Source organism: Clostridium sp. LS (assembly GCF_002760435.1).
Classification (GTDB): Bacteria; Bacillota; Clostridia; order Clostridiales; family Clostridiaceae; genus Clostridium.
Genome location: NZ_AUUU01000023.1, coordinates 1 through 57,671 on the forward strand (window position 1 = coordinate 1; position 57,671 = coordinate 57,671).

The 57,671-nt window shown below is 29.8% G+C and carries 51 protein-coding genes, 1 pseudogene and 1 riboswitch (1 of these 53 running past the window's edge); of the genes and pseudogenes, 5 read left to right on the forward strand and 47 right to left on the reverse strand.

Annotation, left to right across the window (positions count from 1 at the left end; genetic code table 11):
- Nucleotides 1-323 precede the first annotated feature (323 nt).
- From COL3_RS06120 to COL3_RS06130, 3 genes are all read right to left on the reverse strand, one after another.
- Nucleotides 324-803 carry a metallophosphoesterase gene (locus COL3_RS06120; RefSeq protein ID WP_008427214.1) on the reverse strand — a complete coding sequence of 160 codons (480 nt, stop codon included), beginning with the start codon at nucleotides 801-803 and terminating at the stop codon, nucleotides 324-326.
- 159 nt (nucleotides 804-962) lie between these two features.
- Nucleotides 963-1,574 (reverse strand): XTP/dITP diphosphatase, encoded by a 612-nt coding sequence (locus COL3_RS06125; protein WP_008427213.1) that lies wholly within the window; start codon nucleotides 1,572-1,574, stop codon nucleotides 963-965.
- Nucleotides 1,575-1,621: 47 nt separating this feature from the next.
- Nucleotides 1,622-2,599, reverse strand: a complete 978-nt coding sequence (locus tag COL3_RS06130; protein WP_008427212.1) for an AIR synthase family protein — start codon at nucleotides 2,597-2,599, stop codon at nucleotides 1,622-1,624.
- Between the two features lie 96 nt (nucleotides 2,600-2,695).
- Here COL3_RS06130 and COL3_RS06135 point away from each other — a divergent pair, with 96 nt between their 5' ends.
- On the forward strand, nucleotides 2,696-4,438 hold the full coding sequence (locus COL3_RS06135; RefSeq protein WP_008427211.1) for a hypothetical protein: 1,743 nt from the start codon (nucleotides 2,696-2,698) through the stop codon (nucleotides 4,436-4,438).
- A gap of 181 nt (nucleotides 4,439-4,619) precedes the next feature.
- Here COL3_RS06135 and COL3_RS06140 read toward each other — a convergent pair whose 3' ends face one another.
- The 8 genes from COL3_RS06140 to COL3_RS06175 all read right to left on the reverse strand — a co-directional run bounded on the left by COL3_RS06140 (nucleotide 4,620) and on the right by COL3_RS06175 (nucleotide 14,163).
- The gene (locus COL3_RS06140; protein WP_008427210.1) at nucleotides 4,620-6,113 is read right to left on the reverse strand and encodes an ABC transporter substrate-binding protein; all 1,494 of its coding nucleotides are present in this window, start codon (nucleotides 6,111-6,113) and stop codon (nucleotides 4,620-4,622) included.
- A gap of 171 nt (nucleotides 6,114-6,284) precedes the next feature.
- Complete coding sequence (locus tag COL3_RS06145) at nucleotides 6,285-6,557, reverse strand: hypothetical protein (RefSeq protein WP_008427209.1); 273 nt, start codon at nucleotides 6,555-6,557, stop codon at nucleotides 6,285-6,287.
- A 3-nt stretch (nucleotides 6,558-6,560) separates the two neighbouring features.
- Nucleotides 6,561-8,552, reverse strand: coding sequence for an NAD-dependent DNA ligase LigA (gene ligA, locus COL3_RS06150; protein WP_008427207.1), 1,992 nt, complete (start codon nucleotides 8,550-8,552; stop codon nucleotides 6,561-6,563).
- Between the two features lie 54 nt (nucleotides 8,553-8,606).
- A complete protein-coding gene (gene pcrA / locus COL3_RS06155; protein ID WP_008427205.1) occupies nucleotides 8,607-10,874 on the reverse strand; it encodes a DNA helicase PcrA in 2,268 nt (755 codons plus the stop codon).
- 275 nt (nucleotides 10,875-11,149) lie between these two features.
- Nucleotides 11,150-12,787 (reverse strand): HAMP domain-containing methyl-accepting chemotaxis protein, encoded by a 1,638-nt coding sequence (locus COL3_RS06160; RefSeq protein ID WP_008427204.1) that lies wholly within the window; start codon nucleotides 12,785-12,787, stop codon nucleotides 11,150-11,152.
- Nucleotides 12,788-12,956: 169 nt separating this feature from the next.
- Nucleotides 12,957-13,178: a NifU family protein gene (locus COL3_RS06165; protein ID WP_008427202.1), complete on the reverse strand. Its 222-nt coding sequence runs from the start codon at nucleotides 13,176-13,178 to the stop codon at nucleotides 12,957-12,959.
- 64 nt (nucleotides 13,179-13,242) lie between these two features.
- Nucleotides 13,243-13,677, reverse strand: coding sequence for a MarR family transcriptional regulator (locus tag COL3_RS06170; RefSeq protein WP_008427200.1), 435 nt, complete (start codon nucleotides 13,675-13,677; stop codon nucleotides 13,243-13,245).
- A 144-nt stretch (nucleotides 13,678-13,821) separates the two neighbouring features.
- On the reverse strand, nucleotides 13,822-14,163 hold the full coding sequence (locus COL3_RS06175; RefSeq protein WP_008427198.1) for a helix-turn-helix domain-containing protein: 342 nt from the start codon (nucleotides 14,161-14,163) through the stop codon (nucleotides 13,822-13,824).
- A gap of 133 nt (nucleotides 14,164-14,296) precedes the next feature.
- On the opposite strand from COL3_RS06175, the gene COL3_RS06180 reads away from it, so the two are divergent.
- Both COL3_RS06180 and COL3_RS06185 read left to right on the forward strand, forming a co-directional pair.
- Nucleotides 14,297-14,962, forward strand: coding sequence for an NAD(P)H-dependent oxidoreductase (locus COL3_RS06180; RefSeq protein ID WP_008427197.1), 666 nt, complete (start codon nucleotides 14,297-14,299; stop codon nucleotides 14,960-14,962).
- A 305-nt stretch (nucleotides 14,963-15,267) separates the two neighbouring features.
- Nucleotides 15,268-15,984, forward strand: coding sequence for a pseudouridine synthase (locus tag COL3_RS06185; protein ID WP_008427195.1), 717 nt, complete (start codon nucleotides 15,268-15,270; stop codon nucleotides 15,982-15,984).
- Between the two features lie 408 nt (nucleotides 15,985-16,392).
- Here the strand turns inward: COL3_RS06185 and COL3_RS06190 are convergent, their stop codons facing one another.
- From COL3_RS06190 to COL3_RS29525, 26 genes and pseudogenes are all read right to left on the reverse strand, one after another.
- On the reverse strand, nucleotides 16,393-17,205 hold the full coding sequence (locus tag COL3_RS06190; RefSeq protein WP_008427193.1) for a lytic transglycosylase domain-containing protein: 813 nt from the start codon (nucleotides 17,203-17,205) through the stop codon (nucleotides 16,393-16,395).
- Nucleotides 17,206-17,259: 54 nt separating this feature from the next.
- Nucleotides 17,260-19,644, reverse strand: coding sequence for a triple tyrosine motif-containing protein (locus tag COL3_RS06195; RefSeq protein ID WP_008427190.1), 2,385 nt, complete (start codon nucleotides 19,642-19,644; stop codon nucleotides 17,260-17,262).
- A gap of 224 nt (nucleotides 19,645-19,868) precedes the next feature.
- Entirely contained in the window at nucleotides 19,869-20,300 is a 432-nt protein-coding gene (locus COL3_RS06200) for a YaiI/YqxD family protein (RefSeq protein WP_008427187.1), read from the reverse strand.
- 6 nt (nucleotides 20,301-20,306) lie between these two features.
- Complete coding sequence (locus COL3_RS06205; RefSeq protein ID WP_008427185.1) at nucleotides 20,307-21,656, reverse strand: glucose-6-phosphate isomerase; 1,350 nt, start codon at nucleotides 21,654-21,656, stop codon at nucleotides 20,307-20,309.
- 310 nt (nucleotides 21,657-21,966) lie between these two features.
- Nucleotides 21,967-22,311 carry a hypothetical protein gene (locus COL3_RS06210; protein WP_008427183.1) on the reverse strand — a complete coding sequence of 115 codons (345 nt, stop codon included), beginning with the start codon at nucleotides 22,309-22,311 and terminating at the stop codon, nucleotides 21,967-21,969.
- Nucleotides 22,312-22,602: 291 nt separating this feature from the next.
- Entirely contained in the window at nucleotides 22,603-24,144 is a 1,542-nt protein-coding gene (gene guaA, locus COL3_RS06215; protein WP_008427181.1) for a glutamine-hydrolyzing GMP synthase, read from the reverse strand.
- Between the two features lie 194 nt (nucleotides 24,145-24,338).
- Entirely contained in the window at nucleotides 24,339-25,796 is a 1,458-nt protein-coding gene (gene guaB / locus COL3_RS06220; RefSeq protein ID WP_008427179.1) for an IMP dehydrogenase, read from the reverse strand.
- Nucleotides 25,797-25,931: 135 nt separating this feature from the next.
- Nucleotides 25,932-26,029, reverse strand: a riboswitch (purine riboswitch).
- A 126-nt stretch (nucleotides 26,030-26,155) separates the two neighbouring features.
- The gene (locus COL3_RS06225; protein ID WP_008427178.1) at nucleotides 26,156-26,668 is read right to left on the reverse strand and encodes a prepilin-type N-terminal cleavage/methylation domain-containing protein; all 513 of its coding nucleotides are present in this window, start codon (nucleotides 26,666-26,668) and stop codon (nucleotides 26,156-26,158) included.
- A gap of 210 nt (nucleotides 26,669-26,878) precedes the next feature.
- On the reverse strand, nucleotides 26,879-28,504 hold the full coding sequence (groL, locus tag COL3_RS06230) for a chaperonin GroEL (RefSeq protein WP_008427176.1): 1,626 nt from the start codon (nucleotides 28,502-28,504) through the stop codon (nucleotides 26,879-26,881).
- An 87-nt stretch (nucleotides 28,505-28,591) separates the two neighbouring features.
- Complete coding sequence (groES, locus tag COL3_RS06235) at nucleotides 28,592-28,876, reverse strand: co-chaperone GroES (RefSeq protein WP_008427174.1); 285 nt, start codon at nucleotides 28,874-28,876, stop codon at nucleotides 28,592-28,594.
- 375 nt (nucleotides 28,877-29,251) lie between these two features.
- Nucleotides 29,252-30,739, reverse strand: coding sequence for a 4Fe-4S dicluster domain-containing protein (locus COL3_RS06240; RefSeq protein ID WP_008427168.1), 1,488 nt, complete (start codon nucleotides 30,737-30,739; stop codon nucleotides 29,252-29,254).
- Nucleotides 30,740-31,084: 345 nt separating this feature from the next.
- Nucleotides 31,085-32,017, reverse strand: coding sequence for a DNA glycosylase (locus COL3_RS06245; protein ID WP_008427165.1), 933 nt, complete (start codon nucleotides 32,015-32,017; stop codon nucleotides 31,085-31,087).
- A 26-nt stretch (nucleotides 32,018-32,043) separates the two neighbouring features.
- Nucleotides 32,044-32,448, reverse strand: a complete 405-nt coding sequence (locus COL3_RS06250; protein WP_008427163.1) for a C-GCAxxG-C-C family (seleno)protein — start codon at nucleotides 32,446-32,448, stop codon at nucleotides 32,044-32,046.
- Between the two features lie 173 nt (nucleotides 32,449-32,621).
- Entirely contained in the window at nucleotides 32,622-33,788 is a 1,167-nt protein-coding gene (locus COL3_RS06255; protein ID WP_008427161.1) for an NADPH-dependent butanol dehydrogenase, read from the reverse strand.
- A gap of 190 nt (nucleotides 33,789-33,978) precedes the next feature.
- Nucleotides 33,979-34,827 (reverse strand): 3-hydroxybutyryl-CoA dehydrogenase, encoded by an 849-nt coding sequence (locus COL3_RS06260; RefSeq protein ID WP_008427158.1) that lies wholly within the window; start codon nucleotides 34,825-34,827, stop codon nucleotides 33,979-33,981.
- 211 nt (nucleotides 34,828-35,038) lie between these two features.
- Nucleotides 35,039-36,046, reverse strand: coding sequence for an electron transfer flavoprotein subunit alpha/FixB family protein (locus COL3_RS06265; protein ID WP_008427156.1), 1,008 nt, complete (start codon nucleotides 36,044-36,046; stop codon nucleotides 35,039-35,041).
- A 22-nt stretch (nucleotides 36,047-36,068) separates the two neighbouring features.
- Complete coding sequence (locus COL3_RS06270) at nucleotides 36,069-36,848, reverse strand: electron transfer flavoprotein subunit beta/FixA family protein (RefSeq protein ID WP_008427154.1); 780 nt, start codon at nucleotides 36,846-36,848, stop codon at nucleotides 36,069-36,071.
- Nucleotides 36,849-36,861: 13 nt separating this feature from the next.
- Nucleotides 36,862-38,001 (reverse strand): acyl-CoA dehydrogenase, encoded by a 1,140-nt coding sequence (locus COL3_RS06275; protein ID WP_008427152.1) that lies wholly within the window; start codon nucleotides 37,999-38,001, stop codon nucleotides 36,862-36,864.
- Nucleotides 38,002-38,086: 85 nt separating this feature from the next.
- Nucleotides 38,087-38,872 carry a short-chain-enoyl-CoA hydratase gene (locus tag COL3_RS06280; protein ID WP_008427150.1) on the reverse strand — a complete coding sequence of 262 codons (786 nt, stop codon included), beginning with the start codon at nucleotides 38,870-38,872 and terminating at the stop codon, nucleotides 38,087-38,089.
- Between the two features lie 409 nt (nucleotides 38,873-39,281).
- Entirely contained in the window at nucleotides 39,282-39,917 is a 636-nt protein-coding gene (locus tag COL3_RS06285) for a redox-sensing transcriptional repressor Rex (protein WP_008427149.1), read from the reverse strand.
- 409 nt (nucleotides 39,918-40,326) lie between these two features.
- Nucleotides 40,327-40,911, reverse strand: coding sequence for a zinc dependent phospholipase C family protein (locus tag COL3_RS06290; protein ID WP_008427147.1), 585 nt, complete (start codon nucleotides 40,909-40,911; stop codon nucleotides 40,327-40,329).
- Nucleotides 40,912-41,421: 510 nt separating this feature from the next.
- Nucleotides 41,422-42,234 (reverse strand): annotated as a pseudogene (locus COL3_RS06295) (sugar phosphate nucleotidyltransferase); the annotation flags it as partial.
- Nucleotides 42,235-42,301: 67 nt separating this feature from the next.
- On the reverse strand, nucleotides 42,302-43,858 hold the full coding sequence (locus tag COL3_RS06300; RefSeq protein WP_008427142.1) for a recombinase family protein: 1,557 nt from the start codon (nucleotides 43,856-43,858) through the stop codon (nucleotides 42,302-42,304).
- Complete coding sequence (locus tag COL3_RS06305; protein ID WP_008427140.1) at nucleotides 43,851-44,036, reverse strand: hypothetical protein; 186 nt, start codon at nucleotides 44,034-44,036, stop codon at nucleotides 43,851-43,853. Before COL3_RS06305 ends, COL3_RS06300 begins: the two co-directional genes overlap by 8 nt.
- A 91-nt stretch (nucleotides 44,037-44,127) precedes the next feature.
- Entirely contained in the window at nucleotides 44,128-45,681 is a 1,554-nt protein-coding gene (locus tag COL3_RS06310; protein WP_008427139.1) for a recombinase family protein, read from the reverse strand.
- Nucleotides 45,678-45,812, reverse strand: coding sequence for a hypothetical protein (locus tag COL3_RS29525; protein WP_008427138.1), 135 nt, complete (start codon nucleotides 45,810-45,812; stop codon nucleotides 45,678-45,680). The genes COL3_RS06310 and COL3_RS29525 overlap by 4 nt, the downstream gene beginning before the upstream one ends.
- A 945-nt stretch (nucleotides 45,813-46,757) precedes the next feature.
- On the opposite strand from COL3_RS29525, the gene COL3_RS06315 reads away from it, so the two are divergent.
- Nucleotides 46,758-47,105 carry a hypothetical protein gene (locus tag COL3_RS06315; protein ID WP_008427137.1) on the forward strand — a complete coding sequence of 116 codons (348 nt, stop codon included), beginning with the start codon at nucleotides 46,758-46,760 and terminating at the stop codon, nucleotides 47,103-47,105.
- Nucleotides 47,106-47,453: 348 nt separating this feature from the next.
- Here COL3_RS06315 and COL3_RS28585 read toward each other — a convergent pair whose 3' ends face one another.
- The 8 genes from COL3_RS28585 to COL3_RS06350 form a co-directional block, all read right to left on the reverse strand.
- The gene (locus tag COL3_RS28585; RefSeq protein WP_008427136.1) at nucleotides 47,454-47,615 is read right to left on the reverse strand and encodes a hypothetical protein; all 162 of its coding nucleotides are present in this window, start codon (nucleotides 47,613-47,615) and stop codon (nucleotides 47,454-47,456) included.
- Nucleotides 47,616-47,746: 131 nt separating this feature from the next.
- On the reverse strand, nucleotides 47,747-48,745 hold the full coding sequence (locus tag COL3_RS06320; RefSeq protein WP_008427135.1) for a putative cell wall binding protein: 999 nt from the start codon (nucleotides 48,743-48,745) through the stop codon (nucleotides 47,747-47,749).
- Between the two features lie 59 nt (nucleotides 48,746-48,804).
- Nucleotides 48,805-49,425, reverse strand: coding sequence for an N-acetylmuramoyl-L-alanine amidase family protein (locus tag COL3_RS06325; RefSeq protein WP_008427134.1), 621 nt, complete (start codon nucleotides 49,423-49,425; stop codon nucleotides 48,805-48,807).
- Between the two features lie 160 nt (nucleotides 49,426-49,585).
- Nucleotides 49,586-50,965, reverse strand: coding sequence for a cell wall-binding protein (locus tag COL3_RS06330; protein WP_008427129.1), 1,380 nt, complete (start codon nucleotides 50,963-50,965; stop codon nucleotides 49,586-49,588).
- A 73-nt stretch (nucleotides 50,966-51,038) separates the two neighbouring features.
- Complete coding sequence (locus COL3_RS06335; RefSeq protein WP_143327526.1) at nucleotides 51,039-51,905, reverse strand: hypothetical protein; 867 nt, start codon at nucleotides 51,903-51,905, stop codon at nucleotides 51,039-51,041.
- A gap of 51 nt (nucleotides 51,906-51,956) precedes the next feature.
- Entirely contained in the window at nucleotides 51,957-52,826 is an 870-nt protein-coding gene (locus tag COL3_RS06340; protein WP_008427124.1) for a hypothetical protein, read from the reverse strand.
- 41 nt (nucleotides 52,827-52,867) lie between these two features.
- Entirely contained in the window at nucleotides 52,868-53,605 is a 738-nt protein-coding gene (locus COL3_RS06345) for a cell wall-binding protein (protein WP_008427123.1), read from the reverse strand.
- 150 nt (nucleotides 53,606-53,755) lie between these two features.
- The gene (locus tag COL3_RS06350; protein ID WP_008427120.1) at nucleotides 53,756-53,968 is read right to left on the reverse strand and encodes a hypothetical protein; all 213 of its coding nucleotides are present in this window, start codon (nucleotides 53,966-53,968) and stop codon (nucleotides 53,756-53,758) included.
- Nucleotides 53,969-54,070: 102 nt separating this feature from the next.
- Between COL3_RS06350 and COL3_RS06355 the strand changes: the two genes are divergently transcribed.
- Nucleotides 54,071-54,430, forward strand: coding sequence for a helix-turn-helix transcriptional regulator (locus COL3_RS06355; protein ID WP_347474372.1), 360 nt, complete (start codon nucleotides 54,071-54,073; stop codon nucleotides 54,428-54,430).
- Between the two features lie 1,965 nt (nucleotides 54,431-56,395).
- Here the strand turns inward: COL3_RS06355 and COL3_RS06360 are convergent.
- Together COL3_RS06360 and COL3_RS06365 are read right to left on the reverse strand one after the other, a co-directional pair.
- Nucleotides 56,396-56,908 (reverse strand): hypothetical protein, encoded by a 513-nt coding sequence (locus tag COL3_RS06360; RefSeq protein WP_008427116.1) that lies wholly within the window; start codon nucleotides 56,906-56,908, stop codon nucleotides 56,396-56,398.
- Between the two features lie 162 nt (nucleotides 56,909-57,070).
- Nucleotides 57,071-57,671 carry the 3' end of a DnaB-like helicase C-terminal domain-containing protein gene (locus COL3_RS06365; RefSeq protein ID WP_008427114.1) on the reverse strand. The gene runs 695 nt beyond the window's last position, so only the last 601 of its 1,296 coding nucleotides appear in the window; its start codon lies beyond the right edge, outside the window; its stop codon occupies nucleotides 57,071-57,073.

The window sequence follows — 57,671 nt, forward strand, 5'->3', positions numbered from 1 at the left end:
GAACCTGCGACCTCATGGTCCCAAACCACGCGCGCTCCCATCTGCGCCACACCCCGTAAGTCCTAACTTGTTCTTACAAACATCGCTTACTTCCCAGCGACAATGATTATTCTACAATATCAAATGTGTTTCGTCAATACCTTTTTTGAATAATTTCATAATAAATAATCCAAGCACTTAAATAAAGCTGTATTTTCATATATCGAGAAGCACTTTCTTGAATTTATTCTTAGCAGATTGGACTTATCTTTTTACAATGCACTACAAATATATTTAAAAGGTAATAAGCGCCATATATTATTATATTTTTTAATTTGATGAGATTAACCTCTAACCTCTTTAAAATACGTACGAACTTCACCATTATCATTAATGTCTATGAATCCAATACATCTTTTATTAAGTCTAGGTAATGAAATACTACCTGGATTCATTAAAATAATACCATCTTCCTCTTCAATTAAATGTATATGAGTATGACCAAACAGAACAATATCCGCTTCTAATTCTCTCCCCCTATAATATATATTATTTATAGAACTTTTTACACCATATAAATCTCCATGAGTAAAAAATATTTTCTTTCCATTAACCTCTATAATATTTTCTCTAGGGTATTTTGTTGTATAGTCACAATTTCCCGAAACTGCATATACTTTCCCTTTAAAATTTTTTTCCAATATTTCTACATCATCAACATTATCTCCAAGATGTATTAATATATCCGCACTTTTTATAACTTCTTTAGCTAAATCAATATATTTACTTATCCTATGTGTATCACTTATAACTGCAATCAACATAAAGTTTCAATCCTCCTATACCTTAGTTTAAACAATTTAAGCCTGTTTTAAATCTGTAAAATGAAATATTAATGAAATTTAATCTTTATTATGTTATACTCTTATAGTAAATTTTTCTATATATGATAATATAATCTCATAATCACAATCTATTATCAATTATAATAACTCTAAAATTACTTTTTTCAATTCCTTTAATGCTATTCCTCTATGACTAATATTATTTTTTTCATCTGAAGTCAATTCTGCAAAAGTTTTATTTAATGGTTTATAAAAAAATAATGGATCATACCCAAATCCACCTTCTCCGTGTAATTCTTCAATGATATACCCTTCTACTTCACCTGTAACTTTAAAATAATCTCCATTGTCCGTAAACATCGCTAATTGACAGATAAACTTAGCAGTTCTATCTTCTTCTTTCACTCCCCTTAAATTACCTAAAAGCTTCTCATTGTTTTTTGCATCATTTCCATCCTCTCCGGCATATCTAGCTGAATATATTCCTGGTTCTCCATTTAAATAGTCCACTGCTAATCCGGAGTCATCAGCTAAGACAATAAAGTTTTTATCTCCTCTTTTAACTAAGAACTCATATATTTCCCTTGCTTTCTTTTTTGAATTTTCTTCAAATGTTGCTCCATCTTCAACAACATCTATATTAATATTTTCGTCTTCTAATGACTTAACTTCTATAGCCAATTCTTTTAATATTTCCTTCATTTCTTTAATCTTTTTTTTATTATTACTCGCTAATATTAATCTCTTCACTGCTTTCTTCCTCCTAAATATATAATCCAATCTAAAAGTAAAAAAATTTATTGTATATTAAATAACTCATCTCTTTTTGGTGGTTCTACATTTATTGCATTGCCTCCATCAACTAGAACTCCACCATCTTCACATACTTTGCCTATTATAACCGCCTCAATACCACTTGAATGAAGCTGCTCAACTAATTCTTGCCCTTTTTCAGTCGTAATAAGCATGCTGCCTGATGATATGAGTCTGAGGGGATCTATTTTAAATTCTTCACATACCTTTTTTGTCACCTCAAGCATAGGTATCCTATCCTTATAGATCTTAAATCCTTTGTTCGAAGCCATAGCAACTTCAAATAAACCTCCCAAAAGCCCTCCTTCAGTTATATCATGCATTGAATTTACTCCAAACTTTCCGCCTATTCTTCCTTCTTCTAATACACTTATTTTATCTATTAAACTTTTTCCAAGCTCTATTTCTTGTTTAGATAATACTTTTTTAAGTCTTTCTTCATAATCATTAATTAAAATGCAAGTACCTTCTAAACCAATAGTTTTTGTTACTATTATATCGTCACCTAATTTCGCTCCTGCTGTTTTAACTGATCTTCCCTTTAAGTTTTTTCCTATTACAGTAATAGATATAATCATTTTATTAACTGCGCTTGTCACCTCTGTGTGACCACCTATAATCTCTACATTGATTTTAGCTGCTTCCTCATCTATTTCATTCATAACTTTATTTATTTCTTCTACACTAGATGTCGTAGGTGCTAAAATAGTAACTAAAATCCCTATAGGCTCTCCACCTGATGATGCAATATCATTACAATTTATATGTACTGCCAGTTTGCCAACATTCTCGTTCGCTCCTGTTATGGGATCTGTAGAAAAAATCCCTTCATAATTTCCAAAATCGATAATAGAGCAATCTTCCCCAACGTCATTCCTTACAATTACTTCGTCCCTCTTAACAGTTTTATTATTAAGTATGATATTTCTTAAATCATCAAAATCCAATTTTCCTTCCTTCATTATAAAAAATCTCCTTTTATTTATATTTTATGTACTTTTTACTCACTAATTTCATATTAATGAATAAGATGAGAATTTTATGAGAGGTGTTATACTTTGAGATATATAGGACCATTTTTTAGGATGAATAGTCTTTCCCAAAAAGAAATTAGTGGTCAACTTTTTCACTTATCCAAAGAATCAATAAAAACTTTAGTATTGAACTCCAAATGTGGTCTTTTAGCACAAATTAGAACTTCAAAAAAATCTTCTATAGATGATATTAGCATATTAAATAATTTTTCTCCACTACTATGCTTATATAGAAAAGCTTCACCAATATTTGTTCATAGTAAAAGCAGTCATGGCTTTGATGAATCAAGTTTTAAAAGAGAAATAGATCCGTCTACTTGTGCTCTTATGACATTATCCTTACTTGAATTAAGTGAATATTATTCGCACTATAATGAGGGCAAAAGAAATATTGTATCTCTTGAAAAACCATTTAAATATCTTGCTAAAGAGCAGTTACAATTTTACTCTGAAAATTTGAGAAATAATGAAGGTTTATTCGTTGAAAAGAAAAATTTATCTGACGGAAACTCAAAAGGTTTTTCTTTAGTGGATAAAGACGATAAATTTAAATTTTCTGATCAAGCTTTAATGATGGCTGCTTATTTATTATATTCATACTTTAATAAATCTGATGATATGAGTGGTGAATATTTTAAATTCTCTCATGAGATTTTAGATATGTTCAAAAATTATAAATCTGCATTATACGAGTTATCCTTTAATGAATGTGTATTAATCTTTCTAGCTTTAAATATATATTACAAGTATTCCTCAAATTCAGATGCAAAAAAACTTATTTTAGATTTAGGTGATTTTTTAATTTCTAAATTCCAAGAAAAAGATTATTACTTAGATTCACTTGATGATTGTGCATTGTTTGCTATATGTTTAATGGAAGCTTATAAACATACAGATATAATATCATTTAAAGATGCAGCTAAGGAGATTAATGAAAAATTAACCAGCTTATATGATTCTGATAAAAATATATTTACTAAAATATCTGATAAAAGAGAAAGTAAATATTCATGCTTAGAAGTAAATCTTTATCTCCTCAGTTTGCTAATGTACTCACGTTTAGAAGATAAAGCCAATGAATTAAGACCTATAATATCTGGTATTTATAGAAAATTCTTTGTAAATGGCGGTCTTCTAACAAGCTGGCCTGAAGCTCCTACCTTAGATGAGGTAGAACGTTATAGAAAATTGAGTTTGCGCTCTGATGATATGTTAGATGAAACATACTTTAGAATGCCAGTATTACCAACACCTAAAAGCACAGGATCAGCATCCGTTTTTGTAAAAAGCTTGACTTATTCAAAGAAAAAAGATTCTCTTAGTGCAAAGAGATCTTCCTTTGATAGCAATAAAAATATGCTTAACTTCTTCTTAATCATATATCTCCTTAAAGATATGGTTGAAGATTTTATGGAATTTTCTTCGCCTTTAAATTCAACAGTACAGACAGACTCACGAAATATTAATTCTGAGCAGAATAATAGTATTACTACTGATCAATCAGTTACTAGAGATCCTATTGCAAGTAATATAGAAGAGAATCCAGCAGATTCAAAAGACATTATTGAAACTAATTCAAATTCAATAACTGACAAAGAGTGCAATAATCTAGAAGAAACCGAAACCAATAGTATAAATAACGTAAAAAAAGCAAATAACATTGCTTTGTTAAGTAAAGTTACAATTTCAAAGGTCAATTCATCTGTTGTAAAAAATAAAAAATACAAAAAAAATAAGAATCAACCTCCTCGTAATAAGAAAGGTTGATTCGACTCAAGAGTATATAGGAATAGTTTTAATACGATTCTATCCTGTAACATTGATAAGTTCTTTTCTAAAAAATTATCTAAAAGGTTACATCATGCCGCTTTCTACTTTCATCCATTATTAAAGGTCCAAGTAGAAAGTGGTATAGTTTTCTGCAGGTAAGTACCACGATATTCATAATCTATTTAATAGTAGAAAAATCTATATTCCCATTCCCATCTAGTTTTAAATCTGATATTTTACTTGAGATAGCTATATTTTCATTATAAAACACTAGTGGTAATATATTGTAATTATCAAATAAACTCTCTTCTAAATTTGAATAATCAGCATTGGTATTACTACTTTTCAGCTTTTCTAACATTTTACTTTGACTATCTGTAAAATACTCTTTAAAATTATTATAAAAATTCTGCTTATCCAATATATTGGCTTCGTTATTGACTAGAATCATATCATATCTTTTTCTTAATTCTTCATCCTTAAATTCTTCTTTTACCAAGCTATATTTAACGGTTATATTAGTATTGCTTTTAAACCAATCCTGAATAATTCTGCATAAAATTCTATTTTCATTACTATCTTCACATAATAATGTCAATACTTCTGGTTTACTCCACTGTCCTTCTTTATTACTTCCAACCTTTCTAGCTTGTAATTTGGTTAAGTCTTTCTTATCTTCCCTAAAGAAACTTCCTTCTGCAAGCTCAAATTCTTTACTATTTGAATTTTGATAATTCTGGATTGCTTTGCAAACATCATTATATATTTCTCTTCTACCTTGAATAGGAATAGAATTACTTTTATCATTTATAACTAAATATGTGGCACTGTTTTCTGGTATCGTTAATAAATCGTTCTCTTCTGCCAACTTATTAATTTCACTTTCAGGTGGATTTATTACAATATCCCTTTCATTTACTTCATAGGATGCCATAGACAGCTCCACACTTTCATCATTAAAGATATTAATACTAGATACCTTAAGATTACTATTATCATTTCTCTTAAGTACTATCTTATCCTTACCTGCAGAATCAATCCTATAATCACCCGAATATACTAATGTACTAAAATTGTTCCCTATATTTTGCCACATAATCAGATATTTTCTCAATCTGTATTGAGGCTTACTTAGTTCATCTAAAAAATCGTCATCTTTTCTATTTAATCTAATGATAACAGAATTTTCAGTTGGTCTTATAGCTACTCCTGTTTCAAATACGACATTTCCCTGCTTAAAATCTCTCGCACCGTAAACATTTAGCAGTGCTTGTATATTTTCTTCATCTTCTTCCTTTAATAACTCCTTAAAAAACTCTGCTATATCACTAGGTGCTATCTTGCTCCCATCACTCCAAAAAATATCATCCCTCAGTTTAAATTCATATTGAATGCCTTCCTTATCTTTTAATATACTGCTTGCTAAAGAGGGGACAATTTTATTATCCGCACCTTTCGAAACCAAGCCTTTACTTGTGGCACAAATAATATCCTCTTGATGCAAAGATAACTTAGTTACTTTTTCTAAATCCCCCGGAATTTCACCAATGCCATAACTTATTGCTTCTTCAATGTTATCCTTAGACGCATCGCGGCTCTCCTTATTTATAAATCCTAAACAAAATAAAACTATAGAAACTAAAATAATTCCATAGAAAATAATCTTCCTCATAGTTACACCCTTTACTTTGAATTATATTTAGTATTATTACCATAATTTTCTTTGTTTAATCTTGACCATCATCAGAATTTATTAGAAATAACTAAAGGTATAATTTTTGCGAAATTCCAAATTAAATAACCGTGAACTCCCGAAAAAATTATACCTCTATTTATTGCTATATTATTTAATTAAATTCATCATAAAGAAAATTAGCGACACTGATATAGCTAAACTAAATGCAAAATAAATAAATCTTTTTCTACCTGTCTCAATTATGATAAACCTAAGGGCTAAAACTGCCATAGTTACGCAAACTCCGAGCTGTATTGGTAAATATGAATTAAAAATTTGACCAACATAGTAAAATTGATATGTTGTTACAAAAGTACAAATTATTAAAATACTTGTTATAAATGCACATGCGAATCCAAGCATATTGATTAATTTCTTCATACTCTACCCCCTTAGCATCTCTTCAAATTCTTCCTCTGAAAGGACTTTAATCCCTAATTCCTCTGCTTTAGTTAACTTTGATCCAGCAGCTTCTCCGGCTATTACGTAGTCTGTTTTTTTACTAACACTTCCTGCAACCTTTGCACCTAAACTTTCAAGTTTATCTTTTATCTCAGTTCTAGAATAATTTTTAAGTGAACCTGTTGCAACAACGGTTTTACCTTCAAAAGGACTTGCTATTACTTCTTTTTCTTCATATTTAGGACTAACACCTAGGGCTAGTAATTCTTCTATTGTCTGCAATACCTTTTCCTCTTTAAAGAATGCTACAACCCCTTGAGCAACAATATCCCCAACATCTTGAACTCCAACAAGTTCTTCAAACGTTGCATGTTTCAAACCTTCTATAGACTTAAATCTGCCAACTAAATCCTTCGCAGTTTTTACTCCTACATTTGGGATTCCTAGCGCATATATAAATGCATACAACTCACAATCCTTGCTCTTTTCAACAGCTTCTAAAAGATTTTGAGCCTTTTTTGCTGCAAACTTCTCTAATCCTATTAGGTCTTCTTCCTTCAATTTATACAAATCAGAAATAGATTTGATATTTAGCTTTTCAAATAATTGTTCTGCTGTTCTTTCAGAAAAACCTGCTATATTCATTGCTTCCCTAGATGCATAATGTACTATGCTCTTAACTAATTGTGGCTTACAAGACAAAGTATTTTCACAGAAATAATGTGCTCCATTTAATACTAAATGACTTCCACATGCCGGACAAACCTCTGGCACTGTAATTTCCTTTGAACCTTCTAAAGAATCAGGTACAACTCCCACTATCTCTGGAATTACATCATTACTTCTTCTCACAAATACTTCCGCACCAATTCTAACACCTTTCCTAGCTATATCATCCATATTATTTAAAGTTGCTCTCTTAACAGTAACTCCTGCTAATTCAACTGGATCCAATATAGCTGTAGGACCAACTCTTCCACTTCTTCCTACATTCCATTCAACATCTAGAAGCTTAGTTGTTGCTTCCTGAGCTTCAAATTTAAATGCAATAGCCCATTTAGGAAATTTTACTGTATAACCTATTAGCTCTCTTGTTCTAATATCATCTATAGCAATTACTAATCCATCTATATCATAATTTAAATCAAATCTAATACCTTTTACATAATCAATTTCTTTCTCAATTTCTTCTATAGAAGCACATACTTTTATATAATCATCAACAGGCAGCCCTTGTTCCTTTATAAAATTCATCATTTCCATGTAAGTCTTAAATGGAGTCCCTTCTTTATATCCCACATCGTAAAAGAAAGCAGAAAGATTTCTTCTCGCAGTTTCTTTTACATTTAAATTTCTTAAGGCCCCTGCTGCACCATTTCTTAAATTTTTGAGTGGTGTATCAGAAGTTTCATTATATTTATCGAATGCCTCTTGAGTCATAATAGCTTCTCCATGAACCTCTAAAACATCCTTACTATTAATTTTAAGAGGAATTGATTTAATTGTTTTAACTTGTGCTGTCACTTCTTCTCCAATGCTTCCTGTTCCTCTTGTAGCAGCTATTTCAAGTATACCTTCAGTATTATACGTTAAGTTAATTGTTAAGCCATCAAATTTCTTTGTAACAACATATTTCAGATCAGGCAAATTTTCTCCCCTGCTTCTAGCCTCTTCTACAAACTTAACATTTCTATTATGCCAATCTATAATTTCTTGCAATGATTGTGCCTTATCTAAGCTCCAAAGTCTAGCTTTATGAGTATATTTTTTAAACCCGTCTAATACAATATCCCCAACTCTTAATGTAGGCGAGTAAGGAAGTACATACCCCGTTTCCTTTTCTAAATCTCGAAGTTCGTAGTATTTTTCGTCATAGTCTTTATCACTTACAGAAGGATTGTCTAAAGAATAATATTCAAATGAATATCTATTTAACTGTTCTACAAGTTCTTTTATTCTTTCAATTTTATCCATACTAGGCCTCCATTTTTAATCAATGAATAATTAATACTTCATTCCTTATTTATATTAAATCATTTTAAGCTTTGCAAAAGATAGTAATAACGATTTAACTCCTTGCTTGTCAAAAGCAACTGTTAACTTCTTATCATTTCCTGCATCTACAACTGCTACAATTGTTCCTTTTCCGAACTTCTCATGAACAACCTTTCTACCAAGGGTTGCTTCACTACTAGTTACATATTCCGTTGCAACTTCACTCATAGCACTTGTTCCAACTATATTAGGACTATTGTTTTTAGATTCATATGAATTTCCACTGCCCATAATGCTACTTCTCAAGCTATGAGGATTATTATATGAACTGTTTCTAACTATAGCATCTCTGCTCTTAATACCAGTCTTCTCTGCCCCAACATACTCTTTAAGTTCTGGTTTTATCTCATTAATAAAGTCAGATTGAGGATACGCTACTGTTTTACCAAATACTCTTCTTACTTCAGCAGAAGTCATAAACAATGTCTGTTTAGCTCTAGTTATGCCAACATAGCATAATCTTCTTGACTCTTCCATCTCTGATTCTTTTTCAAAGGATGCAGTTCCTGGAAAAATACCATTTTCCATACCAACCATAAATACAACTGGGAACTCTAATCCCTTTGCACTATGGATTGTCATTAATACTACTGCATCATCTTCCTCTTCAATCTTATCTGTATCTTGAACTAAGGAAACTCTCTCTAAGTATGCAGACAGCGACTTATCTTCACTAGTCTTTTCAAAATCAACTGCATCAGATACAAGTTCCTTTAAGTTCTCAATTCTACTTTTATCTTCAATTTCGTTTGATTCCTTTAATTGTTTAAGATATCCCGTATCTTTTAATATCGATTCAATGAGCACTGAAACAGGAACTGTCTCACTAAGTTCCATTAAATTTTCCATGAGTGTAACAAAAGGTTCAATAGTTGACACATTTCTTGGAGTCAATGTTGGAATACTTCTTACTTCAGCCAGCGCATCCCATAAATTCAATTCAAAATCAGTTGCAAATTCCTGTACTTTTGAAACAGTTGCATCCCCAATGCTTCTCTTAGGTACATTTATAATTCTTCTAATACTAATATCATCTTGTGGATTAACAAGAACTTTTAAATATGCTAGTATATCTTTTATTTCTTTTCTATCGTAAAACCTTGTACCCCCTACTATTTTGTATGGAATACCTTTTCGTCTAAGACTTTCTTCAAAAATTCTTGATTGAGCATTTGTTCTATATAATATAGCAAAATCATTGTAGTTTTTGTCTTCTTTTTCTTTTATCTCTTGAATTTGTTTTCCAACAAAATCTCCTTCATCACTATCTGCATATGCCCTGTATATCTTAATCTTACTTCCAGGCTCTTGCTCAGTTCTTAATACTTTGCTTTTTCTATTTGAATTATTTACAATTACAACATTAGCTGCATTTAATATATTCCCTTTAGATCTATAATTTTGTTCTAGCTTTATTACTTTTGCTCCTGGGTAGTCTTTTTCAAAGTCTAAAATATTAGTAATATCTGCGCCCCTCCACTGGTAAATACATTGATCATCATCCCCTACGACGCATATATTCTTGTATTTTGATGCAAGAAGCTTAACCAATTCATATTGAGCTCCATTAGTATCTTGATACTCATCTACCATTATGTATTTAAATTTATTTTGATAGAATTCTAATACTTCAGGATTGCTTTTAAAAAGTTCAACTGTTTTAAAAATTAAATCATCAAAGTCTAAAGCATTGTTTTCTTTTAATCTCTTTTGGTACATTTCATATACATCCGCAACTTTTTTTTCCCTAAAGTTAGCTTCATTTTCTAACATAAAGCTTCTAACACTTTGCATTCTATCTTTGGCTTTTCCTATCTTCCCCATTATCTCTTGTTCTGTTAAATCTTTATCATTTATATTAAGTGCTTTCATACACTCTTTAACTAATGTCTTTTGATCCGAGCTATCATATATAGTAAAACTACTTTTATATCCTATCTTATCTATCTCTCTTCTTAAAATCCTTACACAAGTTGAATGGAAAGTGGATATCCACATATTTTCTGCTCTTTCACCAATAAGTGCTTTAACTCTATCCTTCATTTCCTTTGCAGCTTTATTTGTAAAAGTGATAGCTAATATACTATAAGGTGCAATGCCTAAATCTTCAATCATATGTGCCATTCTATGTGTTAACACTCTAGTCTTACCCGAACCTGCTCCAGCTAAAATAAGCACCTGCCCATCAATTGTGGTTGCCCCTTCATACTGTTCTTTATTAAGTAATGCTTTTAAATCCATTTACTTATTCCTCCTTTCCCAATCCTTAAATATTATACCATATGTGCTTATGTTTAAATCATCAAGGTGACTAAAATATTATTTTTAATTATATACATTCAAATTTATATATTGGGTCAACTTCTATTACTTAGAAAAATTAATATATTATCTAAGAATATAAAAAAACACCTGATATCTTTAATCAAGTGTTACTTGTATATTATTAATAATTTCATAACTTTAACCACCATATATTAATCACCCTAACTTTTCTGCTTTGGCAATCCAAGATACTATATTTTAAAGTTTGAAACGTCTTTTTCTAATACAGATGAGATATTAACTAGTTTTTTTGCTGTTATAAAAAGTTCATTTGTTATAGCTGCTTGTTCTTCTGTAGATGCTGTCACTTCTTGGGAAAGAGCTGAGATTTCTTGTGATTTTGAAGCTATATTTTCAACTGTGTCTAAAATCTTATCTCTTCCCTTCATAGTTTCGTGAAGTACCACATGAACCTTATTAATATCGCTAGGAATATTATTTACTTTACTAATAACTCCTTTAAATGAAGTTGTTACACTATTAATATCATTTTTACTTTCTTCTACTATTTTAGTTACAAGCTCTGTGGTATTAGAAACGTCATGAGTTTCTTTCATTACTGTATTTATTAATTGGGTTATACTTTTCGATGAATTTAATACTTCCTCCGCAAGCTTTCGTATTTCTTCTGCTACTACTGAAAATCCTTTTCCAGCATCACCTGCTCTTGCGGCCTCAATTGATGCATTTAATGCTAAAAGATTAGTTTGCTTAGCTACTCCATTTATAACATCCACTATAGAATTAATCTGCGATATTGTTTTATCTAAATTCTCCACTTTCGATCTTGATACCGAAAATGAATTCAACATTTCATCTATAGTATTAGCCAATTTGTTTATAGTTTCTACTCCTCTATTTGTATCTTCTTTTATAATCTTTCCGCCATCAGCTAACAATGCCAATTTATCATCCACATTGTCTAAGTCTTCTGAAAAACTTCCTAATAAACTAACGGCCTCTTCTAAAGCCTCTGTTTGTTTTATCCCTTCCTGAGATACACTAGTTACCGAAGCTGCAATTTCTTCACTAGAGGATGCTACGGTGCTGCCACCAATTTCAATATTCTTTGATAAGTTGCTTAGACTTTCTGATACTACTTTGATTTTCCTAACAAGTTCCTTCATACCTTTTCTAGTCTTACTACTTGCAGCTGCTAATTTTCCTATTTCATCTTTACCTGTAATTGTATACTCTGCTGTAAAATCTCCATCTCCTGCTTTCTCAATAACATCCTTAATAATTTCTATAGGTCTCGCAATTCGCTTTCCTATACATACTCCTGCAACAGCAGCTAGTAGTAAAAGGACTATAGCATAAATTATACTTTGTATAATAGTATTCCTAATAGATTTTTGCATGTTATCAACAGAAATTCCAATTGAAAGAGCATAACCTATAGTATCTCCATCCTTAATTGGGACTGTTACATTATATGCAGGCGTTCCTTTCCACTCATACATGTATGTTCCGATGTTCCCTTTAAATACTGCATCTAATCCTGCTGATTCAATTTTTTCGCCAATAGACTCCTTTGATGTTCCTGCCAAAAGCGTTTTATCTCTTGATATCACACCTATGTAGCATAATTCTCCATCTGAATATTTATATGTTTGATCTATTATCCCTTGTATTTTATCTGTATTTCTAACCCCTGCATTTTCTATATTTACTCTTATATTATTAACTAAAGTCATGCCATCTGCTTTCATTTGATTTTGTATTCCACTTACCATTTGATATGAAAAGAAAGATATACAAATTAAAATTATTATTGCTGCAATTAAAACAAAATTAAAAATTAATCTTTTTCTTATGGAATTAAACATATTACCCCTCCTCGTATAATTGAATATATTTGAATAACTTAATTATAATTTCTATATAATTTTTTATCTTTTATTTAGTACCCGAAACGAATATTTTCCCAATATGTTTCGTTCGCGTACGAAACATATTGGAATTTATAAATATTTCATTTATTAAAGGTCTCTAGTTTTAAACCCCTATAACCTCTGTAACCCCTGGTACTTCTTCCTTTAATCTTTGCTCAATAATCATTTTTATTGTCATCATTGCTCCTGGACAATTTCCACAAGCACCTTGCATTTTTACACTTACTACTCCATTGTCGCTCACATCCACCAGTTCAACATCTCCACCATCTCTTTGTAGTATTGGTCTGACTTTGTCTAATGATTTTACTATTAACTCTTTCATACTAATATCCTTCTTTCTATATTTTTTCGTACGCGTACGAATTATCTATCTGAAAAAAATGCCTTTAAAGCATTTTTATTATATTTTTAAGAGCTTTGTCTATATTTTCTTCAAGGATTGTTTTTTGATCTTCATCAAAATCTTTTAATATTATATCTAGAAATTCTTTCTCCATAGCTCTAAGCTTTTGTTTTATTATTACAGCCTCTGGAGTCAAACTGATATATACACTTCTCTTATCTTCAGAGCACATGCACTTATTTATCAATCCCTGACTCTCATACTTATTTATTATGTCAGACAAAGATGATTTTGATATTCTCCATATACTTGCTATTTCATTAAAAAGCAGTTTCGAACCATCCTCAGGTAGAATATCAAATAGAGTTATATGATTTTGTAATATAGGTAATCGCTCATCTTTTATTTTTTTTGTCAAAAATTTGTTCGATGCTTCAACAATTATATTCATTTTTCCAACGATACATTTGTTTTTCATTTTTACCACCTCATTCGTTCGGGTACGAATTAATTTTAAAATTTTATTCTCCATCTGTCAATATATTTTTTAAAATTTATATTATGATTTTTTTATTTTATTTAGTAACCAATTTCTCATTCAAAAAGTAACTAATTTAAACTCTCACTTCGTTTCTGATTGATAATTCATCCCCCAGTCATACATAGATTGAATTATTGGAGCCATAGAAACCCCAAGAGTTGTGAGTTCATATTCCACACGCGGAGGTACTTCTGCATATACTGTACGCTTTACAACCCCATCCCTCTCTAATTCACGTAATTGTAGAGTTAGGGTCCTGTGCGTCACATTTGACATTAATCTCTTAAGTTCATTAAATCGCTTTTTACCACCTAATAAACGATATAAAATAATCCCCTTCCATTTACCACTAATTATATTTAATGTCGTTTCTACAGGACATGGACGATTTGGACAATCTTGATTCATAATTTCTTCTTGCATATTTACTACTCCTTTAGTATAAAATAGATACTTAGGTAAGTTACTTTATATTATATATAAAAATTGTGCGTACTTCAACACAGTATCCAATAGTGCTAGACTTAATGTATATTAAATGAAAGGTGGTCTTAAAATGAATAATAAAAATCAAGAAATTATAAATGTATTTCAATTTCGTCATGCATGCAAGCAATTTGACCCTTCAAAAGTAGTATCTGAGGAAGATTTTAATACTATATTAGAGGCAGGACGTCTTTCTCCAAGTTCTTTTGGCTTCGAACCTTGGAAGTTTCTTGTGATTCAAAACGAAAAACTTAAAGAAAAATTATATCCTGTATCTTGGGGTGCACAAAATAGCTTTAACGGAGCTAGTTATTTTGTAATTCTTCTTGCACGTAAAAAAATTGATACAATTTACAGTGCAGAGTATGTTACCAGAATTATGTCCGAAGTTCAAAACCTTCCTCAGGATGTGGCTGATGGAAAAAGAGCAGCATTTGAGAGCTTCCAAAAAAATGATTTTAACTTATTAGAAAGCGACAGAGCACTCTTTGATTGGGCAAGTAAGCAAACTTATATTGCCCTAGGAAATATGCTAACTACAGCAGCTTTCCTGCAAATCGATTCTTGTCCAATTGAGGGCTTTAACATAGAAAAAGTCGAAAAAATTCTTCAAGAGGAAGGCGTTTTAGACACTGAGCACTTTGGAATTTCAGTTATGGCCAGCTTTGGATACCGCGCTAAAGAACCATATCCAAAGACAAGACAGCCTTTAGAATCAATAGTTCAATGGGTCTAAAAATTTTACTAAAAGTTGAGTCATAGCATCATATAGCTGTGACTCAACTTTTAACTTATATAAATGTTCGCCAATTATTCATTCTAAAACAGCTCACCAAAAGTAACTAATGTATAACTTTAATTCAAAATTAAAATCTATTAATTAAAATAAATTGCTGCATAAATATCCTCTGTAATATTAAAAATAAGTTAGTAAAACCATGTATAAATATGTTAAAGCTATTTTCTACTATGGTAAAATAACTCAATATATGATAATTTAAGATGAATACACTTTTAAATATTAAGATTGGAGTGAATAACTTGGAAAGATTAGATAAAGTAATTTCTAATTTAGGATATGGAAGCAGAAAAGATGTTAAATCCTTTGCTAAAAAAGGAATTATAGAAGTGGATGGTGCGATAATTAAAGATAGTGGATTTCTTGTTGATCCAGAAAAATCAGTTATAAAAGTTAATGGCGAAGAAATATTATATCGTAAATATATATACTTAATGATGAATAAACCTGACGGGGTTATATCTGCAACTCATGACAACAAAGATGAAACAGTTATTGATTTGCTAAACTTAGAACATCAGGTATTTGAACCTTTTCCAGTGGGAAGACTGGATAAAGATACTGTCGGTTTATTATTATTAACTAATGATGGTGAGCTTAATCACAGATTAATTTCTCCTAAATGGCATGTTGATAAGGTATATTATGCTGAGATTAATAAAAAAGTTGACGAGAACGATATAGAAGCATTTAAAAATGGAATCACTCTAGATGATGGATATAAATGTCTAGAAGCAAAACTTGAAATATTATCTAGCAGCGATGAAGGATCAGAAGTTAAAGTAACTATACAAGAGGGTAAATATCATCAGGTAAAAAGAATGTTTGAGGCCGTTGGGAAAAAAGTTATGTATCTTAAGAGAGAAGAATTCGGAGGTCTTTTACTAGATCCAGATTTAGAAGAAGGCGAATATAGAGAATTGACAAATGAAGAATTAAGCCTTTTAAAGAGTTATTAACGAATATTAAGTCATTTTGCAATAAAATCATTCATTTTTTCCAAAAATATTCACATTTTTTATTAAATTACTTGCATTATAAATAATAATACCCTATAATATTCTTGCAAGGATAAATAAAAGGAATATATAGCCCCCTTTTTATTTATTGCTTATTGCTTATTGCTAAAGCGCAACCTAGCCCCAAGGGTTGCGTTTTTTATTGCCCAAATTGAAAACATTTACTCCAACACGCAAATAATAATTAAATCATATTTTAGATTGTAAATTTTAAAATAATAACAAATAATAAAAACTGAATTTTAAAAAATCATAATCTTAAAATTATGATTTTTTTAATTCAGTTTTCTTACTTTTTATAATATTTATAAAGTCATCTACCTAGAAATGTTTTGAATAAAGAATATTCTAAAATCCATTTTTATAATATCCCATTACTTTAGGAACATAATTCTGAGTTTCTAACGGCATTTTATATAAGTCACCTGCTGATGAAACGCCTCTTCTCTGCATAGTTCCAGGTCCTCCGTTATAAGCCATAAGAGCCATTTCTACATTTCCATTATATTGATTTAAATATTCTTTAAGTAATTTTGCTCCACCATTAACATTTTGATTTATATCATATCCGTCTGTGATCCCTAAACCATCAAAGTTTTCTGGCATGATTTGCATTAACCCAGCTGCTCCCACACCTGATGCTGAATTTGGATCAAAGTCAGATTCTTGTTTTATTACAGCTAGTAATAAGTTTGAATCTATTCCATATTTTTTTGCTGCACTATTTACAGCGCTATATATTTTCTCCATATCAGCACCACTTTTTTTAGTAAAGGCTCTTGAATTATTTGCAAAATTAATATATCTATTATTTAAAATCATCGGAATATCTTCTAGCTTTTGTCCTGATACATATTTTTGAATTGCTTTAGCAAGTTCAACAGTATTTGCAGCATTTTTAGTTTTTGTATCTTCAGTATTTACTGCAGATTTATTATTTATTTCATTTTTAACATTTTTTAATGACTCAGCAGTATTTTCACTAGTCTTTTTTGATGATTCCATCAAATTTTGCATAACTAACTGAAATGCCAAGTTTGATTCGTCACTAACAGTACTATCTGCACCAGCATCTGAATCATTTGTCACTTGTCCATTCCCCATTAGGTTCATTGCTAATAGTTGTTCATTTGAAATATTATTTAAACCATCTATAGCCATTTTAAATAACCTTCCTCCACAATTTATCTTAAGTTTATTTTCGAACTATTTTTCTTAATCTTTAACGAAAAATGTTATTTCATCATAATCTTCATAACTAACCTTTTTATAATAACTCTTTGCTAATGCTAAAATCTTATATTTCCCTTTAGCGAATGGTATAAAGCTATAGTAATTCTTTCTACTATAAGTCTGTACGCTTTTCCACTCATTATTCTCCATTAAATAAAATTCATAGCAGACATCTTTTCCCCCTCTGCTTGTAGCTTCAAAGGTTAACTCTTCATTGACTCTACCCTCTAATTTATTTGCAATTATCTTAGTATCTATTACTGAAGAAGCTTCACTTACGTATAAACTTATTTGTTTTTTCGAATCATATTCGCCCGTGCACTTTACATTTTTTGCATAAAATTCAACTGTATACTTACCCGCAATTTTAGGTATAATTCTTAATTTCTTATTTTTCGAGAAACCAGTTTGTTCAACTGTATGTCCATTAATTTTGGTTTCATACTTAACCAAGACATTTTGAGTATTTTGAACAATGCATTCAAACTCTATAGCATCTCCAACTAAATAAGCCTCTTTATAAGGGAAAATTATATAATCTATCTCACCCGGTAAGTATTCCATTGCCTTTAAATATACAAATGTATGAGCATCATACTGCTTATTGGAATACTTGTCTTTAATCATTACCTCTACTTCATATTCACCAGCCTGCTTAGGTATAAAATTAATCCAATTAGATTTATTATAAGCTACATCCTCTAATTTTCTATTATCTTTTCTGATTATAAATGCATACTGAAGCTGTGTTCCTCCCTCACCATTTATCATTACATTAACGGGTTCACCAATTATAATTTTCTTCTCCTTATCAATTACTATATCTAAAATTTTTACCGGTTTCTTCCCCTTTTTTTCAATTGTAAACGCAATTTTTTTAGTATCCTCATACTCACCTTTGTAATTTATGTCTTTAACATATAATATTATTTCATATTCCCCGGCTTCCATAGGTTTCCAAGAAAATTCACTTTTTTCAGTATAACCAGTATCCTCTTCAATAGGACCCTTTACTTTATATTTATATAGTAAACTATTCCCTCCTTGCACTTCTGAAGTAAATTTTATTTCAGTTTCACTAGCTTGGGGAGAATTCAAATCAGCTACAAAACTATTAATCTTAATATCCTTATAAGGCTTAACATTATATACTAAAACAGCCCTATCATCGTATTGTTTATTTGATAATATGCTCTTTACAAGGCACAAAATTCTGTAACTTCCAGCCTCCATTTCCTTATAATAAACATCATTTTTTGTAGAATAATCTTGTATGCAAACTGACCTTCCATCCTTGTAAATCTTATAAAATTTATATAAGACTACCATCTCATCTTTTTCTATTTGCTCTGTTTTAATGTTAGTTTCTACTTCAAATTCAAGTTTTTCCCCAACGATTAAAGATTTACTTAAGCATTTAAAATTTGTTATTTCTACTTTGCTAATATTTTTAACATTTACTTTTATAGTCCTGTAATCCTCAAAACTTTCAGCAGACTCCATTCTCTTACATTGAATTAAAAACTCTTTCTCTCCTGCTTCAGTAGCTGTATATTTCAGAGTATTATTTCTCTCATAATCTCTAACTATATTCCACTCATCTCTTTTTCTTATGTAAAATCTATATAAATTCACATTCTCATTTTTAGCTTTTACTTCTATAGAACACTTTTCTCCAACTGTAATTTCCTTCTTATCAATTAAAATATCATTTATAAGACACAATTCATTTTCACTATTGTTAACTAAGTCTCCCTTTGATACTAGCTCACCTTTTTTCAATATTGCTTCATTAAATACAAAATTTGAATTATATTCTCCAATTAATTTTTCTTCAGTTTCTGTAACATCTGTCTTATATTCATTATCAGAAAGAGCTATTTCTTTTTGAACATCATCATTTTTTACCAAGATCTTTTTTTCAGTATCTGAAATATCTTTAACATCTAGAAATACTACTTTTTCTTCTGGATTGCCTAGTGCATCTTTAAATTCTACATTAAGTTCATTCTCACTCATAAATTTTTCACCAGTTGTTTCTTCAATTACAGAGTTATCACTCTCATCCTTAACTATAGAGTAGCCCTCTTTAGCTAAATAATCTAAAGACTTTTTCCCATCCTTTTCTCTAGCTTGAACCATAACCATATACTCTCCTTCCATTTTAGGTTTCCACACGCACTTATTTTCCTCTGAAAATTCTTGAATAGTGTTCCATACTCCACCCTTACCAACTATAAATTTATATTCTAAACTTTCTGCTCCTCTATTATCTATTTTACTTAATATATTTATTTCTGTCCCAATTCTTTGTGGCGTTTGTTTATCAAAAATTATCTCAACATATTTCAACTGAAGTTTCTCCATAAAAACCCATACTCCTTTCACTATGCTTCCCAAACAAATCCCTATTATTATATTATACTTTTATTCCATTATTTGTAAATAACTTCAGCTGATTTTTATTTTGATTATAGCATATTTCTTTTAAGAAACTCATATATATATGGCAATTTTTTATTGGTAATATGAGGTTTTATAATTAATGTTGAGTACAAAAAAAGAAGCTCCAATATTAAGCTTCTAAAATATTAACTCCTTATGAGTTTTATTAAGTTTTTTTCCAATCTCAAATCATCTTCTTCTGTTCTTTTTTTAGGATTTACAGTTCTTCCTCCGCTTTTCCTAATTTTTTGAGAAATATGCCTTTCTTCTAATAATCTATCGATATTTTTTTCATCATATATGAAACCCTTAGGATTTATAACTTTTGCCTTTTTTGATAAACATATTGCAGCCACACCATAATCTTGTGATACAATTATATCTCCACTTTTAGTTTCATTCATCACATACATATCCACACTTTGAAATCCGCTATCTACAATCCTAACTTCACTATAATTACTTTGAATAAAATGATTAATATCACAATAAATTACTATTGGAATCTCATATTCTTTTCCTACTTTTTCAATAATAGAGATGCCAGGACAGGCATCTCCATCAATTACTATTTTCATATTTAATTAAAGTCTCTTTTCTAGTTCTGCCTTGATATCTTCATATCCTGGCTTTCCTAATAAAGCAAACATGTTTTTCTTGTATGCTTCAACACCTGGTTGATCAAATGGATTTATACCTAATAGGTGGCCACTGATTCCACAAGCTTTTTCGAAGAAGTAAACCATATATCCAAAGTAATATGCTGAAATTTCAGGTACATTTAATACCATGTTTGGTACTCCACCATCATTATGAGCTAGTAAAGTTCCTTGGAATGCCTTCTTATTAACGAAATCCATAGTCTTTCCAGCCAAGAAATTTAATCCATCTAAATCACTATCAGCTTCTTCTATGTTGATTTCATATTTTGCTTTTTCAACATTTATAACCGTTTCAAAAAGTATTCTTCTTCCATCTTGGATATATTGTCCCATTGAGTGAAGGTCAGTTGAAAAATCTACTGCAGCAGGAAATAACCCTTTTTGATCTTTCCCTTCAGATTCTCCATATAATTGCTTCCACCATTCATTAAAGTAATGAAGAGATGGTTCATAGTTTACCAATACTTCAATTGATTTTCCTTTATTGTATAATGCATTTCTAACTGCAGCATATTTATAAGCATCATTTTCCTTAAGAGATGGATTTGAATAAACTTCTCTTGCATCTGCAGCACCTTTCATCATTTCATCTATATCTATTCCAGCAGCAGCTATTGGTAATAATCCAACTGCTGTTAATACTGAAAATCTTCCTCCAACATCATCTGGAACTACAAAGCTCTCATATCCTTCAGCATCAGCTAACGTTTTTAATGCTCCCCTAGCTTTATCAGTTGTAGCATATATTCTCTTTCTAGCTTCTTCTACTCCATATTTGTTTTCTAAATATGTTCTTAAAACTCTAAATGCAATTGCAGGTTCTGTAGTAGTTCCTGATTTTGAAATTACATTTATACTTATATCTTTTCCTTCAACTGCTTGTAAAAGTTCTGCCATGTATGATGAACTAATATTGTTTCCTACATAAAAAATCTTAGGTGCTTTTCTTTTATCACTATCTAATGCATTGTGAAAATTACTTGTTAGCATTTCAATAGCAGCTCTAGCTCCTAGATATGATCCACCTATTCCAATTACTATTAAAGCATCTGAATCTGATTGAATTTTCTCAGCTGCTTTTTTTATTCTAGCAAATTCATCTTTATCATAATTTACTGGAAGATCAATCCACCCTAAAAAGTCATTTCCTGCTCCTGTTTTATTGTGTAACTTATCATGAGCACTTTTAACCATTTCTTCCATATAATCAACTTCAGTTAGGTTTAAATAAGGTGCAACTTTTGATAAATCTAACGATATACTTTTACTCATTTTCTTATCCTACCTCCATACATAAATCTTAATTATAAATCTATCTTATTATATCACAAAATATCCAAATCATATCTTTACTTTTAGTTTTTTCACAAAAATATAACTTTTAACTATATTATTTAGATTATTTTCTAAACTTCCTCCTAAGCTTATTCTTCTATTATTATAAATTAATATACATACTTACTTTACAAGCTTATTTAAAATTGTAAATTGATTTATTATATATGCTAAATATCTGAGAAAAAAGAGGAATACAAAGCGTATCCCTCTTTTTTTACTATATTATTTTATATAAAACTTGCTTTTAACAGCAAGTAGACTTGCAACGACAAACTTTATTTTTCTTTATATATTCTAAAACTTCTTGTTTAGCCTTCTCATATCCATCTTTAAAACCTTCTTCATATCCCTCAACTTGTCCTTTTTCACGCCCATCATTGAATCCATCACAATATCCATCTCTATAACCTTTATTATAAGCATCTTCCGCAACTTTAGCACAAGGATCAGGGCATTTACGATGGCATTTTGGAGCGCATGGAGGAGGTGGGCAATGACGAGGTGGACATTTTCTTCTGTTCATGTTACAGCTACATGGTTCTTCTTTATTATATTCTCTACATTCTCGGCTATTAATTTCGTTTTCCATTTTCTTCTCTCCTTTGTAATTTACTACAATATCGTTTGTGGCAATAATCTTTTTTGAAATATTTAAAAATATTATAATTGGCTAATATTATTTTATGCTGAATCATTATATTTGTTATTAATTATGTAAAAATATCTATTTTATTTACTCTATAACAACTATTAAGTAAAATAAATATGTATAGCTATTAAAATATAAAAAAGCAGCTTAGATATTATCTTTTAAGATAATATCTAAGCTGCTATGTTCTTTATTAACTTAGCTAAATACACTATTTAACAAACTTCATATCTATTCAAATTCTATAGTAGCTGGTGGTTTTCCTGTGCAATCATACATTACACGATTTACACCTTTTACTTCATTTACAATTCTAGTTGTTACTTTTCCAAGCACTTCCCATGGAAGCTCTGCTGATTCTGCAGTCATGAAATCACTTGTAGTTACAGCTCGAAGGGCAATTGCATAATCATATGTTCTTTCATCACCCATAACACCTACCGAACGCATATTAGTAAGAGCTGCAAAGTACTGGCCAATTTCTTTATCAATACCTGCTTTTGCAATTTCTTCACGATAAATTGCATCTGCTTCTTGAACTATTTTAACTTTTTCAGCTGTTACTTCTCCAATGATACGTATTCCAAGTCCTGGACCTGGAAAAGGTTGCCTAAATACTAATTTTTCAGGTATACCAAGTTCAAGTCCTGCCTTACGTACTTCATCTTTAAATAATAATCTAAGAGGCTCTATTATCTCTTTAAAATCAACATAATCAGGAAGGCCTCCAACATTATGATGTGATTTTATAACTGCTGATTTTCCAAGACCACTTTCAATTATATCTGGATAAATAGTTCCTTGTACAAGATAATCAACGGTTCCTATTTTTTTAGCTTCCTCTTCAAATACTCTGATGAACTCTTCACCAATTATTTTTCTCTTTTGCTCCGGTTCTTCTACTCCAGCTAACTTTTCATAAAATCTTTCTTGTGCATTTACACGAATGAAATTCAAATCATATTGACCATTAGGTCCAAATACTTCTTCAACTTCATCGCCTTCATTTTTACGAAGTAATCCGTGGTCAACAAATACACATGTTAATTGTTTTCCAACAGCCCTTGAAAGTAATACTGCTGCTACAGATGAATCAACTCCTCCTGATAATGCACATAATACTTTGCCATTTCCAACCTTTTCACGAATTTCTTCAATTGTCTTTTCAACAAATGAATCCATTTTCCAATCTCCAGAACATCCACAAATATCATATACAAAATTCGAAAACATCTTTGTTCCTTCTTGTGTATGCATTACTTCTGGGTGAAATTGAACTGCATATAGATTTTTTTCTTCACATTCCATACCTGCAACTGGACATACTGGAGTATTTGCTACTATTTTAAAACCTTCTGGTGCTTTTTCTATATAATCTGTATGACTCATCCAGCAGATTGTAGATGGTGATACACCTTTAAAAATTTTTGATTCTACGTTAACATCAACTTTTGTCTTCCCATATTCACTTACAGGCGCTGTTGCAACTTTTCCTCCAAGAATATGTGACATTAATTGTGAACCATAGCATATTCCAAGTATGGGAATTCCAGCTTCTAATAATTCTTTATCACATAAAGCAGAACCTTCACCATATACACTATTAGGCCCACCTGTAAATATTATTCCCTTTGGATTCATTTCTTTTATTTTATCAACGCTTAAAGTATGTGGATGAACTTCACAATATACATTGCATTCTCTAACTCTTCTAGAAATCAATTGATTATATTGTCCGCCGAAATCAATAACTAAAATTAATTCTTTATTCATGGTTTCCTCCTAAACTGTTCTTATAGTTTCTATTATCAACTAAATAAATCTTTTTATCAATAAATTATGACAATTTTCACCGAAAAATTTATAAATATTAATATTGAAAGCCCCTAATAATTATTACTTAAATAAATTAAGTAATGCACAGTTCACATAAGTGGTAATTTTTATGATAGTGAACTGTCATTTTATTATTGTCCTACACTATAGTTAGGCGCTTCTTTAGTGATATTAATATCGTGTGGATGACTTTCTCTATATCCAGATGCTGTCTGAACAACAAAATTAGCTGTTTCATATAATAAATCAAAATTCTTTGCTCCTAGATATCCCATTCCTGATTGAATTCCGCCCATTAATTGAAATATAGTATCTGAAACAAATCCCTTATATGCTACTCTTCCTTCTACGCCTTCTGGAACTAATTTTTTATTACCTTCTTGGAAGTATCTATCTTTAGATCCACATTCCATAGCCGCTAAAGATCCCATTCCTCTATAAACTTTATAACTTCTTCCTTGATATATTTCCATTTCTCCTGGTGCTTCTTCGCATCCTGCAAATAGCGATCCCATCATAGCAACAGATGCCCCAGCTGCTAAAGCTTTTACTACATCCCCTGAATACTTAAGTCCACCATCAGCAATTACAGGTATTCCATATTTTCTACCAACTTCTGCACAATCCATAACAGCTGTTAATTGCGGAACCCCAACTCCTGCAACTACTCTGGTTGTACAAATTGATCCAGGTCCAATACCAACCTTAACACAGTCTGCTCCAGCTTTTATTAAATCTTCTGTAGCCTCGGCTGTAGCAACATTTCCAGCTATGACTTGAAGGTTTGGATACACCTCTTTAATTTTCTTAACAGCATCTAAAACACCTTTTGAATGCCCATGAGCTGTATCAAGTGTTATGACATCAACTTGAACTTTAACTAATGCCTCCACTCTCTCCATCATGTTTCCTGTAACACCTACAGCTGCTCCGCATAATAATCTACCTTTATTATCTTTTGCTGCATTTGGAAATTTCTTTACTTTTTCAATATCTTTCATTGTTATTAATCCTTTTAAAACACCATCTTTATCAACTAAAGGCAGCTTTTCAACTTTGTGTTTCTTAAGGATCTCTTTTGCTTCTTCTACTGTTGTAGTTTCTGGTGCAGTTATTAGGTTATCCTTTGTCATTACTTCTGAAATCTTTTTTTGATAATCTGTTTCAAAGATTATATCTCTATTAGTAATTATTCCTATTAATCTTCCCTCTTTTGTTGTAATAGGAACTCCTGAAATTCTATATTGAGCCATTAGGTTCTCTGCATCCTGAATTAAATGATCTTGCGATAAAAATATAGGATCTGTGATAACTCCATTCTCCTGTCTCTTAACTCTATCTACTTCTTTAGCCTGTTCTTCGATAGTCATATTTTTATGTATAATTCCGATTCCGCCTTCTCTTGCCATAGCTATTGCCATCTTTGATTCTGTTACTGTATCCATTCCTGCACTCATTAATGGAATGTTTAATTCTATTGTCTTAGTTAATTTTGTTTTTGTGCTTACTTCCCTTGGTAGTATTTCTGATCTGTTTGGTACTAATAATACATCATCGAAAGTATATGCTGTCTTAATTATTTTAGCCATTATAAATCCTCCTTGATTTTGAATATTTTAATTCATTTTCTATGATAAATGATTTATTTCCTGCATTATTTATATATAAAAAAAGCACATTAACTCCAAAAGTGATGTTAATATGCTAGTAATAGTTTCAATTTAGCGTATAACAAAATCACTTATAGTCGGAATTTTACGGTTTCCGGTAGATACTCCCTGCCATATCCAGGGTATATACAAGTTTTTAAATGTGCTATATTTTGAATTAAAACTATTATAATGTATGTATAATCTAAAGTCAATAAATTTGAAATAAAAATTGCATATTTAAATAATAATGTAATTTAATTTTAATTACTGACAAGTTTTTGTTTAAAAATCAACTTTTATTTATTATCATTGCTATCTTTGTTATCTTTGTTATCTTTATCAGTAGATTTAGAAATTGTAGAAGGATTTAATACATCTGTATCATCAGCCAAATCAAATTCGGCTCCGTTTAATATATCATAACAATTCTTTATACTTGTAGAGTCAACATTTAAGTTGTTTAAATCGACACCCTCCAAATATTTACTTACACCTTTATTAGTAATAATACTACCTACTGCCACACTATCACTTAGTGCCGGATCATGTCTTAAATTATATGATTCAACAGCCATTACAACTTTCCTACACTGGTCCACAACCTTCACTTTTTTAGCTTCTTTAATATATCCAGTTACTTTAGGAAGTATTATAACTGCTAAAATTCCTATAATAGCTATTACTGCTATAACCTCAATTAACGTAAATCCCTCCTTCTTTTTATTACCTAGATGCTTATGTCTACAAGTTTTCCTAGTTAAAACTTCAACGGATTTGCAATTTTTAATTTCATTTTTTATATAATTCATTTTTTACCTTCTTTCTTTCTAAATTATTTTATATTTTAATTATGCCTAGTTTGTATTTTTTTATACAAAATATGGTTAATTATGAATATTAAGTCATAAAAACTATCTTCAGAACCGAAAAACAGGTAAAAAAAAGGCAAGCATTTATAATAAATGCTTGCCTTTATAATCAACCTAATAATTAATATTCTTTTATTATTTACTTGTTTTTTAGTACATTCCATCCATTCCCATTCCTGGAGCACCTGGCATTGCTGGTTCTTTTGCTGGAATATCAGCAACTGCTGCTTCAGTTGTTAAGAATGTTGAAGCTACTGATGCTGCATTTTGAAGAGCTGATCTAGTAACCTTAGTTGGATCAACTATTCCACCCTTAATCATGTTAATATATTGGTCGTGTAATGCATCGTATCCTATACCTGGTTCACTATTCTTAACTTTTTCTATTATTACTGAACCTTCTAGTCCTGCATTAGCAGCTATTTGTCTTACTGGTTCCTCTAATGCTTTAACTATTATATTTATACCAACTTGTGTATCAGGAACATCCGAAGTTAATTTTGCAACTTCTTTAATTGCATTAACATAAGCAGTTCCACCACCAGCTACTATTCCTTCTTCAACAGCAGCTTTTGTAGCAGCTAAAGCATCTTCAATTCTAAGTTTCTTTTCTTTTAATTCAGTTTCTGTTGCTGCACCAACTTTGATTACTGCAACTCCACCAGCTAATTTAGCTAATCTTTCTTGTAGTTTTTCTTTATCAAATTCTGAAGTTGTTTCTTCGATTTGAGCTTTGATTTGGTTGATTCTTTCCTTAATTGCATTAGAATCACCTTTACCGTTAACTATAACAGTGTTTTCCTTATTAACTTTAACGCTGTCTGCTGTACCTAACATATCAATTGTAACTTCTTTTAACTCTCTTCCTAATTCTTCAGCTATAACAGTTCCACCAGTTAACGTTGCAATATCTTGTAACATTTCTTTTCTTCTATCTCCGAAGCCTGGTGCTTTTACCGCTACACAAGTAAATGTTCCTCTTAATTTATTAACTACTAATGTAGCCATTGCTTCTCCTTCAATATCTTCAGCAATGATTAACAACTTCTTACCTGATTGAACTATTTGTTCAAGTATTGGTAAGATTTCTTGAATACTTGAAATCTTTTTATCTGTAATTAATATATATGGATTATCTAAAACAGCTTCCATTTTTTCAGTATCTGTAGCCATATAAGGTGACACATATCCTCTGTCAAATTGCATACCTTCAACTACATCTAATTCTGTACCCATTGATTTAGATTCTTCAATAGTTATAACGCCTTCATTACCAACCTTTTCCATAGCGTCAGCTATTAATTTACCAACTTCTTCGTCAGCAGCTGAAATTGCAGCAACTCTAGCAATATCTTCTTTTCCATCTACTTGTTTAGATATCTTTTTAATTTCTTCAACAGCTTTATCTACAGCCATCTTTATACCAGTTCTTATTAGGATTGGATTAGCTCCAGCTGTAACATTTTTTAATCCTTCTCTGATTATTGCTTGAGCAAGTAAAGTTGCAGTTGTAGTTCCATCTCCAGCTACATCGTTAGTTTTTGTCGCAACTTCTTTAACTAGTTGAGCCCCCATGTTTTCATATGGATCTTCTAGTTCTATTTCTCTAGCAATTGAAACTCCATCGTTTGTAATTAATGGTGCTCCGAATTTTTTATCTAATACAACATTTCTACCTTTAGGTCCTAAAGTAACTTTAACTGTATCTGCAAGCTTATCTACACCTACTTGCATAGCTCTTCTTGCATCTTCTCCGAATTTTAACATTTTAGCCATTTATATAACACGCTCCTTTTTATATGTTATTTATTTTCTTATTAACTTACATTTTTATTTAATTATTCATTACACAAGTTATACTTACTATTCAACTATTGCTAGTATGTCATCTTGTTTTAGGATAGTATATTCTTCTCCATCTACCTTAACTTCTGTGCCAGCATATTTAGAGTATAAAACCTTATCTCCAACTTTTACTTCCATTGCTACTCTATTTCCGTCTACAACTGCCCCAGGACCTACTGCAACCACTTCTGCTTCTTGTGGTCTTTCCTTTGCAGTACCAGTTAAGACTATTCCACTTTTAGTCTTTTCTTCTGCCTCTAATTTTTTAATTACTACTCTTTCACCAAGTGGTTTAATGTTCATGAAAAACCCTCCTTAAAATATATATATAATTTATTGTTCTATTTAAATTTCTGTTAGCACTCATCATTGTCGAGTGCTAACATAATTATAATATCCTTTATAACCATATAATTCAAACATTACTTCTAATATTATATCCCTTTTTTCAGCGAATATTACTCTCTAGATTAAAATATATCTCATTTCCTTAATTTTTCTCCATTTTATTTATTATTATAAATTCATTCGTATTTTCGAAAAATAAACCTCATAAAAATAATTGCTAGTAAAAAGCACTAGCAATACTATACTCCTAATAAAGTACGAATTATAAATAACCAATAAAAAACTCTAATCAGCAGTTTATGCTAACTAGAGCTTTTTTATTCTTAAAAATTATCTTTCTAAATTTATATCATGATATTCTTGCAATGCATTATTAGATAGAACACTTTTTATTGTTGTTTGTTGGTTTAATTTTGTAAATGGCGCTTTAGCTTTTACTACTGATACAATTTTAGCAGCTCCATTTATACAACCACCTTCACACATCATACCTTCAATAAAGTTTCCTTGCAACTTTCCTGCCTTAGCCATTGTCATAGTTTTTTTGATTTCTGCTCCGCCAGAGACTTGAACAGGCTTAAATTCTACATTAACGCCTTTTTCTTGTACATAATTTTGTATTGCAGCAGTCAATCCTCCACCAACAGCAAAGTTTCTACCAAAAATTGATGCTTCATCAACTATTATATCATCACAAGATGCAGGATCAATTTCAAACGCATCAAATAAAGCTACTATCTCTTCAAAAGTTAATACATAATCAACAGCATCTTTTATTGATTCATTTAATGCTTCATTTTTCTTAGCGGTACAAGGTCCTACAAAAACTACCTTCGCATCTTTATCCTTAGCCTTTATATATCTACCTGTAGCTACCATAGGCGAAACAGTTCCAGAAATCCTCTCAGCTTGATCTGGCATCATTTTTTCAATGTAGCTTAAGAAACCTGGACAGCATGAATTTGTCATATAACTGTCTCCCTTTTCCATTCTTTCAACAAATTCATTACTTTCGTGTACAGTTACAGCATCTGCTCCACAGGCAGCCTCTAACATATCCTTAAAGCCTAGTGCCTTAATTGCATTTTTAACTTGTCCATAAGTTATCTTTGGTCCAAATTCCCCTGTTATTGCTGGTGCAACTACAGCGTATATATTTTCTTCTTTCATCAATTCATAAACAACTTTAACTAATGAACTCTTATCTTCAATAGCTCCAAATGGGCATGCTGACATACAAGCGCCACAATTTACACATTTGCTTTCTGTAATTTCAGCACTTAAATCTTCTGCATTATAGCTTAATGCTCCTGTAGGACATGATTTTTTGCAAGGTCTCATATCTTCTGCAATTGCATCATATGGACATGCTTTTTTACACATTCCACATTCTTTACATTTATCAGGTTCAATATATGCTCTTCCATTAACATATGTAATAGCTCCAAAATTGCATGAGCTTTGGCATTTATGTGCTACACAATTTCTACAAGCATCAGTAACCTGAAATTTCTTTGTTGGACATCTATCACATGCTTCTTTTATAACATATAATATTTGCTTTTCTTCTTCAACATCAACTAAATTTTGTCCATGCTTACCATTTGGCTTATAACCAGCTGCAAGTTTTGCTCTCTCTAACACTACATTTCTTTCTTGTTCAACAGTATCTCTATATGTTGGAGTATCTCCTACAATCATATCATAAGGAATTTTCTCTAGTTCTTCCTTATTTATTTTATTCTCTTTAGCTAACACTGCAACTCTAGTAAGAACTTCATGCTTTAACTTTAAAAGTTGATTTTCAAATTGAAACATTATACACACTCTCCCATGAATAATTTTTATCTTGTTGAATACTATGAGATAATTATAACATACTCTTGTTAAAATTATAACAAGTATTACGTAATTTAAATATTCTGAATTTTTCCTATATTCTTTTCATGTAATCTATGCTTAGTAATTATCTATTTTAGTACTTTTACAATAAATTTTATTTTCTCATTGTTACGAATTATTTGGAATAAAACTCAAAATATTCTACATCCTGTTAACATCTGAAAAGCTTTAAATGAAATAAAATAACATTCATTATGTACTCATTTGTTGTCTTTTTGTCAATCATATAAAATAAGCCTAGGAAATATCTCCTAGACTTTTTTATTCAACACTTATTTTATTTTCTCTAGCATAATAGAATAAATACTGCTGCGCAAATCCGGCTAATTTACCAAATTTATTTCTTCCAAAAATTCTAATTTTATTTAATGATGAGTCCTCTGCCCCATAAAAATGAATCATAGCACGCTTAACCCATACATCAACCGGAAATGCTGAAGTCTTTTCCATAGAAAACAGCATTATACAATCTGCTACTTTTGATCCAACTCCTTTAAATGATTGTAATGCACTATGACATTCATCATCACTTAAACTTCTAATATAGTTCAAATCATATTTAAGGTATGAGCTTTCCTCATCAACATTTCCATCACTCACTTCATTAATTGAAGCATTGTATACATTCTTAATTGTATCTAATATATATTTACTTCTAAATGATGCCCCTGTTTCTTGTATTTCTTCTAAACTTGCATCTTTAATTTCTTCTATACTTGGGAAAGCATAATATGTATTGCCTTTGTAATTAATTTCTTTTCCCCATTTAGTTGATATTTTATTTACTGTCTTTTTTATTGAAGGAATATTATTTCTAGCTGAAATAATAAAGCTAATGAGCATTTCAAATGGATCTTGATTCAAAACTCTAACTCCATACCCAAATTCAATACTCTTCTTAAGCAGAGGATCTTTTGAAAGCTCTTCCTTTATGTCCGAATAATCTCTATCTAAATCAAAATATCTAAGCCAAATAGTATAGAATTCCTCTTCAGTAGTATTATAAATTATTATATTACTGCCTTCTTCTTTTACTTCTATTAATTTTCCGAATGCAATAACAATAAAATCGTTCTCCTCTACCTCCCAGAATCTAAAAATCTGCCCACATTCAAATATATGCTTTAATTTAAAATTCTTAACTTCTTCAATTAATATGTAGTCATCATAAGATCTTACAGCTCTATAGTCCATTTGTAATTCTCCTCTTAAAGTTAATCTTAATTACTTTTCGCTTCAAGTATAATACCCTCTAAAATCTCGGCACCCACTTCTATCATTAGTGTACACCTTTTTACATTTATATATTCTTTCTTTAAATCAGCACATTTTACAAATCCGAGTTTTTCTTTAAACCGCTTAATAAACTCTCTAGTCATTTCTCTAACATGTGGACTCTTATGACCACTTATTTCGGTAAACATAATTCCTATCACTCCAATAGCTCCTGTAATAACTCCGCAAACATCACCAGTCGCCATTCCACCACCAAAGCCTGACATAACCTTTAAGGTTTCCTTAGTTAAATTTAAGTCGTATTCTTCATTTGCTGCATACATAATGCACTCTGCACAGTTTAAATCATATTCCTCATTCCAGTATTTTTTCGCCATCTCCTTTAACATTGTATCTCCCCTTTATCAAAAATAATTATCTATTAATATATTGTATCATTTAATTTATCAATATGGAATATTTAGTTAATTAAAAAATATTTTCTGTATTAATATTATGACTTGTAAAATAGAAGGTCCCAGAATGGCTTCTGGAACCTATGTCTAAACTATTATGATGAGCATTAAAAATCTACTTTATTTCCGTAATATACACATTCGAATATTTTCTTCATTTCATCCTTATTTATTTGTCTTGGGTTTGATCCAGTACAAGCATCTCCAACTGCTCTTTCAGCAATTAAGTCAACTTTTGCTTTAAATTCTTCTTCATCAATTCCATACTCTTTTAAAGTAAGTGGAATTGACATTTTTTTATTAAACTCTTGTATCAAACTAGTTAATGAATCAATTAACTCATCATTAGTTTGTCCATCTAATCCAAGACTCTTAGCAATTTTAGCATATCTATCTGATGCAGCTTTCTTATTAAAGTCAATTACATATGGTAAATATATTGCATTTGCACATCCATGAGGTATATGGAATACTGCGCCTGTTTTATGAGCCATACTATGAGTAATTCCTAATAATGCATTTGAGAACGCCATGCCTGCCAAACATTGAGCATAATGCATTTGTTCTCTTGCTTCATTATCCCCTTCATATGATTTAGCCAAATATTCATTAATCATTTCAATGGCTTGAATAGCTAATGGATCAGTAAATGGTGAATGCAGTGTTGCTACATAAGCTTCAATTGCGTGTGTTAATGCATCCATTCCAGTATGAGCTGTTAATGTAGGAGGCATTGTTTCAGCTAATTCTGAGTCTACTATAGCTATATCTGGAGTTATATTAAAATCGGCTAAAGGATATTTTATTTCAGTCTTATAATCTGTAATTACAGAAAATGCAGTTACTTCTGTTGCAGTACCACTGGTTGATGGAATAGCTAAAAATTTTGCTTTTTGCCTAAGCTCCGGTAATCCAAAAGGAACTACAGCTTGTTCAAAAGTAAAATCTGGGTATTCGTAAAATATCCACATTGCTTTAGCTGCATCTATTGGTGATCCACCACCCATGGATATTATCCAATCCGGATTAAACTCTCTCATTACTTCAGCGCCTTTAAATACTGTCTCAACTGAAGGGTCTGGTTCAACACCTTCTATTAATTTAACTTCTATGCCGGCTTCATTTAGGTAACTTACGGCTTTATCAACAAATCCAAATTTCTTCATTGATCCGCCACCAAGTACTAACACTGCTTTTTTTCCTTTAAGATTTTTTAGTTGCTCTAATGATCCCTTTCCATAATAAACGTCTCTTGGTAATGTAAATCTCATCATAATTTTGATACCCTCCTAGAAATGTTAAATTTAATGTAGGAATATTCAGAAAATTTTCCTATATTACATATATTTCTATATAAATTATTAAATTCCTCTCTATTTAGAATAAAAAAAAATCCTCAAAAGCAAATTTTCTTTTGAGGACTTTCAAACATATAATTTATTTAAATCTATTACTTACAATACATTATTTAGAATAATCGTAGAATCCTTTTCCTGATTTTCTTCCAAGCCATCCAGCTCTAACATATTTTCTTAATATGCTGCTAGCTCTGTATTTGTTATCACCTGTTTCAGTGAATAAAACATCCATGATAGCTAAGCAAACATCTAATCCTATAAGGTCTCCTAATGCTAAAGGCCCCATTGGGTGACCAGCACCAAACTTCATAGATGTATCTATATCTTCAACTGAAGCAATTCCTTCTTGTAGGATGAAAGTAGCTTCGTTGATCATTGGAATTAAGATTCTGTTTACAACGAATCCTGGTGCTTCAGCAACTTCTACTGGAGCTTTTCCGATTGCTTCAGATAATTCTTTAACTGCATCAAAAGTTTCTTGAGAAGTTGCAGCTCCTCTGATAACTTCAACAAGCTTCATTACTGGAGCTGGATTAAAGAAGTGCATTCCGATAACTTTATCAGGTCTCTTTGTAGCTGAAGCAACTTCAGTAATTGATAAAGATGAAGTGTTTGAAGCTAAAATTGTTTCTGGCTTACAGATTGCATCTAATTCAGCAAAGATTTCCTTTTTAATTTTCATGTTTTCGATTGCAGCTTCAACTACTAAATCGCAGTCAGCAGCTAAATTCATGTCAGTTGTTCCTGAAATTCTAGAAAGAATTTCTTCTTTAACTTCTTCAGTCATCTTTTCTTTAGCAACTAATTTTTCTAATCCTTTAGCGATTCCAGCTATTCCTCTATCAACAAATTCATCTTTGATATCTCTTACTATTACTTCACAACCCTTTTGAGCGAATGCTTGAACGATACCAGCACCCATAGTTCCTGCTCCAAGTACAAAAATCTTTTTCATGAATTATTCCTCCTCAAATTTAACATTATAGATATCCGTAGATAAAATGATTATATTTTATCTACGGATTAATTCATATTCTAGCTTTGTAAAATAATTATTAAGCACGTTAAATAATTATTTAGTATGTTAATTAATTATTTTTCCTGTAATATTATTAACTTTTAAAATTAGAATATTACAAGAATTTATTACAAGTAGTTAACTTATATTATTCAGCATCCTTAAATTCTTTAACTTGAGCTATTAATTCTGGTACTACTTTAGCAAGGTCTCCAACTATTGCATAATCTGCAATTTTCATTATTGGAGCTGAATCATCTTTATTTACAGCAATGATTAAGTCAGAATCTTGCATACCAGCAACGTGTTGAATAGCTCCAGAAATACCACAAGCTATATAAATTTGAGGTCTAACAGTTTTACCAGTTTGACCAACTTGGTATGCTCCGTCAATCCATCCTTTTTCTACAGCTGCTCTTGATCCTGCTACAGTTCCACCTAAAGCAGCAGCTAATTCTTCAAGTAGTTTGAAGTTTTCTTTGTTTCCAACTCCTCTACCACCTGCAACTATGAAATCAGCTTCAGCTATATCTACGATATCTTTTTTAGCTTTAATAGTTTCTAAAACTTTAGTTCTAACATCGCTATCAGCTAATTTAACTTCAACTTTTTCAATTGTACAGTTTGATGGATCAGTAGTGATTTTTGCAAATACCCCTGGTCTTACTGTAGCCATTTGTGGTCTGTGTTCTGGACATGCAATTGTAGCCATTAAGTTACCACCGAATGCTGGTCTTGTAGCTAAAAGATCTCCATTTTCACCTTCAACAGCAAGTGATGTACAGTCAGCAGTTAATCCTGTTGATAATCTAGCAGCTATTCTTGGACCTAAGTCTCTTCCTATGAAAGTAGCTCCTACAAATAATATTCCTGGCTTTCTTTCATTTGCTAAATCACAAATAACTTTTGTGTAAGCATCAGTTGTGTAATGTTCTAAGTTCTTATCATCAGCAACTAAAACTTCATCAGCTCCATGTTCAGCTAATGTTTTTGCTAGTGCTTCTATATTATTTCCTAGTAATAAAGCTGTTAACTTTACTCCTAACTCATCAGCAATTCTTCTACCTTCTCCAAGTAGTTCTAAAGATACTTTTTGTAATTCGCCTTCTCTTTGTTCAGCAAAGACCCAAACGCCTTTGTAATCTGCTATATTCATAATAAATTACCCTCCTATTATCTTAGATGTAGTGTTTTTCTTTTAATTTTCCAACAACATAGTATGCTGCATTTTTTGGTGCTTCTCTAACGATTTCTCCTGCACCTTTAACTTCTTTAGTCATAGATTTCTTAACCTTTGTAGGTGAACCCTTAAGTCCTAATTCAGCTACATCTACATCTATATCAGCTGCGCTCATAACTTTGATTTGATCATCAGAAGTTGAGAATATATTTGCAACATGCATATATCTAGGTGCATTTAATTCTTCAATTGCAGTTAATAGACATGGAGTTTTTACTTCTACTACTTGATGTCCATCTTCTAATGCTCTATTCACTATTAATGAATTTCCTTCAACTTTAACGTCTTGAACGTAAGTTACTTGAGGAATATTTAAATGTTCAGCTATTTCTGGTCCAACTTGTGCAGTATCTCCATCAATCGCTTGTCTTCCAGCAAATACTATATCATAATCTAATTTCTTTATAACACCAGCTATTGCTTTTGAAGTAGCTAAAGTATCAGCTCCTCCTAGTGCTCTATCTGTTAATAGGATAGCTTCATCAGCACCCATACATAATGCTTCAGTTAAAGTTGCCTTAGCCATTGGAAGCCCCATGCTTACCACGGTAACTTTTCCACCAAGTTTTTCTTTTAATTGTAATGCACCTTCTAATGCATGTTTATCTTCTGGATTCATTATTGATGGTACACCATCTCTTATTAATGTACCAGTTTTTGGATCTATTTTTACAGCTGTAGTATCTGGAACTTGTTTTACACAAACTACTATATTCATTATAAAAGTCCTCCTATCTTAAAATGCTTCCTGCGATAACCATCTTTTGAACTTCTGAAGTTCCTTCATAGATTTCAGTTATCTTAGCATCTCTCATCATTCTTTCTACTGGGTATTCTTTAGTGTATCCATATCCACCAAAGATTTGAACTGCTTTAGTTGTAACTTCCATTGCAACATCTGCTGCAAATAATTTAGCTCTTGCAGCATCAAGTGAGTAAGGCTCTCCAGCTTGCTTCTTAGTTGCAGCTAAGTATACTAGGTATTTAGCTGCTTGGATTTTAACATCCATTTCAGCAATATACCATTGTAATCCTTGGAATGCTGATAATGGCTTACCAAATTGTTTTCTTTCTTTCATATAGTTAACAGCTTCTTCAAAAGCTCCTTCTGCTATACCTAAAGCTTGAGCTGCTATACCAATTCTTCCTCCATCAAGAGTCTTCATTGCTATACCAAATCCCTTACCTTCTTGGCTTAATAAGTTTTCTTTTGGAACTATACAGTTTTCCATTACTAATTCAGTAGTTGAAGATGCTCTGATACCCATCTTGTTTTCTAATTTTCCTACTGAGAATCCTGGGAATGATTTTTCTACGATGAATGCAGAAATTCCTTTAGTTCCTTTTGATTTATCTGTCATAGCAAAAATTATGAAAGTTTCAGCAACTCCACCATTTGTTATGAATATTTTTGAACCATTTAAGATATAGTTATCTCCATCTAATACAGCGGTTGTTTGTTGTCCAGCAGCATCTGTACCAGCACCTGGTTCAGTTAATCCGAAAGCACCAATTTTCTTACCACTGCAAAGATCTGGTAAATATTTTTCTCTTTGTTCTTTAGTTCCATTTTCATTAATTACTGATGCACATAATGATGTATGAGCTGAAAGTATAACACCTGTAGTACCACAAACTTTTGATAATTCTTCTACAGCTATTATGTATGAAAGAACATCTCCGCCTGCTCCACCAAATTCCTTAGCAAATGGGATACCCATTACTCCTAATTCAGCCATCTTTTCAACATTTTCCATAGGGAATCTTTCTGTTTCATCAATTTCAGCAGCTATTGGCTTAACTTCATTTACTGCGAATTCTCTGATCATTTGTTGTACTAATTGTTGTTCTCTAGTTAATTTGAAATTCATTAAATTACCCTCCTTGTTATTTAAACCTATTCGATAACAAACTATATATAAATCTCTAATAGATTTTTAGCTAATTCTCTAAAAATTATTTATTTTGAAAGTTCTTTTCTGCTCTTCTTTCTAAGAAAGCAGTCATTCCTTCTGTTTGATCTTCTGTTGCAAAGCATTTACCAAAGTCTTCCGCTTCTATTAATATAGCTGCATCTATATCAACTTGCATTCCTCTATCAATAGCATCTTTGCAATATGCAACTGCTTTTGGAGCATTAGCTGCAATTTTATTAGCCATAGCTTTTGCTTCATCTATTAAGTTTTCTAATTCAACTATTTTATTTACTAAGCCTATTCTGTAAGCTTCTTCTGCATTTATAATATCACAAGTGTATATTAATTCTTTAGCTTTTCCTGGTCCTACAATTCTAGCTAATCTTTGAGTTCCACCGAATCCTGGAGTTATTCCTAGACCTACTTCTGGTTGACCAAATTTAGCTTTTACTGAAGCTATTCTTATATCGCATGACATAGCAAGTTCGCATCCACCACCAAGAGCAAATCCTGATACAGCTGCAATAACCGGCTTATCCAATTTTTCTAATCTTCTGAAAACATTATTCCCTAAGATTCCAAATTCTTTACCTTGTTCTTCGTTAAGATCTTTCATTTCTGCAATATCTGCTCCAGCAACAAAAGATTTTTCTCCTGCACCAGTTAAAATAACTGCATATACATTACTGTCTTTTTCTAAGTCTTCTAAAACAGTGTCTAAATCCTTTAATGTCTCTGAATTTAATGCATTTAATGCTTTTGGTCTATTGATTGTAACAATAGCTAAATGCCCTTCTTTTTCAAGAATTACATTTTTTAATTCCATGTTAAGGTCCTCCTTCAAACTTGCTTATTTTTATTATTTTAAATTTTCATACTATTTGTGATATTTTTAAATTCATTTGTTAATAATATAACAAATGAATGAAAAAAAATATAAAGCTTTATTGCCTTATTTAAAATTATAATACGTACTTAGATTATTTGCAATAAAATATTCTGTTTTCATTCAAGTTTTTACTATCTTAAAATACAATATTATTATTATACACAAGTCTCTTACAGATAATCAAAGTATATATAATTAAAAAAATAACAAATTGCTATTCAATCAACTTTATCTTTTTGATAAAACAAATTCAACTGGCTTCAATTGATCTATAAAACTCATCTGAAACTAGTTGAATTTATAATAACACCTATCTTCTCTTAAGATAAAAATGTCACTCTATTTTTTAGCTATCACTTTCATTTAGCAAGTATATTAGTGTCAATAAACTTTCACTTAAATGTACATTTTCTACTTTTACATAATCTGGTACCGCCAAATCAACAGGTGCAAAATTCCAGATTCCTCTTACTCCACCTTTGATGAGTTCTTCAGCAACAATCTGTGCATTCTTTCTTGGAACACAAATTATTCCTATATCAATTTTATGTTCAGATAAGACAGAAGACATTTCATCTATATCCATAATCTCTACATCTCTAATTTTCATACCTATTAATTTAGGATTTGCATCAAAAATAGCCGTTATTTTAAATCCCAAGTTTTCAAATCTCGAGTAATTTGAAACCGCTTGGCCTATATTCCCAGCTCCAACTAATGCAGCCTCATAGCCTCTGTCCAATCCTAAAATTGAACTAATTTGGTTATATAATTCTTTTACATTATAACCATATCCTTGTTGTCCAAAATCTCCAAAACAATTTAAATCCTGACGAATTTGCGATGCAGTAAAACCTATTTTTTCCCCTAATTCCTTTGAAGAAATTCTATCTACGTCATTTTTCATAAGTTCTTCGAGATATCTATAATATTTAGGCAATCTTTTTATAACTGCCATAGATATATTTTTATTCTTTTCCATACCTATTTTCTCCTAATCAATAATTTAATATTTTAACTATCCATAATCGGCTTACATAATAGACAAAACCCAACTTAATTATAATTTAATCTAATTTTTAACAAACTATACCCCAATAACACAACATTTTTTTAACTGACTAACCACTATGATTAATAATTCTACCATACTTCTATATTTTAGTGTCAAGCTTATTAAAATTATTTGTGAAAAATATTAATATAAATATAATTCTAATTTATAAAATGTAACATATACTTTCAAAAGATTAACTCTAAGATAGAATTTCTTTCAAATTACTTCCGTAAATAATAATGAAATTAGTATTTTTTATGTAACATCAAAAAATACCTCAAAATAATTATATAATTACTTTGAGATATTTCTTAAATATAAGCACAATCAAAAGTTAAATTGCTCTACTTACTTTACTATTATCATTTACAAATACATTATCTAAAATCATGTTTAGAATGCTATCACAAACATAGTATGAAAATGTTAAATCATTCTGATAATCTAGTATTCCATCATATTGATCTTGCAGTTGTAGTATAAATTCTTTTATATTATTTGGCTCAATATTTGTATTTATAATCCCTGTTTGATTGAAATTCTTAGCTAATTTAGCCAATTTATTCTCATAAGACATATGATTTTTTACTGCACTTGTACTCTTAAATTCCCATCGATAATAATGAGGTGCACAAAAAAAATCACATAAAAAGTGACATATTACTCCAAGCTCTTCACTAAACTTTCCAATTGTCATATTATAGTAAACGTCTTCCAATGTCAGCGAAGATAAATATATGATTTTCTCAACTACCATATCTATACTCTCATTAAAATAATGTTTCATTAATTTATACTTAGGCACACAGTCAGGTTTCACATTCCCCCATATAAATCTTTTATTATTAATTAAATACACACTTTTTGTATTAGCATGCTTTAGAATATTCTCTGCCATAGTTTTGTGAGTATTAATCATCAAAACATGATCACATCCTCTACATTTAAATTATTTATATCAAAAGAATTTTGAAGTAATTTACATATTAAATTTTTAATTTAATTAAAATTCCTACTATATTTATATAATAATACTCGTCTTATAAATTTACAACACTTAATTAATATCTAAGTCAAGTAGTATATGTACAAATCTCCAAGAATATGAATATAGACATTTTTATAGGCCATCTTAATAAAACCCTTATCTTAAACATTATTTATTTATAATTACATTCTATACAAACTCTACAATTTTATTTTCCTGCTGAAATAGTGATTCATGCATCCCCTCTATTATATTGATGCATTAAATTTCATATATCTTTTTTATATTCCATTCATTTTATGCATTTTTATATAAACTTTATTACAGATTCTATAGTTACCTAGTATAGTTTTAGTAATCTAAAATTCTACCTTATTTCCCACTATAATTAAAATAAGCTGTTCAAAGTTTTTCTGTTTTGAATCAGCTTATTTGCCAAGCTTATAGGAATTTACTATATTTTTGGTTTTCATTAAGTTTATTTAATAAATGTTTTATCTCTTGGTCCTTGTTCTTATCCATTACGAGTATAACATCTCCTGCATCAACTACAACTAAATCCTTTATTCCGAATCCAATAATTAAGTTCTTATCTCCAAATATAGAGCAATTCTCACATTCATCAATATAAACATTCTTAGAAATATTGTTATTTTTGTCTGTGCTTAAAAGTCTGCTTAAAGCTCCAAAGCTTCCCATGTCATCCCAATTAAAATCACATTTTATGACATATGCTTTTCTTGTTCTTTGCATTACTCCAAAATCTATAGATATTCCATCTATTAGTTCATATTGCTCCTTTATTGTTTTTTCCTCGTTTTCTTCACCTAAGCTTTTATATATTTCCATTAATGATTTGTGCAATTTAGGTAGGTATTTTTCTATTTCTCTTAAAATAACATCTGCTCTAAATACAAACATTCCTGAATTCCATAGATAGGTTCCTTTTAATATAAAATCTTTAGCTACTTCTGAATTTGGTTTTTCAGTAAATCTTGCGATCTTATAAGTTGGGATAGTTCCAGTGGTTCTCTCGCCCATTTCTATATAGCCATACCCAGTTTCTGCTCTACTTGGTTCAATTCCAAGAGTAACAATACATCTCCTCTTGTTAGCCATCTCTATTGCTTGAGATAACGTATCTATATAATTCTTCTCACCTTGAATATAGTGATCTGATGGTAATACAACCATAACTGCATTAGCATCTTGTTTTAATAATTTCACTGCAGACAAGCCTATACAAGTTGCAGTCCCTTTTTAGACGATAAGTATCTTTTTAATAAAACACTTATTTATAAAATTTAGTATCTACACTTAATTATTTCGAAAATTTATAATAGATTGTCAACTTTTTTTCTTTACTGCCGTTAACCTCATCTATAATAATTTTATCTACTAAAGTTTCTACTAATCTCCTATCAATTGTTTTTCCTTCTAAGAGATCATCTATTTCTATTTTGTATTTTTTCAACAAGTCATTATCAACGTCATTTTTCTTAAGCATATTTACTAATTGATCTTTTCTTTCTATAAGTTTATCTTGCTTTTCTTGAATATCCTGAATCATAGAATCAAAATTTCTTTGATTCATAACTCCTTCTAATTTATCTTCATATATTTTTTTAAATTTACCATCAAGAGCATTTAATTCTTTTTCTACAGACTTTAATTCATTCTCAAAATCATTTTCTATTTTTATATTACTGAACCTATCATAGACCTTGCTTTTATCTATTTTTTCATCTATCATACTCTTTATTTCATTTGAGACAATCTCAATTAACCTTGTCTCTTTAATACTGTGCGGAGAACACCTTTGAGCACCTTGTTGGCTATTCGTACACTTATATCCTTTATATTTTTTTCTATAAGTCATACTCCCTCCACATTTTCCACACTTAAGAACACCTGAAAAAGCATGTATAACTCCATTCTTATATCTATAATTACTATTAGAGCGATCTTTCATCATTTGTTGAGTTCTTTCAAAAACATCTTTAGAAATTATCCCTTCAAATTCTCCTCCATATATACACTGTTCAGCAGGCATTATATTAATTTTTTTCACCTTATAACTTACCTTCTTATATTTTCCCTGAACCATGTATCCACCATATTTAGGATTTCTCAATATACTGATAATAGTATTATTACTCCATTTCCCAAATTTTTTCCTAGCAAAGTTTTTGATTCTATTAGAAGGTGGGTCAATTTTTTGTTTATTTAGATAACTTGCTATTTTTCCCGCTCCCCATCCTGATAAATATAGTGTAAAGATTTCTTTCACCACTTGAGTACATTCATCTTCAGACGGAATTAATTTTATGTTTTTTTGATTCCCTTCATAAACTTCTTGAAATTTGTACCCATATGGCGGTTTGCTGGCAATGCTGCTTCCTCTTTCCATCCTTGTTAATAATGCAGATCTAACTTTCCTACTACAATCCTTTATATACATTTCATTTAAAATATTTTTGAAAGGTATAATATCATTATCAAACTCTGATTCAGTGTCTACATTGTCTAAGACAGATATAAATCTAATATTATTTACTTTAAAATAATCCTCTAAATAATATCCTGCAAGAATATAATTTCTTGAAAATCTTGATAAATCTCTAGTTACTACCATATTAATTTTTTTATTTTCTATGTCTTCTTTCATTCTAATAAAAGATTCTCTGTCAAATGAGGATCCTGATATTCCTTGATCCTGATAGACATCAATTAGATTGTATATTGCACTTACATCTTCTCTTGATTTATTCAATATCCATTTTTTTAAATTTTCAACCTGTACTGGAATAGATTCACTTTGTTCTTTTTTATCTGTAGAAACTCTTGCATAAATTGCTATGTTCCATATTTTATTCATCTTTTTCATCCACCTCACCATTAGTGTTTGTGGATGGATAGTATTCTATATTATTATACCACGCTTTACTATCTTCTTTAACCTTTTGAAGTATCTCTGCCATTTTATTATCTACTAGTAATTCAAACAATTTAAAGAAATCTTCATTCCCATATACAGTTTCAAAATTATCCTTCATACATTTAACCTTAATTTATAATTGATATATTATAATTTTATTAGATTATTTCTCTTTAATTACAAATAGAGGTATCATTTAATACCTCTATCTAGCACCTCCAAATAATTTCTATTTTATTGTCTTGATATATTTTAATTTCTTTAATAAATAAATTAATAACCCAATTTTCTTTTTCTATGTTCTTATCTATATTTTCAAGTATATACAGCATATCATGTTGATATTTTTTATCTTCTTGTGCTCTTCGTTCTAATTCTTTATTTTCTTTTTCTATCTTAGTTATTTGATTTTTTATTTCAGTGATCACCGAATCTGCATACCTTTTATCTTCTTCAAAATATAGACTCGCAATTCTTCTAGCAGCATTATCTATCTTCTCATTATTTTTTTCTATTCTTTTTTGCTTTTGCTGTGCTCCATTTGTTGCATTGATTCTTTCCTGAATAGGTTTCTTCAGTTTTTCATAATTATATTGAATCTTATCATTTAGTTTATTAAAGGTTAAATTCCAAATATCATCTTCTTTTATGAAATGGGTTGAACATTTTCCTTCTTTATGTTGACTACCAGAACATTTATATCCAGCCCACTTTTCTTTAAATATCAATGCTCGTCCACAATCTCCACATCTTAAAACTCCTGTAAAGGCCCTCTTATTAGACTTACTACTTCTAACTCCTCTATTTTCATTTAGCATAGTTTGAACCGTATTATAAGTTTCAATGTCTACGATTCCTTCAAAATTCCCACTGTTAATCCACTCATCTTTTTCTACTCGTACAATCTTTCGACCATCTCCATAATATGCGTATCCTTGTTTTTGATATCTCTTCTGATAAAGTTGTCCTGAATATAGTGGATTTTTTAATATACTTTCTATAGTAGATTTATTCCATGTTTTTTTACCAGATGGACTTATAATTCCACTACTAGTTAAAGTCCGTGAAATATCTCCTAAAGTTTCTCCTAATAAATATTTTTGAAATATATAGTTCACTGTTTCAATTTCTTCATCTTTTCCTAAACGATATTTGCGTAAACCAGTTACATTATCTACTTCTATTTTATATCCATATGCTGCTTTGGAACTAATAGCAGAACCTTCCTGTATTCTTGTCTCTAATCCTCTTCTTGCTTTTATACTGCAAGTTTTAGCATAGTCATCGGCTGTAGCAGCCTTTTCTTTTATATATGTCATATTACTTATTGCATTAATTATTTTATTGTCTAAACTAATATATAAATATTTTACTTCTCCCTGAGGATAAATATCCCATATTATATTCTCTGTTGCCCGTCCAAATCGATCTATATTTGTAGTTACAATAACATTTATCTTCCCCAACTTTAAATCTCTCATCATATTGCTATATCCTTCCCTGCCATCTTGCGTACCAGAAAATCCATCATCTGAATACTCCACAACTGTAGTTTGTACATCTAATTTTATTTTCCATTGAAGAAATAACCTAATTGCCTTTTTCTGCTGATCTATTAGCGTAGAATTCTTTCTAGATATTCTTGCATATATTCCTATACTTACATCTGCTTCTTTATTATTTCTATAGAAATTAGAAATATTAAAATTACCTGTATTGAATTCTACTTCTTCTAATCTCACTAACAATTCACTTATTTTCATACTTCCTTATCCTCCGTATACTTCTCATTTTTTATTTTCCCTAATATAAAATTGTATATTACATTCTCTATATCAAATTCAAAAGTGCTTTCTTCAAAAACTTCACACTTAGAAATATTTATCTTTGCCAATATAAACACCTCTCTAAAATTGTTTTATCCTTACAATTCAAAGTGTATCTTGATTTTCATGTTTTTCAGATTTTAAATAATTTTTTTATTTTTATTTTTATTTTTATTTAATTCACTTTAATGTGAATTAGTTTTTTCCACAGATAGTTTATAAAAATACACTTCAAAATAAGTTTTTATCCTTTAAATAAAGTGTATCTTGATTTTATATTTTTTAAATTTTTGTAGAAAAATTTTTTTATTTGCTTACTAACGGATTTGTTTACAAGTTTCTTGAAATATTAAAATGACTAAATAAGAGCATATAAGCCCTATAATCCTACTTTAATCATGAACATAAAAAGACCAATGTCATATTATAATTCAGTTTTAACACTGCTGACATTGGTATTATTCATTTTAAATTCATGCTTCAAATAATATTGGAGTTTCATTAGTTCTACTGCCTTCTGCTAAATATATAATATGAACTTCTTTACATATTCCACCTTTTAAAATTAATATAGGTTGTTGGATAACTTTATTTTCGAAAATTAGTCATTCAACAACCTATTCTAAATTTTAACACATCTTTTTATTTCTAATTAATTTGTTCATTTAAATTGTACTTCAGAGAAATCCTTACTCTTCTTTATATTTATTAATTCTTTGTTCTATTTTATTCAATATATAACAAACACTATAAAATATAAGCGTAATTAAAATTATAAATAATACTTCAACTTCCAATAGATTAAGCATTTCTTTTTTGATTTCTATAAATATTCTCTCTCTGTTCTTTTCTCTTAATTAATAAATATGACTCAAAAAATTTTCTGGCAATTATTGGAATTTATATTCCCTTTTTTCTTTTTTTAATTTATCATATTTCTAAAAATATCTTTTTTAAATAAATGAAAATCAATTATATACCGGTATATCTCAACATAATTAGGAGGTATAAACATGAATTTAAATTTTAATGTCGAAACAAATAATATTGCAAATGATGATGAATACTTTTTTTGGTTAGGGCAAATAGCAAGCTTTATATGTTCTCATTCTTCAAATAATGCAGAAGGTAGTAATAATCGCTTCTTATTTTTGGCTAATAACAGAACGGATGCATCCATTATAAAGATTATTAAATTTAGGATTACTTTATTAGATCATAGATCATCAGACGATCCACAAACAAAAAATTTTGGAAGAATTTTCTGTAAAGTACTAAACTATAACGCTCCAATAAATAAGCCTGTACACTATGATGGAAACCACTTTCATTTAGGTTTTTATTCAGAATGTTTATTTTAATTAATCAATTGTACATGACTTTACACTATTATAATACTGTAAACTAACTGGCTAAATAAAAACAATAAAAAGTCTCCTTAATGATTTCAGAAATATAAAAATCATCAAGAAGGCTTTTTAAAGTTTCCCTCTATTCTCCAATATTTCTTATCTAGGTACTGCTCAATAACATAGAACTGCTGATAAATACTAGATTCTATTATCCTAAAACTTTAATTACGTGCAAGGTTTTTTAATAAAAATGCTAAAATTTGCACTTATTAAAATTAAATATAAGCAATAACCCCATATTTAAATAAAAATACTGAATTTAATATAAAAATTTATTTTACCAATTTTTAATAAAATTTACTTATATAATAACATTAAAGTTATTTTATGAATATATTCAATTAATTCGGTATAGTTTATTTTATCAATTTTTTTATTTCTTAAACCTAAATATGCTTCCATTTCTCTGATAATATATAAAGTATCATAGTCATATGGAAATACATTACCTTCCTTCATTGCTTCATTCCTTCACATTATTATTGTTTAGATTTTATTCACAGAATTTATTTAGTTAATTTTGCAATTACCTAATTAAATTTTAAATAAGGGGGTTCAAAGCACTCCCTATCTATGCAAACTAATTTTTATTATACCCAAACGCCATTTTTATTCACGTAATATCCATCTATAGTGGTATCTGTCGCCATTAACCCATCAGAATAAATATAATACCACTTACCATTATAATTAATCCAGCCTTCTTTTATTGCCCCATCCTCTCCAAAATAATATAATGTTTTGTCTTTATAATTTGTCTTAGTCCCTTCAACTAATGCTTTTGCTTTCCAACCAATGAACAGAGTTCCATATTTACTAAAATAATATTTATTTCCATTGATTGTTTGATAGCCTTTAACACTTTTAAAATCTGCTCCATAATAGTACCAAACGTTTCCTTCATCTTTAATCCATTCATTACTAGCCAAAGTACCATCTTCTTTCGCATAGTAATCTCCAGTTTTTTTAGATTTATTAATATGAGCAACAAGTGTATCAAAATCTCGATATACTTGATAATGCCTTCCATCTTTCTCAACTATTCCCTCGCCAGCAAGAGATTCATCCTTTGGAACATTATAGACTACCCCATCAACTGTCATAGTAACAGAACTACCATCTTCTGAAACAGTATATTCTTTATCCGTATATTTCACTTTAGTTGGGTCTGTTATTCTTTTCCCATCGTTTCCAAACACATACTTTTCATATTTTCCCGTAGCCCCTTTAACCATAACTACCCCTGTAGCAGGCTTTGTAGCGCTCAAATAATATGTATCTCCATCTATTTCTTGTAAACCATGCAGTGGGCATCCATTTCCATCAAGATAAACTTTACGATGTTCATTGAGTTGAGTCTCTTTTCCACCATTATCAATACTAGCAAGTTGAACATCATATTCATACCACTGATTTCTTAATATCTCTCCATTTATTGTATATTGTGTATTTAGTTTACCATCTATATTGACAACTTTTATTTGTAATCTATCCTCTGATGTTGCAAAAGCTTGTGTATATGGCATCGTTGAAAGTAAAACGCACCCAATTATTAAACTTGCTATTATTTTTTCCCCTCTTTTTATCATCAATTATCCCCCCCTCAAAATTACATTGTAATATCTAAATTTATTTAGTTAAAATCTAACTAACTATTTCTCCAAGCCCCATCTGAACCTATATTATATCCATCTATAGTTGTACTTGTCGCCATGATACCATCAGAATAAAAATAATACCAAGTACCATTTACTTGTAGCCATCCACCTTGTTTTAACGGACCATTATTATTTAAGAAATACCATTTTCCATGATTGTTAAGCCAACCAGTTTTCATAGAGCCCAATCCATGTTCTATATCAACTTCTCTTGATTTTAAATCTGAATAATCGGTTAAGTAATACCATGTACCACCATCTTGAATCCAACCTGTTTGCATTTCATAGTTAGAAGGACTAAAATAATACCACTTTTCATTAGCTTGTTGCCATCTCGTAACTTTAATTCTGCTTTCATCTTTGCAATAAAAGAAATGTCCTTGAATATTAGTCCAACCAACATTCAACTTTTTAACATCTCCATCTTTAGGTGCAGTAAAATGCTCACCAGCATCCACTACATCGGGCATACCTTGTAATTCAACTTGAGCGGTTGTTTTTGTAGTTATATCTGCATCATTAGTAGCATAAACAGGTTTCCCAACTCCCAATAATGAAATAACCCCCATTCCTAAACATAAACCTTCTAAAACTTTGCTTGTTTCTCTCATACATCTTTCCTCCTACATCAATAATTCTCTACTTTCTTAAAGCATACGACTGTATAGCAGGAGATAGTATCCCTGCCACTATTAATGTTGATAATCCTAAAAACATTTTATTTGTTTTCATCTTAATTACTTCTCCTCATATAACTCAATTTAATTATTATTAAATCCAAGCACCATTACTATCAAGATAATATTTACCTACATAAGTATCGTGTAACATCACACCATGTTCATTCATGTAATACCATTTTCCATCTACATCTTCTGCCCATCCTGTCTTCATCTCTCCATTTGTACCTAACAAATACCAACTTCCATCGCTATCTTTATACCATCCTTTCATAACATTTCCCTTTTCATCTATCATAATCCAAGATTTATCTATTTTATTCCATCCATTGTTAACAACACCTTCTGTCATCTTAGAGTTAACTATACAATAAGTTGAATTTGCATCAAGTGATATTACTGTATAATTTTGATTACTTTCACCTGTTACAGGCATATATAATCCTAATTCTTCAATAAATTTATATACTTTATCACCATTTTGGTTACTTATTTGTATCTTATCATCAATTACTGAAGTATTTATAATTTTACTTTTAGTTCCATCTGCTTTATTAATATCACTAATCGTAATGTCAGAGCCATTTAACCCTTTAGTAGTACTACTATCAACTATACTCCCACCAAGGGATTTAATAATTTTATCATTATTTCTACTAATTTCTACTTTGTTTGCTTCTGTATTAGAAGAACTTGTTGAAGCACTTGAACTCGAAGAGCTGCTTGAACTTGACGAACTACTATGATGTTTGCTCGAAGAACTTGATGAACTGCTAGTACCACTATTAGTAGTTAATGAATTATTATCTTTCTTTACTAATGTATATATATCAGTATTCTTATCATTGATCCAATTATAATCTGGATAGGTTTCTTTCAAATATTCTTCAAATATCATCCACTGAGTCATAGACTTTTCATTATAAGTTGTTACTGAGTAATATTCTGAATTACCTTGATCATTAATAAGTTGGAATTTGCAACGAACTATTCCCCCCATTTGAAAATATAATCTTTCATAATCCTCTTTTTCTAAATTTGCCATATGTATAACATCATAACGAGGTAACACATCTTCTGGATCATAATAACATTTAAATATACCCACTGGACCAGCAATTGGTCCAATTGTGTTTACTAATTCATATTTAATGTTGCCTTTCTCAAATTGCGCTGAAATATCACAATAAGGTACTGGATGATTTACCGCTATTAACTTTACTTCATAAACTCCATCTTCTTTTTTTTCTACTACTTCATACACATTATCATATTCATCTTTAACCTTTGTACCAATAACTTCATCTGTCACTACAATAGCAGCACCTGTAGTTGTTCCAGCATTTATTGAGTTGCTTAAATTTGTACCGGTAGTATTATCTTCCGCATATACTCCTATAGAATATGATGCTGCAATTATTCCTGAAACTAATATTACTCCTAATATCTTTTTTGTTTTTTTACTAAACATTTGCTTTTTCCCCCTAATAATAATTTTAAATTTTTTATCATTTTTTTATTACCTCATTGAATTACATATCTAATTATTTAATTGAAACGGCTTCTTCTGTAGAATAAGGATAGATTCCTATGATAACCTTAACCTTATCCCTTATTTTATAATCTTCATCACTGATTTTTAACCTTTTCATATCTGTTAAACTCACACAAAAGTACTCATATTTATCATTGACTTTTACTGCAACCACCATACTTTCATCATGCTTAATATCGATTAATACCACTTCCCCATCATATTCCCCTTGAATACTGCTTAAATTTTGCTTGTCCAGCACAGGTGTTGTTATTATACGTAACATATCTTGATACGTAGCCATAGATAATTCTGGCACAAAGTATGAATTTTCTTTTGTGTCTTTTAAATACACATAGTTATCTTTAGTTGACTTATCTCTAGTGTCTCCAACTCGTTCAGAAATTTTCTTATTATATTCATCCATACTCATTGGTTCTGCTCCATATTTAAACTCAGTTGGATCTTCATTACTATCATCATCATTTTTATCTATATCTTTTATATCTATTCTAACTACATCTCCTAATTTTAAATCCTTACTTTCTGAAGTATCTAAATAACAAATCACAGTTTTTCCATCTTTTGATTTATCAAATCCTTCTACTTTAGAATGATTACCTTTATCTTCAGTAACCTTTCCAATAATGGGATTTTTAAATCCACCCTTTGTATTAGAATCAATCGCTTTTAAATAATTTTTTGATATAAGTTCAATATCTTCTCCATAATCTTTTTTTATTTCTATGTCATCATCTGCAGAAGCAGTTACCTTACTATCTGTAGGACTTACAGTTTGTTTATCCTTAGAACCACATCCAATCATGCTAGTTACTAATAATGCTGATAATAATAGTAATATAATCTTACTTTTCATTTTCTCTTTCTTCCTCTCTACATCTAAATATATCTCTAAATATAATGGCATTTAACTTATTCCAAATTTCTCTTTAGCCTTGCTAATATCATACTTAAAATACGTGTCAAATTTATCGGCTGGAACTGTTCCTGTTGATATTGCCATTATCTCGAAATCTTTATCGCTTAACTTGTCATCATTTTTTACACCATTTTTTATTTCATCACTAGGTGAGAAATAGAAGTCTAAAGCCAAATTTTTTTCAAAACTTTTTTTATCTTGAATTCCTTTTATTGTCACTTTTACTGTAGCAACATCTGCGCCCGGTACAAAATTAAATCCTGTCACAAATGTTGGATAAGTAATATTTTTTACTTCAATTTTATTTTCTATTAAGTATTTTTGAAAAGTTTCTTTAGGATGCTTTTCGCTGAATTCTGTTGCTAGGATATAATCATTATTCTTTTCATTATTCCAAACATCAGATAAATATCCGTTAATTTTTTTAAGTAGTTTTTTGTTAACAAATTCATCTTGTCCATATGTCTGTTGATAAAATAAAGTATAGAGTCTAGTTATTCCTGATTCGAATAATTCAGGATATTTAGAATGCAAATCGGTAAGTTTGTATACTGTTTTAGGATCATATTCCAAGTTATATTTAGAAATTAATGATTTATTCACCTTATCATTAATATACAGATTGATGAAATCAACGCTATTTTGTTCGAAGGAATCTTCTTGTGATAGTTTTGTTTTAATATAATTAGTAACTAATTTTTCTTCTGGTATAGTTGCAAATGCTTCTTCTTTTACTACCTCTACTGCAGTTTGTTGACTTGCATTTTCTCTATCTTTGCTTTCTACATTTCCACATCCTGCAACAGATAATACTAATGTACTAGCTAACAAAATACTTATTATTTGCTTCTTTTTCATTATTATTTTCTCCCTTTAAATTATCTTTTTGTTTTGCTAATCTAAATATTTTTTGTAAAAATCAACTCGTTTTCTTTTCCAAGTGAATAATTATCCTTATAAAATTCAACCGTAACCCCTCTGTATCTTGGCTTCCACTTGACAGCAATAACATATTCATGTCCCTTTTGTGCTATTGCGGTAAATGTGTATGAATAATTAGTACAAGTTATAGAACTGGCTACTCCATTTAAAAGATCGTCACTTTTACCTTCTTCTTTTTTAGGTACAGTGCTTAGGCTTGCATCTAAAGTCCAAGGTCCTCCCGGAATCCACATCCATACCTCCGTTGTTGCTCCATCTCTAAAGATTTGTACATTATCATAATTTATAGCTAACGTTCCATGTCCGGGAGCTGTTCCAACAGGATCTATCTTATTGCTTTCCTCGACTGCCTTTCCACTATCATCTATCCACTGTCCACTAACATTCAACTTATATCCATCAATCGTTGTATTACTTGCCATAACTCCATTAGAATACAAATAATACCAATTGCCAATATTGTCTTTAATCCAACCTGTAGCCATTGTCCCATCATCTTTAAAGTAATACCAATTCTGTCTGTTTAATTGTAACCATGTATTCTTATAAAAAGATCCATTATGACTATAATTCCAAGTTCCATCAGTATTTTGTATCCATCCTTCTTGGCTTGCAAATGCTGGCACCGATACAAATGCTGTTGTAAGTATAATTATTGTCACTCCTTTCGCTATTCCCATTAAAGTTTTACTCATTATTATTTCCTCCTTGTTTAAATTTCTTGTTTTAAGTTTATTATGCCTTTTAATTTATTACCGTCTTACTGAAATAATCCATTAACATAAAATATAAAAATTTCCAAATCCCATATTAATAGAACAAAATCTAAGTTATATTCACAAAACTTATTCATTTTTATCTTCTTCTTTTGCTATGGTAGTATATTTAGTTAAGCACTTTTTGGTAAATACCATTCCTTTTAAAATGTCAAGAATCCGTTCTTGGCATTCTAATGGTACCTGCTTTACATTTATCATAATTTCATTCAAAATATTTTCATCATTCATAAAATCATCCCTTTCGTATTGTGAATACTTATTTTTGTATTGTAAATACATATTAGCACTCACCTTTTGTATTGTCAATGCATTTATCTGTATTAAAAAAACTTTTTCGTCTTTACAATACAAAACATTTATGCTAATATACAGATAAAGGTGGTGTTTAAATTGACTTTAGGAGAAAGATTAAAAACCGCTCGTAAATCTAAAGGATTTACGCAAGATGGACTTGCCGAGAAAATTGGCACATCTAGAGGTGTAATTACTAACATAGAACATGATAAGACCGAAATGCCACAACATTTAATTATTAATGCACTATGTAATACTTTAGAAATTAGTCAAGAATGGCTACTTTATGGCACTGGAGAAATGAGTAACTCAGAATCCCTTAAAAGTTCTAATGTTTTATCTGAAATTTATTCAATTTCAAAGGATTTATCAATTGAAGAGCAGCGCTACATTCTTGATGTTATACAAACGTATAAGTGGCATTTTGATCAAAAAAAGAGGCAGTAACCCAATGTCAATTGAAAGTGTATATACTTTCGATTGACTTTTTTCTTTCCCATATTTTTTTGCATACAAATAAGGCAGCGCCATATCTTTGTAAAAAAATTATATTAACATAAATTTATGCTACTATATATATAAAGCTAACTGCCGATTTGGTTTTGACTTTGCGATAATCTTTTCTACTGTTTCATACGAAAAACCATTGTAATTAATTGAGCTTCACAACATTTTTCTAACTATTTGTCAAGCTTTTTCTAATATTTTAATAAAAATTGTTATGATTAGCCCACAAAAAGGTAAAATCAAATTTCCGTTCCACAATATATAGGCTATTCACTAAGCGTATTTGTACATTATCTTGTGGGTTGAAAATTATCTCATACCTTTTTGTTCTTTAATCATTGTTATATAAAAAAAGAACAGGTATGTATTTTTAGACATACTCTGTTCCATAACTATAATGTTTATTTCTTAACTTAATGACATTGGGCAGTAACCATCTCTTTTTTTATTTGTATTTTTATTATGATAATATATTTAATTATTTAAATTGAGAATTTCTTGGATACATAAAAAAAGAATTCATTATTCTCCACAAATCTGATTATTATTTTCGATTTTCTTAAGTAAGATGCATATTACACAGCAATTTGAATTGATTAACCTTGAAAATTTTGAATCGTAGCATTTATTAGCTGTTCCATATATAATTACATTTTCAAAAAATTATTATTGATAACTTTAACCTATTTCTCACCACATGGTGAATATTTTATTTTAAATGACTTTCAAAAAATTTTAAAATATTTTTTAATATTTCTCGATAAATCAAAAGTTTTTTCAAACTTTTTTAAATAATCAAGATTTTCAAAAAAGTTTTTAATATTTTTGAATCTTTTCTTAAAATATTATATAATTTTAAAATTAATTTAATTTCATATAAATTTTCATAATAATTCTAAAAAATTTATAATTTTTTGGCTTTTTATTAAGTTATAGTTCTAATTAATAGTTATACAACGATTCTTAAATTATTAAGAATTATTCTTATTTAGCAAACCCGTAATATATAAGAAAATATCTCTTTACTACCACAATAACATTATATTATTTTCTCTTATCAGACTTATTTTTTTCGATAAAACCTACTTTATTTGCAAAAAAGTCCAATTATTTTCGATTTTTTGAAGTTAAACAGATATTTGGTAGTGGTTTGGAGGGAGCAACCTTGCAAATTGGGAGAGCATCCTTTATTGCGCTTCCTATAAGGAAAGCGTTTTTTGGTTTGCTTTTTAACTAATTTATTTCTTATTTAGCAAACCATAAATATATAAGAAATTACATCAATTATTTGTTTTTTTAGATGCATCTCTCAAATTATTTGATACTATTGTATATCGGCATTTAATTTTAATATGACGAAACCACCACCCATTAACTTCCACATCGTACTTCTTGTTTACCAAATTATAAATACATAAGAAAGCAAAAATCGGTTGCCTTTTTATGGATATTGTTGTTTCCAATTCCCTTCAATCAGTATTTAATTATAAAAAACTTTTCCTATTAACATTTCAGAAATTCTACTTTTTCTTATTTAGCAAACCAATGATAAATAAGATAGCAAACAGCGGTTGCCTTTTTATGGGTATTAAAATTATTTAAACGCAAAGTTTTATTATTAGTTATATGACCAGAAAATGCAAATGAGAGCATATCTTTATGCTCCCATTTACAATAAAATTATTATTAAATTTTCTAAAGAAGGCATTATAGCTAAAACTATCTCTAAGCAGCCTTTTTATTTATCCTACATATTGATTCCTGCTTATAATAAGATTAACTACTATATTTATATTATTTATAAATCATCTATTGTTTTTCAAGTTCTTTTATTAATTTCTTATATAATGCGGTAATCGATTCAACCATTGCTAATTTTTAGGTATTTAATTCGTCTATTTCACCTTAACAGGTATGATATCTATGAATTTTTATATTTCCATTTGGTAAGACATATTTATCTACAATATCAAAATTACACTCTTCTTCCGGATTATTACATGCTTCCATTCCAGAAGTTAAAAGTTGTTTTTTTCCTGTCATTTTTGCCTTTTCTAATGCTTTTTTATACTCCTCTGTACTTTTAATGTCACCTTTTTCTTTATTAATAAACATTTTTAATACTTTAGAATAACTTAATGGTTCCTTAACATTTGATTCTGCATCATACTTAAAATACTCTACTTCATGCTTAAAAGCATTTTCTTCTTTAAATTCATAAATTCCACTGCTTTCAATATTCCATTTATAACTATACCATATTGTTTTACTAGTTTTATTGTACTCAATTTCCTTTTGTAAAAATTCTCTTTTTAATTTATATTTAGGATCTTCTCCTATAATTTTAGCAACATATGCATTTCCTTTTCCATATCCATATAAGCTATTATTATAATCTAGTTTACTTCTCAACTCCATGTTTTTTATTCCTCCAAACGTTCTTTCTTATTCAATGTATTTAAAATTTATTCTCCTATACTTAAAGTATATCTTGAAAAATATAAACCCAACTTTTTTTATAACTACAAATAAGAACATATTTCTATGTCCCTATTCGAAAAAAATTATTATTTAATTTTCCTAAGAAATATATCCATATTTTTTATTAAGTTCAAGCAACGAACCATAAAATCTTTTTCTATCTTTATCAAAACTTAAGGTTACTGCAAAATCCTCTGTACCCTTAGGTCTATCTTTCATCATCTTTATAATACAATCCCTATATTTAGAGTTCTTCTTTCTATCTTTACTAGTAATCCTACTTATAGAAAATACATAATCCGCCATATTAGTTATATCTCCAGTGCCTGCAATATCAAATTTAGATATTACTTTACTTCTTTCTTGTGGTTTCTTCGGATGTGCTACTAAGTAGACTAGAGCATTATATCTTGTTGCAAATTGCTTTAGTTGATTTACAAAAGTCTTCTGTGCTAAATACTCATTTTTATAACTTCCCTCTAAATCAATCTTCATCAGATTATCAATTATAAAAACTCTAACATCTTTATGTTTTGCCAGTTTATCCATATCTCTTAACAATTGCTTTTCAGAACTTGTACTATTACTATCTGAGTAGATATATAATTTATCTTTAATCCATTGATCAATTAACATATTACCTCTATCACTTAATTTTTTATATTTTTCTCCGCAAAACTCATCTTCATCGAAATCTTCT

Coding starts and splice junctions, on each gene's coding strand:
- COL3_RS06120 (WP_008427214.1), bottom strand. CDS start 803: ATGTTGATTGCAGTTATAAGTGATACACATAGGATAAGTAAATATATT.
- COL3_RS06130 (WP_008427212.1), bottom strand. CDS start 2,599: ATGAAGGAAGGAAAATTGGATTTTGATGATTTAAGAAATATCATACTT.
- COL3_RS06140 (WP_008427210.1), bottom strand. CDS start 6,113: ATGAGGAAGATTATTTTCTATGGAATTATTTTAGTTTCTATAGTTTTA.
- COL3_RS06145 (WP_008427209.1), bottom strand. CDS start 6,557: ATGAAGAAATTAATCAATATGCTTGGATTCGCATGTGCATTTATAACA.
- ligA (WP_008427207.1), bottom strand. CDS start 8,552: ATGGATAAAATTGAAAGAATAAAAGAACTTGTAGAACAGTTAAATAGA.
- pcrA (WP_008427205.1), bottom strand. CDS start 10,874: ATGGATTTAAAAGCATTACTTAATAAAGAACAGTATGAAGGGGCAACC.
- COL3_RS06160 (WP_008427204.1), bottom strand. CDS start 12,787: ATGTTTAATTCCATAAGAAAAAGATTAATTTTTAATTTTGTTTTAATT.
- COL3_RS06165 (WP_008427202.1), bottom strand. CDS start 13,178: ATGAAAGAGTTAATAGTAAAATCATTAGACAAAGTCAGACCAATACTA.
- COL3_RS06170 (WP_008427200.1), bottom strand. CDS start 13,677: ATGAAAAACAAATGTATCGTTGGAAAAATGAATATAATTGTTGAAGCA.
- COL3_RS06175 (WP_008427198.1), bottom strand. CDS start 14,163: ATGCAAGAAGAAATTATGAATCAAGATTGTCCAAATCGTCCATGTCCT.
- COL3_RS06180 (WP_008427197.1), top strand. CDS start 14,297: ATGAATAATAAAAATCAAGAAATTATAAATGTATTTCAATTTCGTCAT.
- COL3_RS06190 (WP_008427193.1), bottom strand. CDS start 17,205: ATGGCTATAGATGGTTTAAATAATATTTCAAATGAACAACTATTAGCA.
- COL3_RS06195 (WP_008427190.1), bottom strand. CDS start 19,644: ATGGAGAAACTTCAGTTGAAATATGTTGAGATAATTTTTGATAAACAA.
- COL3_RS06200 (WP_008427187.1), bottom strand. CDS start 20,300: ATGAAAATAGTAATTGATGGAGATGCCTGTCCTGGCATCTCTATTATT.
- COL3_RS06205 (WP_008427185.1), bottom strand. CDS start 21,656: ATGAGTAAAAGTATATCGTTAGATTTATCAAAAGTTGCACCTTATTTA.
- COL3_RS06210 (WP_008427183.1), bottom strand. CDS start 22,311: ATGGAAAACGAAATTAATAGCCGAGAATGTAGAGAATATAATAAAGAA.
- guaA (WP_008427181.1), bottom strand. CDS start 24,144: ATGAATAAAGAATTAATTTTAGTTATTGATTTCGGCGGACAATATAAT.
- guaB (WP_008427179.1), bottom strand. CDS start 25,796: ATGGCTAAAATAATTAAGACAGCATATACTTTCGATGATGTATTATTA.
- COL3_RS06225 (WP_008427178.1), bottom strand. CDS start 26,668: ATGAATTATATAAAAAATGAAATTAAAAATTGCAAATCCGTTGAAGTT.
- groL (WP_008427176.1), bottom strand. CDS start 28,504: ATGGCTAAAATGTTAAAATTCGGAGAAGATGCAAGAAGAGCTATGCAA.
- groES (WP_008427174.1), bottom strand. CDS start 28,876: ATGAACATTAAACCACTTGGTGAAAGAGTAGTAATTAAAAAATTAGAG.
- COL3_RS06240 (WP_008427168.1), bottom strand. CDS start 30,739: ATGTTTCAATTTGAAAATCAACTTTTAAAGTTAAAGCATGAAGTTCTT.
- COL3_RS06245 (WP_008427165.1), bottom strand. CDS start 32,017: ATGGACTATAGAGCTGTAAGATCTTATGATGACTACATATTAATTGAA.
- COL3_RS06250 (WP_008427163.1), bottom strand. CDS start 32,448: ATGTTAAAGGAGATGGCGAAAAAATACTGGAATGAGGAATATGATTTA.
- COL3_RS06255 (WP_008427161.1), bottom strand. CDS start 33,788: ATGATGAGATTTACATTACCAAGAGACGTTTATTATGGAAAGGGATCA.
- COL3_RS06260 (WP_008427158.1), bottom strand. CDS start 34,827: ATGAAAAAGATTTTTGTACTTGGAGCAGGAACTATGGGTGCTGGTATC.
- COL3_RS06265 (WP_008427156.1), bottom strand. CDS start 36,046: ATGAATATAGCAGATTACAAAGGCGTTTGGGTCTTTGCTGAACAAAGA.
- COL3_RS06270 (WP_008427154.1), bottom strand. CDS start 36,848: ATGAATATAGTAGTTTGTGTAAAACAAGTTCCAGATACTACAGCTGTA.
- COL3_RS06275 (WP_008427152.1), bottom strand. CDS start 38,001: ATGAATTTCAAATTAACTAGAGAACAACAATTAGTACAACAAATGATC.
- COL3_RS06280 (WP_008427150.1), bottom strand. CDS start 38,872: ATGGAATTAAAAAATGTAATTCTTGAAAAAGAAGGGCATTTAGCTATT.
- COL3_RS06285 (WP_008427149.1), bottom strand. CDS start 39,917: ATGGAAAAGAATAAAAATATATCTATGGCAGTTATAAAAAGATTGCCT.
- COL3_RS06290 (WP_008427147.1), bottom strand. CDS start 40,911: ATGATTAATACTCACAAAACTATGGCAGAGAATATTCTAAAGCATGCT.
- COL3_RS06300 (WP_008427142.1), bottom strand. CDS start 43,858: ATGAATAAAATATGGAACATAGCAATTTATGCAAGAGTTTCTACAGAT.
- COL3_RS06305 (WP_008427140.1), bottom strand. CDS start 44,036: ATGAAGGATAATTTTGAAACTGTATATGGGAATGAAGATTTCTTTAAA.
- COL3_RS06310 (WP_008427139.1), bottom strand. CDS start 45,681: ATGAAAATAAGTGAATTGTTAGTGAGATTAGAAGAAGTAGAATTCAAT.
- COL3_RS06315 (WP_008427137.1), top strand. CDS start 46,758: ATGAATTTAAATTTTAATGTCGAAACAAATAATATTGCAAATGATGAT.
- COL3_RS28585 (WP_008427136.1), bottom strand. CDS start 47,615: ATGAAGGAAGGTAATGTATTTCCATATGACTATGATACTTTATATATT.
- COL3_RS06320 (WP_008427135.1), bottom strand. CDS start 48,745: ATGATAAAAAGAGGGGAAAAAATAATAGCAAGTTTAATAATTGGGTGC.
- COL3_RS06325 (WP_008427134.1), bottom strand. CDS start 49,425: ATGAGAGAAACAAGCAAAGTTTTAGAAGGTTTATGTTTAGGAATGGGG.
- COL3_RS06330 (WP_008427129.1), bottom strand. CDS start 50,965: ATGTTTAGTAAAAAAACAAAAAAGATATTAGGAGTAATATTAGTTTCA.
- COL3_RS06335 (WP_143327526.1), bottom strand. CDS start 51,905: ATGAAAAGTAAGATTATATTACTATTATTATCAGCATTATTAGTAACT.
- COL3_RS06340 (WP_008427124.1), bottom strand. CDS start 52,826: ATGAAAAAGAAGCAAATAATAAGTATTTTGTTAGCTAGTACATTAGTA.
- COL3_RS06345 (WP_008427123.1), bottom strand. CDS start 53,605: ATGAGTAAAACTTTAATGGGAATAGCGAAAGGAGTGACAATAATTATA.
- COL3_RS06350 (WP_008427120.1), bottom strand. CDS start 53,968: ATGTATTTACAATACAAAAATAAGTATTCACAATACGAAAGGGATGAT.
- COL3_RS06360 (WP_008427116.1), bottom strand. CDS start 56,908: ATGGAGTTGAGAAGTAAACTAGATTATAATAATAGCTTATATGGATAT.